The following is a 57,671-nucleotide window of genomic DNA, read 5'->3' as shown; positions in this document are numbered from 1 at the left end:
CAGGATCAATATTATCCTCCCGTTTATCATACTGGTCAACGCAGCTGAGTGGCTTGTCTGTGCTGGATCTTCCGACAGACCATCCGCGTTCGTCAGTACCTGGTATCCGTGGCGGACAGGTCTCGGGCATAATCAATCAGGAGCTTACCTCAAGATTGGAAGCCTTGTGTATAGAGGAAGGTGTGACATTGTTTATGTTGTTGGAAAGCGTTTTTAAAGCCTTGTTACATCGTTACAGTGGTCAGGAAGATATCTGTATAGGAACCCCAGTAGCTGGTCGTTATCAGGAGGAAACAGAGAATCTGATAGGTTCATTTATCAATACGTTGGCATTACGTAGCCGTATATCGGGAGAATTATCGTTCCGTAGTTTTTTAAGGGAAGAGAAAGAGCAGATACTATCCGCCTATGAACATCAGGATGTTCCGTTTGAGAAGGTGGTAGAAGCTGTCGGAGTGGTAAGGGATCAGTATCGTAATCCTCTTTTCCAGGTATTATTCACGCTACAGGATCTTCCGGCATCAGGTCCGCTTGACCTGGGAGCGGTATCGTTGAGCAGTATTCCATCAGGGAATATTACCTCGCAGTTTGATATTATCCTGAATGTAACCCGTGGTGTTGAAGGGATCTATCTGAATGTGACTTACAGCAGTGACCTTTATGAGGAGGGAACAATGGAGCGTTTTGTAGGGCATTATGAAGAATTATTGTCTTCCGTATCCTCAGATTTGAGCTTGTCGATAAACAAGTTAAATCTTCTGAAAACAGAAGAACAGACCAGGGTGCTTTCTTACAGCCATGGAGCAGCGGTGGAGTCTTCAGGAGAAGAACATCTGTTGTCGCTGTTCATGCGGCAGGTGCAGGCGCAAAGTGATTCAGTGGCGCTTGTTTGCGGGGAAAGAGAACTGAGTTATGGAGAACTGGATGCGCAGTCAGATAAAGTAATGGCTTATCTGCATAAAGCGGGAGTTATTGCCGGAGAACTGGTTCCCGTTGTTGGAGACCGATCTTTGGAGATGGTAATAGGTATGCTGGGAGTGTTGAAGGCGGGTTGTGCCTATGTTCCTGTAGACAGCAGCTATCCTGCACAGCGGATCATGTATATGTTATCAGATACGGGTAGCCGTGTTGTATTGAGTGACGGCTCCTTATCATCGGGGGTATTGTCCGGAGCTGATGGCTCCTCGCTTGTATCACTGGAATGGATAATAGCCGGAGAAGCAATATCATTATCTGAGCGGCGGTCTGTAGTTCCTTCCGATGAATCGATCGCGTATGTAATATATACATCAGGCTCAACCGGTGTGCCGAAAGGCGTTCAGATCAGCCATGGCAATCTGCTGAATTATATCCGATACGGCATGCGTGAGTATGTGGGAACCGGAGGTGTAGGTTCTGGCAGCTATGTGCACCTGTCGTTTAGCTTTGATGCATCTGTGACAGGTTTGTTTGTACCGCTGCTAAGCGGACGTCTTGTCGTACTAAGCCGCGGTAGTCATGAGGTATTTGAGGACGTTTATCTGCGTCGTTATGCGCCATATGATTTTATCAAACTAACACCATCTCACCTGAGTCTTTTGGGTCATTCCCTGGGCTCAGATCTGTTGCCTGGAGATGTGACAGGTCGTTTGATCATAGGAGGAGAGGAATTGCATCGTCATCATTTGTCAGGGTTGGCATCTGATAGTCGGGTAGAATTGATCAATGAATATGGCCCAACGGAAACGACGGTAGGGGTGAGTGTGTATAGGTGTCATATGGGTGCTGAATATCAGGAAGGTAGTCATGGCATATCGATAGGTCGTCCAATAGATAATGTGTCGCTGTATATCCTGGATGGTAGCGGTTGTCTGAGTGGTATAGGCATCCCCGGAGAGTTATACATAGGCGGGCTTCAGGTAGGAGCGGGATATCTGAACAAGGGCGAGGAAACGGCGGCTCGTTTTTTACGGGGTGGTATTCCGGCGTCAGGCGAAGCTGTTTTATACCGTACGGGTGATGTAGCGCGTTGGCTACCCGATGGGACAATAGAATTTTTGGGTCGTAAGGATGAACAGGTGAAACTACGAGGTTACCGTATCGAGTTAGGGGAGATAGAAAATGTGTTGAATAGTGCCCCTGGTGTATCAGAGAGTGTAGTGTTGTTACGGAAGCTGCAGTCAGGAGAGCCTCAACTGAGTGCTTATATCGTGAGTAATAGTTCTTTTGACCGGGAAGCGTTGTTATTGTACCTGAGAGATCTTCTACCGGAATATATGATACCACATCATTTGAATGAAGTATCAGAAATCCCTCTGACGGCACATGGGAAGGTAGATCGTGAACGTTTGTTGTCAGCATCAGCAGAAATAACAGAAAGCCGTAGCTATGTTGCGCCAGAGACCGCAATAGAAATCAACCTGGCAGCCATCTGGTCTGAATTACTGGAAGTAGAGCAGGTAGGTATCTATGACGACTTCTTTGACCTTGGTGGTCATTCTCTGATGGCGATCAGAGTCATTGCAGCAGTGAGAAAAGAATTAGGAATAGAACTGAGTATAAAGGATTTGTTTGATACTCCGACTATTGCAGGGCTAACCGGGCAAATTGCAGTTCGTTCATCTCAATCTGTTTTGTCTGAAATTATCCCTCAACCTGAGGTTACGTTTATTCCGTTGTCCTTTGCACAAGAGCGTTTATGGCTAATTCATCAACTTGAGGGAAGCACGCATTATCATGTGCCTTTATTGTTGAAATTGGAAGGGACGGTAAATCAAGGGGCCATACATAGTGCATTGCAGACAATATTGCAACGTCATGAAGCATTACGGTCGGTGATAAATGTCAATGAGGATGGTGAGCTATATCAGCTTATAAAACCTGTTGATGAATGGCAGTTGCGCTATACAGTAATAGAAGAGGAAGTCCGTATTGGCGAATTTATTCAGGCGTTCGTATCTCAGCCGTTTGACCTGTCAAAAGATTATTTACTAAGAGCTGCATTGGTGAATAAAAATGGCGGGGTTTATGTCCTGGCTGTGGTTATTCATCATATAGCATCAGATGGATGGTCAATGTCGGTTTTAGCGGATGAGTTTTCAAAGCTCTATCAGGCGGGGGCGCGTCAACAACAGGCTGTTCTACCGGTTTTACCTGTGCAATACAAGGATTACGCAGTATGGCAACGGAATAATCTGGGAGCAGAAGTATTGTCTGGTGACCTTGCATATTGGGAAAAACAACTGAAAGATGTACCACCACTTGAATTACCACTTGATTACAGCAGACCAGCTGTTCAGAGCAAGAAAGGTAAGACCTGCTATCTGAATATTGATAAAAAGCTGGCAGATCATCTATATGTCGTCGCTAATGAGGAAGGAGTGACTATTTTTATGTTATTGTTATCTGCTTTCAATATTTTATTGGCCAGATATAGTAATCAATCTGATATCTGTGTGGGAACACCGGTAGCGGGAAGGAAATATGCAGAACTGGAAGGACTGGTCGGCTTATTTGTTAATACAGTTGTACTTCGTAGTAATGTTAATGAAGAAAAGTCGATAAAGGAATTTATTCAACAAATCAGGTATACAACGCTTGAAGCATATAGTCATCAGGATGCTCCTTTGGAGCGGGTCATAGAAACCCTGGCCGTGCCAAGGGATTTCAGCCGGCATCCATTGTTTCAGATTTTGTTCGTGTTGCAGAACGTACCTGCTGTCCAGGAATTGCAGCTGGATGCGTTGCAGGTGACGCCATATTATCTTGAAAATGCAACAACTAAGTTTGATATGACCTTTACGGCGATTCCGTCAGCTAATGGGATCGATATCGCGATAGAATATTGCATAGACCTGTTTGAAGAAAAGAGCATAGAAAGAATGGGTGTCCAGTTTAGGAAAATACTGGAAGGGATAGCAATAAACCGTATGCGGAAAATAGGAGAGTTGCCGATTTTAAGTGATGATGAGCACACGCTTGTTTTGCATACATTCAATGACACCTGCGTGGATCTTCCTCAGGATAAAACAGTGATTGATCTTTTTGAAGAACAGGTATTGGTTTCGCCACATAAGGTTGCGATAAGTTTCGGCACCACCCAACTAACTTATGAGGTGCTGAATGAAAAAGCCACACGTTTGTCTGTATACCTTCGGAAAAGAGGTGTAAAGGAAACAGATAGGATTGCGATCTGTATAGACAGATCAGTGGATATGATCGTTTCAGTATTGGCGATCATGAAGTCAGGCTGCCCTTATGTGCCAATAGATCCCGCTTATCCAAAGGAAAGGATCACCTATATGCTACAGGATATTGATGCAAGAATGCTTATCAGCAACACATCCCTGAAGGATATGCTGGGATCTTATGTAGGCAATGTCATTTTTATAGATGAGGAGATTACAGAAGCCGATAAAGAGCGTGTTGATAAAATTGAACGCCTTTCAGGGCAGGACCGTCTAACATATATTATTTATACCTCAGGATCTACAGGGAAGCCCAAGGGTATTGAAATGCCTGATAAAGCATTGTTTAATCTTTTGCTTTGGCAGCAGACACAACTGAAGAATAAATGTGACCGAAGGATACTACAGTTTGCAAGTATTTGTTTTGATGCCAGCTTCCAGGAAATTTTCATGAGCATTTGTTTCGGAGGAACAATATTCCTTATAGAAGAAGAGCGACGTAAGGATATGAGGGAATTGCTAAAGGTTATCAATGAAGAAAAAATTACTCATTTATTTATTCCTTATGTCGTATTAAAAAGCCTTTCAGAAGCTGCCGTGGTCCAGAAGGATTATCCTGTCAGCCTGGAGGAAATATTTACAGCAGGTGAACAGCTTAAGTTAACGGAAGATATTCGTCTGTTGTCTCTATATACAGGAATGAAGCTTTTAAACTATTACGGGCCGTCGGAAACTCACGTAGTGACTGCGTATGAAGTTATAGATACAGATTACATGGACAGGCCGCTACCTCCTATAGGTAAACCAATAGGCAACACCCGGGCATATATTCTAAATAGGAACAAACAATTATGCGGTATCGGAATGATAGGTGAATTATACCTTGGAGGTATACAGGTAGCAAGGGGTTATCTGAATAAGCCAGCACTTAGTGCTGAGCGATTTATACCTGATCCTTTCTATCAGTCGTCGGATAATAACATGTATAAAACCGGCGATATATGCCGGTGGCTTCCTGACGGTAATATTGAATTTCTCGGAAGAGGGGATGACCAGATTAAGATAAGAGGGTTCCGTGTTGAATTAGGTGAAATAGAAAGTGTATTGCTGAGTGCTCCAGGAGTACAACAAAGTACTGTTCTTGTTAGGGAGGATAAAGCAGGTAGCAAAAGGATAATTGGATATGTCGTGGCGAATCAATCTTATGAAAGGATCAACGTAATGCAGCATTTAAGATCCCAGTTGCCTGATTATATGGTGCCATTTATGTTGATTAAGATTGATGCCATGCCATTAACTAATAATGGCAAAGTCAATAAGAAGGAATTGCCTGCACCTGATTTTTCAGATACAATGGATATACTGTACGTCTCACCCCGTAGCCAGGCCGAGTATGAAATGCTTCAGATCTGGGAGGCTGCATTGGGCGTAGATAAGATAAGCATTCATAGCAATTTTTTCGAGCTCGGTGGCTACTCCTTTCTGGCTATGCGCATTGCCTTGTTGATCAGTAAACACTTTGGAAAGCAGATCGGTATCAGGGATGTTTTTATGCATCCCACTATTGCCGAACTGGTTAGGCTGGTTGATTCGGAGCGCGACCATGCTGGAGATATTGTTCCGATTGGCAGTCTGCCTCGCCCATCGCGGATACCATTGTCTTATTCCCAGGAGCGTTTATGGTTTATCGATCGGTTACAGGGTAGTGAGCAGTATCATATGCCATGGGTATTCCGCCTGGAAGGATCACTGGACGTGGCGGCACTGGCTTCTTCTTTCCGCAGCATTGTATCCCGTCATGAGGTTTTACGTAGCGTTATCCGGGAGGAAGATGGTGTTGGTTATCAGGAACTGTTACCTGCAGAATCTTGGTCGCTGGAATATCTGCGGGCAGCGGATGGTATGGCAGTAGAAGAAGTTATCTCATCCCGTGCATCAGCCCGATTTGATCTGTCCCTGGACTATATGTTACGTGTAAGCGTGTTGGAAGAAAGTGCTGAAAGTCATTTACTGATAGTGGTTCTTCATCATATAGCGTTTGATGGATGGTCGATATCTGTGTTGGTGAGGGAACTGGTCTCATTGTACCGTAGTTATAGCCATGGCGGCTCAGACGTCTTGCTTCCTTTGTCGTTACAGTATGGTGATTATGCGATCTGGCAGCGTCAGTATCTGTCAGGATCAATATTATCCTCCCGTTTATCATACTGGTCAACGCAGCTGAGTGGCTTGTCTGTGCTGGATCTTCCGACAGACCATCCGCGTTCGTCAGTACCTGGTATCCGTGGCGGACAGGTCTCGGGCATAATCAATCAGGAGCTTACCTCAAGATTGGAAGCCTTGTGTATAGAGGAAGGTGTGACATTGTTTATGTTGTTGGAAAGCGTTTTTAAAGCCTTGTTACATCGTTACAGTGGTCAGGAAGATATCTGTATAGGGACCCCGGTAGCTGGTCGTTATCAGGAGGAAACAGAGAATCTGATAGGTTCATTTATCAATACGTTGGCATTACGTAGCCGTATATCGGGAGAATTATCGTTCCGTAGTTTTTTAAGGGAAGAGAAAGAGCAGATACTATCCGCCTATGAACATCAGGATGTTCCGTTTGAGAAGGTGGTAGAAGCTGTCGGAGTGGTAAGGGATCAGTATCGTAATCCTCTTTTCCAGGTATTATTCACGCTACAGGATCTTCCGGCATCAGGTCCGCTTGACCTGGGAGCGGTATCGTTGAGCAGTATTCCATCAGGGAATATTACCTCGCAGTTTGATATTATCCTGAATGTAACCCGTGGTGTTGAAGGGATCTATCTGAATGTGACTTACAGCAGTGACCTTTATGAGGAGGGAACAATGGAGCGTTTTGTAGGGCATTATGAAGAATTATTGTCTTCCGTATCCTCAGATTTGAGCTTGTCGATAAACAAGTTAAATCTTCTGAAAACAGAAGAACAGACCAGGGTGCTTTCTTACAGCCATGGAGCAGCGGTGGAGTCTTCAGGAGAAGAACATCTGTTGTCACTGTTCATGCGGCAGGTGGAGGCGCAAAGTGATTCAGTGGCGCTTGTTTGCGGGGAAAGAGAACTGAGTTATGGAGAACTGGATGCGCAGTCAGATAAAGTAATGGCTTATCTGCATAAAGCGGGAGTTATTGCCGGAGAACTGGTTCCCGTTGTTGGGGACCGATCTATGGAGATGGTAATAGGTATGCTGGGAGTGTTGAAGGCGGGTTGTGCCTATGTTCCTGTAGACAGCAGCTATCCTGCACAGCGGATCATGTATATGTTATCAGATACGGGTAGCCGTGTTGTATTGAGTGACGGCTCCTTATCATCGGGTGTATTGTCCGGAGCCGAGGTATCCTCGCTTGTATCACTGGAATGGATAATAGCCGGAGAAGCAATATCATCATCTGAGCGGCGGTCTGTAGTTCCTTCCGATGAATCGATCGCGTATGTAATATATACATCAGGCTCAACCGGCGTGCCCAAAGGCGTTCAGATCAGCCATGGCAATCTGCTGAATTATATCCGATACGGCATACGTGAGTATGTGGGAACCGGAGGTGTAGGTTCTGGCAGCTATGTGCACCTGTCGTTTAGCTTTGATGCATCTGTGACAGGTTTGTTTGTACCGCTGCTAAGCGGACGTCTTGTAGTACTAAGCCGCGGAAGTGGTCATGAAGTATTTGAGGACGTTTATCTGCGTCGTTATGCGCCATATGATTTTATCAAACTAACACCATCTCACCTGAGTCTTTTGGGTCATTCCCTGGGCTCAGATCTGTTGCCTGGAGATGTGACAGGTCGTTTGATCATAGGAGGAGAGGAATTACATCGTCATCATTTGTCAGGGTTGGCATCTGATAGTCGGGTAGAATTGATCAATGAATATGGCCCAACGGAAACGACGGTAGGGGTGAGTGTGTATAGGTGTCATATGGGTGCTGAATATCAGGAAGGTAGTCATGGCATATCGATAGGTCGTCCAATAGATAATGTGTCGCTGTATATCCTTGATGGTAGCGGTTGTCTGAGTGGTATAGGCATCCCCGGAGAGTTATACATAGGCGGGCTTCAGGTAGGAGCGGGATATCTGAACAAGGGCGAGGAAACGGCGGCTCGTTTTTTACGGGGTGGTATTCCGGCGTCAGGCGAAGCTGTTTTATACCGTACGGGTGATGTAGCGCGTTGGCTACCCGATGGGACAATAGAATTTTTAGGTCGTAAGGATGAACAGGTGAAACTACGAGGTTACCGTATCGAGTTAGGGGAGATAGAAAATGTGTTGAATGGTGCTCCTGGTGTATCAGAGAGTGTAGTGTTGTTACGGAAACTGCAGTCAGGAGAGCCTCACCTGAGTGCTTATATCGTGAGTAATAGTTCTTTTGACCGGGAAGCGTTGTTATTGTACCTGAGAGATCTTCTACCGGAATATATGATACCACATCATTTGAATGAAGTATCAGAAATCCCTCTGACGGCACATGGGAAGGTAGATCGTGAACGTTTGTTGTCAGCGTCGGCAGAAGTAACAGAAAGCCGTAAATATGTTGCGCCAGAGACCGCAATAGAAATCAACCTGGCAGCCATCTGGTCTGAATTACTGGAAGTAGAGCAGGTAGGTATCTATGACGACTTCTTTGACCTTGGTGGTCATTCCCTGATGGCGATCAGAGTCATTGCTTCTATCAGAAAAGATTATTCCCTGGAGTTACCCATACATGTATTATTCGAACTCAAGAATATTAGCGATTTAAGTAAATATATAACCCTGGAGTTACAGTAGTATCCCCATTCTCGTTTTAATTTAAAATAACCACTTCAAAGGAAAGGCATATGTCATCTAATAAAATTATTGATATCCTTTACAGGGCTAAAAAGCAGCGTATTGGTCTTACTTTGCTCAAAGATGATCTGGAGGTTAAAATGCTGGCTGATGCTATACCGGATGAAAACCTACTGGAAGATATAAAGTCAAATAGTCTGGCGATCGTTGACTTTTTAAAAAGTGAGAAATGGAAGTCCAGAAAGGTGGTTGCTGAGGCAATGAACATACCCTTGAGTGAGCGGCCACCAATAATACCGTTATCTTATTCACAAGAGCGGTTATGGCTGATAGATCGTCTGAAAGGAAGTACGCAGTATCACCTGCCGTGGGTCTTTCAGCTGAGTGGTCATCTGGATGTAGCAATACTTGAAGACGCCTTCCGTGAGCTTGTCGGTCGTCATGAAATACTTCGGACTGTGATACGGGAAACAGATGGTGTAGGCTCACAGTATATCCTGAATGAGGGCGGGTGGCAGATGAAGTATACGGAAAGTAGTGATATTCTGCGTGGAGGAAGCTCTGTAGAAGAGTACATTAACGGACAGATATTCAAACCATTTAATCTCTCTGAAGAAATGCTCTTAAGAGTAGAGTTGATATGGCTGGAGGAAGATGAACACATACTGGTAGCAGTGCTACATCATATTGTTTTTGATGGATGGTCGATATCTGTGATGGTAAAAGAGTTAACGAACCTTTACCGATTCAGACAACAGGGAATATCCGGTGCATTACCACCATTGAAATTACAGTATGCTGATTATGCAATATGGCAACGACAACATTTGTCAAATGGTAATTTTCAGACGAAACTTGACTATTGGGTCAGGCAGCTGACAGGCGTCCTTCCGTTGGAGTTACCTGTGGATTTCGAACGTGCTGCCGAACAGGGAATCAATGGCGGCAAAGTAAGCAGGAGCATCTCCGGGGAACTGAAGGATAAGTTAAATCTTTTGTGCAGGCAGGAAGGTGTGACTTTGTTTATGCTTTTATTGTCTGCTTTTAAGGTGCTATTACAACGATACAGTAAACAGGAAGACATTTGTGTAGGAACCCCGATTGCCGGCCGACAGTACAAAGAGCTTGAAGGCCTTATTGGTTTTTTTGTCAATACGATCGCTTTACGTAGTGATCTGAGTGGTAATCCACGGTTTAGCGAACTGTTACAAAGTGTGAGGAGCACTACGCTGAACGCATACGAAAATCAGGAAATCCCTTTTGAGAGAATAGTGGAAGCGCTGAAGGTTCCCAGGGACCTGAGCCGGAATGCAATTTTTCAGGTAATGTTTGCCTTACAAAATCTGCCAGATTCCGACGAGCTGGATTTCAGCGGTATCAGGCTGACGCCTCAGGGAACGGAAAAGTTTACTTCTCAGTTTGAGCTCAACTTTAATGTAACAACCTCTTCTCAAGGCATAGCTTTGACGGTTACCTATCTCTCAGACCTATATAAAGAGTCCTCTGTCGGTGCTATGCTCGAGCAATATGAGCAGTTATTACATTCTATTGTCGCGGACGTAAATACACCGATAGGGCACCTGAAAACATTGTCAGCTTCTGATGAATTACAATTGTTGACTAAGTTCAATAAAACTGACATCAGCTATCCGGCTCATGATACAATTCTGGGGCTTTTTGAAAAACATGTCATTGCAACACCCGACGCCATAGCATTAACGGTGGGTGATGAACATATCAGTTATTTGGAATTAGATAGACGTAGTAACAGGCTTGGAAATCATCTGCGAAGCCTTGCTATACAAGAAGATATGCTGGTGCCTCTTTGTACAGAGAGAACAGTCGATATGGTCGTTGGCATATTAGGCATATTGAAATCCGGCGCAGCCTACGTTCCGATTGATCCCGCCTATCCGGTGGATCGTATAAAATATATTATTGAAGATTGCGGCGCAGCTATCTGCGTTACAGATGATGCTGGACGCCAGGCGATAATAGGTGCATCCGGAGAGAGAAAAATTATATGTATTAGTGATCCGGCCGAATGGTCAGGGATGGATTATGCTGATAGCGTACCCAATAACCTGCATGCATATCATCTGGCATATGTGATTTATACATCAGGTTCTACCGGTTTGCCCAAAGGAGTGTTGGTTGAGCATAGAAATGTTGTACGGCTGTTTAAAACTGACAAAGCTTTGTATGATTTTGGTTCATCAGACGTGTGGACGTTATTCCATTCGTTTTGCTTCGATTTTTCTGTCTGGGAATTATTTGGAGCGATATTAAATGGAGGCCGTGTAGTGATCGTAAGTAAGGAAGTTTCCAGGGATACTGAGCTGTTTGTTTCATTATTGTCCAGAGAGAAGGTAACTATATTGAATCAGACACCGGGGGCTTTTTATACGCTTCAGGATATTGTACTTGATACTATGCCAGCGTTACAGCTAAGATACGTGATATTTGGCGGCGAAGCTCTCCATCCTGCGCGTCTGGAAAAATGGATGACACACTTTCCATCCTGCCGGATGATCAATATGTATGGTATCACTGAAACAACAGTGCATGTAACTTATAAGGAAATAGGCCAGAAAGAGGTACAGGAAAAGGTAAGTAACATTGGAGCTGCTATCCCAACTTTACAATGTTATATTCTGGATGAATGGGGAGGGTTATGTGGTATCGGTATTCCGGGTGAACTTTATGTGGGAGGGGCCGGTGTAAGTCGTGGATATCTCAATCGCAGGGAGCTTACATCCGGGAAATTTGTGAAGGATCCGTTTAGTAAGTTGCCTGAAGCGAGGATGTATAAGAGTGGTGATCTCGCACGTTGGATGGCAGACGGGAATATCGAATATTTGGGCCGCGCTGATGACCAGGTGAAAATTCGTGGTTTCCGCATTGAACTCGGTGAGGTGGAGTCAGTATTAAGCGAGGCTCCGGGCGTTTTACGGAGCGTCGTATTAATGAAGACGGATGACTCCGGGCATAAAATGTTGGTAGCCTATATCGTTGTATCCGGGATGTCCGATAAATCTCACATACTCCAGTATGCGGCTAACCGTCTGCCAGATTATATGATACCAGCGGTGCTTGTTGAGCTGGAACATATTCCGTTAACCTCAAACGGGAAGATTGACCGAAAGCAACTCCTCGCAATCAATGTCAACACCATTCAACGTGCTGGATATGTTGCGCCACGAAATGAGACTGAGCGGCATCTGGTCAGTATATGGGAAGAGCTGCTTGGAGTGCCGCATGTAGGTATATATGATAATTTTTTTGAGTTAGGAGGAGATTCAATTATTACTATCCAGGTTGTCAGCAGAGCAAGAAAATTAGGATATGGTCTAAAGCCCAAAGACCTTTTTACACAACAACATGTGGCGGCACTTGCTGCAATGTTATCAGGGGTGAGCGATTATAGACATCATTCAACAGAACAGGGTATACTGTCAGGTAGTGCCGGCCTGCTGCCGATTCAATCCTGGTACCTGGAAAGTATGCCGGCAGATATTTCACATTATAACCAGGATGTGCTACTGCACATTGATAAAAGGCTTAGCAGAGAGTTCCAGGAGTCTGCATTACAGCAGCTTGTAAACAGACATGACGCATTGCGGCTTCGTTATAAGTTCATGGATGGCATATGGGAACAGGAATATGGAGATTATATACCGAAGTTGGAAGTGCATGATTTGCAGCATATAACAGATAGCGCCGGTTTATTGGCGCAGATTCAGGAGATAGGAACGTATGTACAGGGTAGTCTGGATATCACCAGTGGTATCTTGGTAAGGGCGGCACTGATACTAACCCCGGCATCGGAGTCCGCTAACCGGTTGTTGCTGGTCGTGCATCATCTGGGGATAGATGGCGTATCCTGGCGTATTATCCTGGAAGATTTTGATCAGTTATTGTCAGCTTACAATAATGGACATAATGTCGATATGGGTCTTAAAAGCAGTTCTTACCGGAGCTGGCACGAGACATTAAAAGCGTATGGAAGCAGTGCGCGTTTACAGGACCAGCATTCCTGGTGGAAGAGCGTTCAGCAGTCGTACCTTCCTTTGCCTACAGATAAATTGCATCAGGGGCCTGTGCTGATGAGCGATATGTATAGCTATTCAGTAAAAATGCCGGCTGATCTTACCCGTCAGCTATTACAGGAAGTACCCCGTGTTTATCATACGGAGATCAACGATGTATTACTGGGCGGTCTGTCGCGGACATTGAGCGGCTGGACGGGCAGAGAGGATGTTGTGATAGGTCTGGAAGGTCATGGTCGTGAACAGCTGGATGAAGGTATAGACCTGAGCCGTACTGTAGGTTGGTTTACGAGCCTTTATCCTGTTCAGCTCACCCGTCCTGCTGCTGACGGGGCCAGGGATTGGCTGATCAGTACCAAGGAACAGCTACGTCGTGTACCTGACAAAGGGATTGGGTATGGTGTGTTGAAGTACCTGAATGGTGATCCCTCGTTTTCAGGCAATAGTCCCTGGGATATCGTATTTAACTATCTGGGTCAGCTAGACAGTGTAAAGAGCAGTCACGACTGGTTCAGCCCATCGGATGAACCGCATGGTCCTGCTGCTGGCGCCAACCAGCCTTCGGGAGGGCTGATGGTGGTGAACAGTATGGTGTACGGCGGAGAGCTTTGGATCAGCTGGAGTTACAGCCGTCATCATTTTGAAGAGCAGACGATACGAATGCTTTGTGATAATTATGTAGAAGACCTGTCTTTACTGATCGGCCATTGTGTCTCTGGAGTTAAGTCCTCGTACACGCCCTCAGACTATGGTCTGGGAGAAGATGTGAGCTATGAGGAGTTAGATGCCTTTATAGAAGGGCAGGAAGGAGGCCGTCGTCGTGGCGATCAGCTGGAAAGCATCTACCGCTTAAGTGGCCTTCAGCAGGGAATGCTGTTCCATAGCTTATACAATGCGTCGGCCAGTGGTACTTACATCACGCAGTTCAATAGTGTGCTGGATAATGTGAATGTCTCCCTGTTCAGACAGGTATGGCAGATATTGTTATCGCGGCATAGCATACTGCGTAGCAGTTTTTACCATGATGTATTCAGGATAATGGTACAGGTTGTTTACCGTGATGTAGAAATGCCGATAGAAGAGTATGATTATCGAGGTGAACAAGATGCCGTGTCATTAATAGCTGCGTATCGGGAAGGCGATCGGCTGCGGGGATTTTCGTTTGAGCGTGGTCCTTTGATGCGTGTAAGTCTTATACGAACATCTGATATCCGTTATTATATGACCTGGAGTTTCCATCACATCCTGCTGGATGGATGGTCCGTTCCTTTGTTGATGCAGGAATTTCTGGAAGTCTATGAGCAGCTGTTCTGCGGTTCAGTGTTGTCTTTCCGGGAAGAAGACCGTTATGAAGATTACATCCGATATATCAGAGAAAAAGATCATTATAGCTCGTCATCTTACTGGAGAGGATATCTTTCGGGGCTAGAGAGCGGTACTTTATTACCGTTTATGGATGTGGCGACAGAGCGAACGAAAGGTAATGGAATTTATAAGGAGGAGGTACTTCGTTTGGATAGATCGGTACTGTCTTCGATAGAGCGTTATGCGCATCAGCACCGGTTGACGGTTAATACGTTGATGCAGGGCGTGTGGTCAATCCTTTTACATAAATATACAGGTAGTGATGATATAGTCTATGGAGTTATAGTGTCAGGTCGTCCTGCAGAGCTGAAAGGGATAGAGCATCGAGTAGGTATGTATATCAATACGCAGCCGTTGCGCTCACGCTGGCGTTCCGGTCAGGATATATCATTATGGCTGGAACAGTTACAGCAGGAGCAGCTACAATCGCGGGAACATCAGTACAGTTCTTTAAATCTGGTACAGGGCCATGCGGGTGTAAGTGGTGATCTGTTCGACAGTACGCTTGCATTCCAGAACTACCCTGTAAGTAAAGTGCTTTCTGAGCGAAAGTGGTCGCTGGATGTAAGAAGTCTGGAAGTGCAGGAGCAGGATAATTATCCTTTGAGTATCACGATATCAGCGAGTGAGGAATTACATATCCAGTTTAAGTATAACAGTGTGGTATTGGAAGGGGGGTATGTAGCGCAATCACTGGCACAATTCCATCATGTGCTGCAACAGGTGATATCGGGCACTGTCCGTTCATTGGAGGATATCGTTTTACTTCCTGAAGAAGAACAGAGCCGGGTGCTTTCTTACAGCCGTGGAGCAGCGGTAGAGTCTTCAGGAGAAGAACATCTGTTGTCGCTGTTCATGCGGCAGGTGGAGGCGCAAAGTGATTCAGTGGCGCTTGTTTGCGGGGAAAGAGAACTGAGTTATGGAGAACTGGATGCGCAGTCAGATAAAGTAATGGCTTATCTGCATAAAGCGGGAGTTATTGCCGGAGAACTGATTCCCGTTGTTGGGGATCGATCTATGGAGATGGTAATAGGTATGCTGGGAGTGTTGAAGGCGGGTTGTGCCTATGTTCCTGTAGACAGCAGCTATCCTGCGCAGCGGATCATGTATATGTTATCAGATACGGGTAGCCGTGTTGTATTGAGTGACGGCTCCTTATCATCGGGTGTATTGTCCGGAGCCGAGGTATCCTCGCTTGTATCGCTGGAATGGATAATAGCCGGAGAAGCAATATCATCATCTGAGCGGCGGTCTGTAGTTCCTTCCGATGAATCGATCGCGTATGTAATATATACATCAGGCTCAACCGGCGTGCCCAAAGGCGTTCAGATCAGCCATGGCAATCTGCTAAATTATATCCGATACGGTATGCGTGAGTATGTGGGAACCGGAGGTGTAGGTTCTGGCAGCTATGTGCACCTGTCGTTTAGCTTTGATGCATCTGTGACAGGTTTGTTTGTACCGCTGCTAAGCGGACGCCTTGTTGTATTAAGCCGCGGAAGCGGTCATGAAGTATTTGAGGACGTTTATCTGCGTCGTTATGCGCCATATGATTTTATCAAACTAACACCATCTCACCTGAGTCTTTTGGGTCATTCCCTGGGCTCAGATCTGTTGCCTGGAGATGTGACAGGTCGTTTGATCATAGGAGGAGAGGAATTACATCGTCATCATTTGTCAGGGTTGGCATCTGATAGTCGGGTAGAATTGATCAATGAATATGGCCCAACGGAAACGACGGTAGGGGTGAGTGTGTATAGGTGTCATATGGGTGCTGAATATCAGGAAGGTAGTCATGGCTTATCGATAGGTCGTCCAATAGATAATGTGTCGCTGTATATCCTTGATGATAGCGGTTGTCTGAGTGGTATAGGCATCCCCGGAGAGTTATACATAGGCGGGCTTCAGGTAGGAGCGGGATATTTGAACAAGGGCGAGGAAACGGCGGCTCGTTTTTTACGGGGTGGTATTCCGGCGTCAGGCGAAGCTGTTTTATACCGTACGGGTGATGTAGCGCGTTGGCTACCCGATGGGACAATAGAATTTTTGGGTCGTAAGGATGAACAGGTGAAACTACGAGGTTACCGTATCGAGTCAGGGGAGATAGAAGCAGTTATAAATGAAGCAACGGCTATGTCTCAATGTGTAGTTGTGGTCCATGAAGGTATACAAGGGAATAAACAACTGATAGGATATATCACCGGTAAGGATGCTGATTTTGATAAAACATTATTGTATACACATTTGCGTAGCCGTTTACCGGAATATATGGTACCTGCGCAGTTGATCTTCCTGGATCAACTGCCGTTGACCTCCAACGGAAAGGTTGACCGCAGACAATTGTCTGCTATGGATATCAGTCAGACAATAACGAGTGGCTTTGTTGCTCCGCGTAATGAACTGGAAAGCCAGCTTGCTGCTATTTGGGCGGAGTTACTCGGTGTTGATGGGGTGGGGATCCATGACAATTTCTTTGAGTTAGGAGGTGATTCTATCATTAGTATTCAGGTTGTAAGTAGAGCTAGAAAAGCAGGATATGCATTACAGGTCGGTGATCTGTTTTCCAGTCAGACTATTGCGGAGCTGTCTGTATCACTATTAACAAGGGTCTCGTCCCTTTTCAGGACAGGAGACGACGAACAGGAGCGGTTGACAGGAGAGGCTGGTTTATTACCTATCCAGTCATGGTATCTTGAAAGAAAAACAACAGACGTCTCTCATTTTAACCAGGATATTTTATTAAATATTGATAAAAGGCTTAGCAGGGAAACTTTACAGGCTTGTCTGCAGCAACTGATTAATTATCACGACGCATTGCGGCTTCGTTATAAGTTCATGGATGGCATATGGGAACAGGAATATGGAGATTATATACCGAAGTTGGAAGTACATGATTTGCAGCATATAACAGATAGCGCCGGTTTATTGGCGCAGATTAAGGAGATAGGAACGTATGTACAGGGTAGTCTGGATATCACCAGTGGTATCTTGGTAAGGGCGGCACTGATACTAACCCCGGCATCGGAGTCCGCTAACCGGTTGTTGCTGGTCGTGCATCATCTGGGGATAGATGGCGTATCCTGGCGTATTATCCTGGAAGATTTTGATCAGTTATTGTCAGCTTACAATAATGGACATAATGTCGATATGGGTCTTAAAAGCAGTTCTTACCGGAGCTGGCACGAGACATTAAAAGCGTATGGAAGCAGTGCGCGTTTACAGGACCAGCATTCCTGGTGGAAGAGCGTTCAGCAGTCGTACCTTCCTTTGCCTACAGATAAATTGCATCAGGGGCCTGTGCTGATGAGCGATATGTATAGCTATTCAGTAAAAATGCCGGCTGATCTTACCCGTCAGCTATTACAGGAAGTACCCCGTGTTTATCATACGGAGATCAACGATGTATTACTGGGCGGTCTGTCGCGGACATTGAGCGGCTGGACGGGCAGAGAGGATGTTGTGATAGGTCTGGAAGGTCATGGTCGTGAACAGCTGGATGAAGGTATAGACCTGAGCCGTACTGTAGGTTGGTTTACGAGCCTTTATCCTGTTCAGCTCACCCGTCCTGCTGCTGACGGGGCCAGGGATTGGCTGATCAGTACCAAGGAACAGCTACGTCGTGTACCTGACAAAGGGATTGGGTATGGTGTGTTGAAGTACCTGAATGGTGATCCCTCGTTTTCAGGCAATAGTCCCTGGGATATCGTATTTAACTATCTGGGTCAGCTAGACAGTGTAAAGAGCAGTCACGACTGGTTCAGCCCATCGGATGAACCGCATGGTCCTGCTGCTGGCGCCAACCAGCCTTCGGGAGGGCTGATGGTGGTGAACAGTATGGTGTACGGCGGAGAGCTTTGGATCAGCTGGAGTTACAGCCGTCATCATTTTGAAGAACAGACGATACGAATGCTTTGTGATAATTATGTAGAAGACCTGTCTTTACTGATCGGCCATTGTGTCTCCGGTGTTAAGTCCTCGTACACGCCCTCAGACTATGGTCTGGGAGAAGATGTGAGCTATGAGGAGTTAGATGCCTTTATAGAAGGGCAGGAAGGAGGCCGTCGTCGTGGCGATCAGCTGGAAAGCATCTACCGCTTAAGTGGCCTTCAGCAGGGAATGCTGTTCCATAGCTTATACAATGCGTCGGCCAATGGTACTTACATCACGCAGTTCAATAGTGTGCTGGATAATGTGAATGTCTCCCTGTTCAGACAGGTATGGCAGATATTGTTATCGCGGCATAGCATACTGCGTAGCAGTTTTTACCATGATGTATTCAGGATAATGGTACAGGTTGTTTACCGTGATGTAGAAATGCCGATAGAAGAGTATGATTATCGAGGTGAACAAGATGCCGTGTCATTAATAGCTGCGTATCGGGAAGGCGATCGGCTGCGGGGATTTTCGTTTGAGCGTGGTCCTTTGATGCGTGTAAGTCTTATACGAACATCTGATATCCGTTATTATATGACCTGGAGTTTCCATCACATCCTGCTGGATGGATGGTCCGTTCCTTTGTTGATGCAGGAATTTCTGGAAGTCTATGAGCAGCTGTCCTGTGGCTCAGTGTTGCCTTTCCGGGAAGAAGACCGTTATGAAGATTACATCCGTTATATCAGAGAAAAAGATCATTATAGCTCGTCATCTTATTGGGGAGGATATCTTTCGGGGCTAGAGAGCGGTACTTTATTACCGTTTATGGATGTGGCGACAGAGCGAACGAAAGGTAATGGAATTTATAAGGAGGAGGTACTTCGTTTGGATAGATCGGTACTGTCTTCGATAGAGCGTTATGCGCATCAGCACCGGTTGACGGTTAATACGTTGATGCAGGGCGTGTGGTCAATCCTTTTACATAAATATACAGGTAGTGATGATATAGTCTATGGAGTTATAGTGTCAGGTCGTCCTGCAGAGCTGAAAGGGATAGAGCATCGAGTAGGTATGTATATCAATACGCAGCCGTTGCGCTCACGCTGGCGTTCCGGTCAGGATATATCATTATGGCTGGAACAGTTACAGCAGGAGCAGCTACAATCGCGGGAACATCAGTACAGTTCTTTAAATCTGGTACAGGGCCATGCGGGTGTAAGTGGTGATCTGTTCGACAGTACGCTTGCATTCCAGAACTACCCTGTAAGTAAAGTGCTTTCTGAGCGAAAGTGGTCGCTGGATGTAAGAAGTCTGGAAGTGCAGGAGCAGGATAATTATCCTTTGAGTATCACGATATCAGCGAGTGAGGAATTACATATCCAGTTTAAGTATAACAGTGTGGTATTGGAAGGGGGGTATGTAGCGCAATCACTGGCACAATTCCATCATGTGCTGCAACAGGTGATATCGGGCACTGTCCGTTCATTGGAGGATATCGTTTTACTTCCTGAAGAAGAACAGACCCGGGTGCTTTCTTACAGCCATGGAGCAGCGGTAGAGTCTTCAGGAGAAGAACATCTGTTGTCGCTGTTCATGCGGCAGGTGGAGGCGCAAAGTGATTCAGTGGCGCTTGTTTGCGGGGAAAGAAAACTGAGTTATGGAGAACTGGATGCGCAGTCAGATAAAGTAATGGCTTATCTGCATAAAGCGGGAGTTATTGCCGGAGAACTGGTTCCCGTTGTTGGGGACCGATCTATGGAGATGGTAATAGGTATGCTGGGAGTGTTGAAGGCGGGTTGTGCCTATGTTCCTGTAGACAGCAGCTATCCTGCGCAGCGGATCATGTATATGTTATCAGATACGGGTAGCCGTGTTGTATTGAGTGACGGCTCCTTATCATCGGGTGTATTGTCCGGAGCCGAGGTATCCTCGCTTGTATCGCTGGAATGGATAATAGCCGGAGAAGCAATATCATCATCTGAGCGGCGGTCTGTAGTTCCTTCCGATGAATCGATCGCATATGTAATATATACATCAGGCTCAACCGGCGTGCCCAAAGGCGTTCAGATCAGCCATGGCAATCTGCTGAATTATATCCGATACGGCATGCGTGAGTATGTGGGAACCGGAGGTGTAGGTTCTGGCAGCTATGTGCACCTGTCGTTTAGCTTTGATGCATCTGTGACAGGTTTGTTTGTACCGCTGCTAAGCGGACGCCTTGTTGTATTAAGCCGCGGAAGTGGTCATGAAGTATTTGAGGACGTTTATCTGCGTCGTTATGCGCCATATGATTTTATCAAACTAACACCATCTCACCTGAGTCTTTTGGGTCATTCCCTGGGCTCAGATCTATTGCCTGGAGATGTGACAGGTCGTTTGATCATAGGAGGAGAGGAATTACATCGTCATCATTTGTCAGGGTTGGCATCTGATAGTCGGGTAGAATTGATCAATGAATATGGCCCAACGGAAACGACGGTAGGGGTGAGTGTATATAGGTGTCATATGGGTGCTGAATATCAGGAAGGTAGTCATGGCATATCGATAGGTCGTCCAATAGATAATGTGTCGCTGTATATCCTTGATGATAGCGGTTGTCTGAGTGGTATAGGCATCCCCGGAGAGTTATACATAGGCGGGCTTCAGGTAGGAGCGGGATATCTGAACAAGGGCGAGGAAACGGCGGCTCGTTTTTTACGGGGTGGTATTCCGGCGTTAGGCGAAGCTGTTTTATACCGTACGGGTGATGTAGCGCGTTGGCTACCCGATGGGACAATAGAATTTTTGGGTCGTAAGGATGAACAGGTGAAACTACGAGGTTACCGTATCGAGTTAGGGGAGATAGAAAATGTGTTGAATAGTGCCCCTGGTGTATCAGAGAGCGTAGTGTTGTTACGGGAGCTACAATCAGGTCAGCCTCACCTGAGTGCTTATATCGTGAGTAATAGTTCTTTTAACCGGGAAGCGTTGTTATTGTACCTGAGAGATCTTCTACCGGAATATATGATACCACATCATTTGAATGAGGTATCAGAAATCCCTCTGACGGCACATGGGAAGGTAGATCGTGAACGTTTGTTGTCAGCGTCAGCAGGAATAACAGAAAGCCGTAGCTATGTTGCGCCTGAGACAGCTGTAGAAATTGGTCTCGCTGCTATATGGTCGGAACTGCTTGGCGTTACTAAGGTAGGTATTCATGATAATTTCTTTGAATTAGGTGGTGATTCCATCATTAGTATCCAGGTAGTAAGCAGAGCCAGAAAGGCTGGTTATTATTTAAAACCTCAGGAATTATTTACTTATCAGACAATAGCTACTTTATCGTCAGTGATTGGCAGCAGACAGGTATCTGGCGTAATATTGGCAGAGCAAGATCGTCTGACGGGAAAAGCAGGATTGCTACCTATTCAGTCATGGTACCTGCATAGGGATACTGTTGATATTTCCCATTTTAACCAGGATGTATTGCTAAATATTGACAAACGCGTCAATTGGCAAACGTTGCAGATCTCAATACAGCAGTTAATTAATCAGCATGACGCATTGCGATTCCGCTACAAGCTCAGGGATGGAATATGGGAACAGGAATATGGAGATCATATTTTCAAACTGGAAATACATGATCTGAAGTCTTCCACAGATAATAGTGAGTTACTGTCGGGTATACAGTCAATAGCCGCGGAAACACAAAGTAGTCTTGATATCATCAAGGGAATTTTAATAAAAAGTGTGCTCATATTAACACCGGCTTGGGAATCATACAACCGTTTGTTAATAGTTATTCATCATCTGAGTGTAGACGGCGTGTCCTGGCGTATCATCCTCGAAGATCTTGATCAGTTATTGTTAGGGAATAATACAGACCTGGGTCTTAAAAGCAGTTCTTACCGGAGCTGGCACGAGACATTAAAATCGTATGGAAACAGTGCGCGTTTACAGGACCAGCATTCCTGGTGGAAGAGCGTTCAGCAGGCATACCTTCCTTTGCCTACAGATAAATTGCATCAGGGGCCTGTGCTGATGAGCGATATGTATAGTTATTCAGTAAAAATGCCGGCTGATCTTACCCGTCAGCTATTACAGGAAGTACCCCGTGTTTATCATACGGAGATCAACGATGTATTACTGGGCGGTCTGTCGCGGACATTGAGCGGCTGGACGGGCAGAGAGGATGTTGTGATAGGTCTGGAAGGTCATGGTCGTGAACAGCTGGATGAAGGTATAGACCTGAGCCGTACTGTAGGTTGGTTTACGAGTCTTTATCCTGTTCAGCTCACCCGTCCTGCTGCTGACGGGGCCAGGGATTGGCTGATCAGTACCAAGGAACAGCTACGTCGTGTACCTGATAGAGGGATTGGGTACGGTGTGTTGAAGTACCTGAATGGTGATACCTCGTTTTCAGGCAATAGTCCCTGGGATATCGTATTTAACTATCTGGGTCAGCTAGACAGTGTAAAAAGCAGTCACGACTGGTTCAGCCCATCGGATGAACCGCATGGTCCTGCTGCTGGAGCCAACCAGCCTTCGGGAGGGCTGATGATGGTGAACAGTATGGTGTACGGCGGAGAGCTTTGGATCAGCTGGAGTTACAGCCGTCATCATTTTGAAGAGCAGACGATACGAATGCTTTGTGATAATTATGTAGAAGATCTGTCTTTACTGATCGGTCATTGTGTATCCGGTGTTAAGTCCTCGTACACGCCCTCAGACTATGGTCTGGGAGAAGATGTGAGCTATGAGGAGTTAGATGCCTTTGCAGAGGCGCAGGAGGGTGGCCGTCGTCGTGGCGATCTGATAGAAAGTATTTATCGTCTGAATGGTCTTCAGCAAGGTATACTTTTTCACGGATTGTATGATGCACAGTCGGGTGCCTATGTAGATACGATCAGTTGCCGATTGTTGAATCTTGATGTATCTGTATTCAGACAGGTATGGAAGCAATTGTTATCACATCATACCATATTAAGAAGCGGCTTTTTTTATGATGTTTTTCGTATACCGGTACAATGTGTTTATCGTGATGTGGAAATGGATATAGCTGTACTTGACTATCGTAACATTGAGGAAGCTGATCAACGACGCGTGATAAAAGAGCATATTGCCCAGGAACGTCAGAAAGGATTTAAATATTCACATCCGCCACTGATCAGGATACTGCTGTTACAGACAGGTCCAGAGGAGTACCATATGCTGTTTACTTTTTATCACATACTGCTGGATGGATGGTCAACGGCTGTATTGATGAAGGAATTCCGCGAATTGTATGAGCAATTGTCAATAAATGCTTTACCTGTACAGGTAGAAGAAGATCGTTATGAAGATTATATCCGCTATATCTCGAATAAGGATAAATACCAATCAGCTGCATACTGGAAAAAATATTTATCGGGTGTAAATGGTGCAACATTGTTACCGTTTATTTCTAATAAGTCGGATAGAACCAGGGGCGCCGGCAAGTTTGAGTCGGAGCTGTTACAATTGAATAAGTCAGCTACCACACTCATAGAAACATATGCCCGTCAGAACAGGGTGACGGTCAATACCGTAATGCAGGGTGTCTGGTCCCGGCTATTACATACATATACCGGACATCAACGTGTTGTGTATGGCGTAATTGTATCCGGCCGGCCGGCAGATCTGAAAGATGTTGAACAACGTGTAGGTATGTATATTAACACTTTACCTCTTTGTTCATCATTAAGTAAAGATCAGAATATATCAGAATGGTTACAGCAATTGCAGGCGGAACAAATGGAGTCGAGGGAGCATCAATATACTGCACTGAATGATATTCAATCCCGCACAAATGTACGTGGTGACCTGTTTGATAGCATTATGATTTTTGAAAATTATCCCGTAGAAACTAAAGCAATCACCTATGATAGTCCATTGCAGGTAAGAGAGCTGTCTTCAGACGAATTGGATAATTATCCGCTAAGTATTGCTATCAGCCTAAAAGATGTGATTGCTATACAGATTAAATATAATGCGGACCTGCTCGACCCGTTTTATGCCCGTCAGATAAGGATCCATTTTGAATATGTGCTGTCTCAGATTACGAATGGGACGGTATTGAATACTTCAGCACTGCGGTTGTTGACAGCAGCAGAAGAGCGCCGTCTGCTAAAGGAATTTAATAGTCCGTTGACGGATAATCTTTCGGAAGTTACCCTGTCAGATCTATTCATGCAGCAGGCAGTAGTAGCACCGGATAGTCCGGCGTTGTTGTTTGAGTCGTCTGTGTTAACTTACCGGGAACTGGATGAACGTAGTAATCAGCTGGCGCACTATTTAATTGGTCAGGGTATTATGCCTGAGAACCGTATCGGAATTTGCTTAGAAAGAGGAATGGAGATGATAGTCAGTATACTGGGGATCCTCAAATCCGGCGGTGCTTACGTTCCGCTCGATCCATCGCATCCATCTGAGCGATTGAGATATATTACTGCTGACAGTGGATGTAGTATTATTCTGACCAATACGGCTAATATCAACCACCTGCCATATAGTGAACATATAGCGTTGTTCCAGCTGGATAAATCCGCTGAGATATTGTCGGGAATGCCTGTAACGAAAGTAGTGCAGCACGCATCAGGTAGTAATCTGGCTTATATGATCTACACTTCGGGAACGACGGGTCAGCCGAAAGGAGTAGAGGTGCCTCATCATGCAGTGGTGCATCTGATAAGGAGTCAGATAAGCTATTTTGGAATTGACCGTACCGATCGTATACTTCAATTTTCTAACTACAGTTTTGATGCTTCAGTAGAGCAGATATTTTTGGCATTATCAGCCGGCGGCACGTTGGTGTTGATGAGTGATCAGACGCTGCATGACGGCGAAAGACTTTGCAGCCTGTTGGAAGAGACAGGTATTACCCATCTTCATGCAACTCCCGGCTTTTTAAGTACGCTTCGGGCTGGCCGTTATGGAGGTCTTCGCCGTGTCATAGCAGGTGGAGATGTATGTCCGTCAGATTTGGCGCGTAACTGGGGTGCTTATGTACGGTTTTACAATGAATATGGTCCGACGGAGACGACGGTAACCGCCATAGAATATGAATACCTGGAAGAAATTGATCATCCTGGCGGTCTGGTTCCAATAGGCCGACCTTTGGCCAATACGCTGGCTTATATCCTGGACGAGCAGGGACTTATTTTGCCTCCTGGGATATGTGGAGAACTCTACATAGGAGGGTACCAGGTAGCGAGAGGGTATCATAATCAGCCTGTTTTGACGGAAGAAAAGTTTGTGCCGGATCCATTTGCCGGTGTAGCGGGTAGGCGTATGTACCGTACGGGTGATCTCGCGAGCTGGACGCAGGATGGGACGTTGTTGTTTCATGGTCGAATTGATGATCAGGTAAAAGTTCGGGGCTACCGCATAGAACCTGGGGAGATAGAGAGTGTACTGAGTTCGTATGAAGGTGTAGATCAATCTGTGGTGGTAGTACATGAAGAACGTGCGGGTCAGAAACAACTGATCGGATATATCGTCAGTGACACAGCGCTGAACACGGAGTTGGTATTATCTTATCTGCGGAGCCGTTTACCCGAGTACATGTTACCGGTTCATATCATCCGTCTGGATGTGATACCATTGACGACAAATGGGAAGGTAGACCGGTCAGCGTTGTCAAACCGGGCAATCAGTATGACTTCAGCGAGTGATTATGCAGGTCCTCGTAATGAGGTGGAGCAAAATCTGAGCATAATCTGGTCAGAATTACTTGGCGTGGATGATATAGGTATCCATGACAATTTCTTCGAATTAGGCGGCGATTCTATCATTACGATCCAGGTTGTAAGTCGGGCCAGGAAGGCCGGATACGCATTACAGGTGGTTGATCTGTTTTCGAGTCAGACTATTGCCGAGTTATCTGATGTGGTATCAGGCAGAGGGGCATTCTACGATGTTGCCAGTAGTGAACAGGGTAGACTTTCCGGCAGCGCCGGACTGTTGCCTATTCAGTCATGGTACTTTGACAGGGCGCCGGAAGATATTTCACATTATAACCAGGACATCTTACTGAATATTGATAAGCGCATCAGCCGAGAAACCTTACAGTCGGCGCTGCAGCAATTGGTAGGGCATCATGATGCATTACGATTCCGTTATCGAAAGGAGAATGGGAAATGGCAACAACATTATGGAGATTATATCCCAAGATTGAAAGTGCATGATCTCCAGTCTGTTGCTGATACCAAGGCTCTATTATCCCATATTCAGGATATTGGTGAGCAGACACAGCGCAGTCTTGATATTTTTCAGGGTGCATTGGTCAGCGCAGCCTTGATGCTGACACCTTCTTCAGAGACGGCTAACCGCCTTTTATTAGTTATTCATCACCTTGCAGTGGATGGTGTATCATGGCGTATCCTGCTAGAAGAACTTGATCAATTGTTGTCTGCGTTTCAGAACGGTGATACAGTAAGTCCTGCCCGTAAAACAAGTTCCTATCGTACCTGGTATGAAACCTTAAAACGTTACGGTACTGATGCTGCACTTCAGGACACGCGTGCCTGGTGGCAAAGTGTACACCAATCCTATAAACCACTTCGTAAGGATAAACCCGAGGCAGGCATTGGATTGTTAGGAGATCAGCGTACTTATACCGCAAAACTACCTGTTGAGTTGACCAGACAGTTAATACAGGAGGTGCCACGTGTATATCAGACAGAAATTAATGACGTGCTCTTAAGTGCATTGGGGCGGATACTTTGCCGGTGGATGGAAGAAGATAGCATTGTGCTGGGGCTGGAAGGACATGGCCGCGAAGCTTTATCGAATGAGGTGGATCTGAGCCGGACTGTAGGATGGTTTACGAATTTATATCCCGTTCGCTTAACACGACCTGTAACTGATGGCGACAGAGATTGGCTGATCGGCACAAAGGAAAGTTTACGGCAGATACCTGCAAAAGGAATTGGCTACGGTGTACTAAAATACATTAATGAAGATCATTCTTTGTCAGGAGAACAGCCATGGGATATTATGTTTAACTATCTGGGACAGCTGGACAATATAACCGCCGGTCGTGAATGGTTTAGCCCTGCCAGTGAAGTACATGGACAGGTATCTGCTCCAGGTCAGCAGGCGTTCAGTAAAATGGTGCTCAACAGTATTGTCTATGGTGGTGAGCTCTGGGTCAGCTGGAGTTATAGTAGTCTTCAATACGAGGAGTTAACTATTAAATCACTATGCGACGATTATATCCTTTCTCTCACGCAAATGATCAGACATTGCCTGGAACAGGAAAAAAGTATATATACTCCGTCCGATTATGGTCTGGGGAAAGACGTCACTTATGAAGAACTTAACAAATTCCTCGAAGATACCCAGGATACAGACGAAAATATTTTGTCTTTCTAGCTTGTAACCTCACATAAATGCTAAAATTACCAAGATGCAAGTAAGAGAATTTACAGAAAACCTCAGCAAACTAAATTTCCGCCTGGTGATTGAGAATGATCAGCTGATCCTTAAAGGAAATAAGAACAAGCTGACCCCGGAAGAAATTAAATCAATAAGACAGAATCAGGAAATTATAGGTTACATCAGAGCCCATAAAGAAGAACTGATAGAATTCCTGTCCAGGTCCTCAGACAATGGTGAAAAGAGGTCTCCTAATATTACTTCAATATACCGCCTGAGTGGTCTGCAACAGGGAATGCTCTTCCATGGTTTGTATGACTCAAAATCAGAAGCATATGTAGATCAGTTTACCTGTGAGATGACAAGTCTCAATGTACCTGCGTTTAAATCGACATGGCAGTATCTGCTGAACCGACATAGTGTATTACGGAGCAGTTTTCACTATGACAGGTTTAACGTGCCCGTACAATGCGTAAACAAAGAAGTAAATATGCAGATACAGGAACTGGACTTCAGTGATCTTGATCCTGCCGAGCAGAAAATACAGTTAGAAGAATACAGCATAAAAGACCGGCATCAGGGATTTGAATTTGAACAGCCTCCGCTGATGCGCGTCAGTTTACTGAAGCTGGATGAGTTCCGTCACCAGATGGTATGGACTTTTCATCACATATTGTTTGATGGCTGGTCTACCCCGGTACTGATGCAGGAGTTTCTGGAAGTTTATGAAAGTGTCGTAAATGGAGTGCCTGTAAGGATGGAGGAAGACAGATATGAGGACTACATACGTTACATTGACGGGAAAGATAGCGCTGCAGAACAAACATACTGGTGCAATTATCTGGATGGGCTCACCAGCGGAACCTTATTGCCCTTTATCAGTGCTGCTGCTGAAAGGAATAGAGGCGGTGGTATATATAAATCGGTTACGCTGAAATTGGATAAGGAGATGACCGCTGTTGTAGAAAAGTACGCACAACAGCAGAGGATCACTCCTAATACCATCATGCAGGGCATATGGTCATATTTGCTGCATCAGTATACCGGTAAAGATGACATTTTGTATGGTGTCATTGTATCAGGCCGGCCTGCGGATCTTGACAATATTGAACGCCGTGTAGGGCTTTATATTAATACGCTGCCACTTCGCTCAATATTAAAGAAAGACCAGCTTATTACTGAATGGTTAAGACAGCTGCATCAATCACAGTTAAACACGACCACGTTTCAATACAACGGGTTAAATGATATTCAATCGTGGGCACAGATCAGAGGAGAACTTTTTGATAATATCCTGGTATATCAGAATTATCCTGTCAGTAAGGTTGTCGCTTCCAGGAAATGGTCGCTGCAAGTGGAAAATGTCAGTTCTTTCGAACGGGATAACTACCCATTTAGTATTGGTATTAATGCCAGTGATGAAATCCATATTCATTTTAAATATAATGCTGCGTTGCTTAGGAGTGAATATGCATTACAGATACGTGATCATTTTGATTATGTCTTGCAGCAGATACTCACAAAAGTGCATGGTAAGGTAGATGACATTCAGATCTTGACGGAAAGGGAGAAATATCAGCTGTTGCATGTGTTTAATGCACGGTCTTTTGATGATAATAAGCACAGAACGCTGGTAGAACTATTTGAAGAGCAGGTGGACAGAAATCCCGAAGCAGCGGCGTTGGTATTTGAAGATACTACCTTGTCATATCAACAGCTTGAGGAGCGTAGTAACCAGCTTGCAAACTATCTCAGGGTAAAAGGAATAGGCGTTGATAGTATGGTGGCAATATATCTGGAGAATTCTCCGGATATGATTGTAAGTATCCTTGGTATATTAAAATCGGGAGCCGCGTATGTGCCACTGGAACATAACTGTCCTGTGGATAGACTACAATATATACTGGCAGATTGTAAGTGCCGTGCAGTTATTTCCTCTACGGTTTACGAAGAACTGATAAAAGAGAACGCAGGCGCTGATGTTGAGATACTATATACTGATAGTCAAGATATGCTGATGTCGGTTATGCCTTCTTCACGCCCTGCTGTAGCCCTCTCTGCAGATGATCTGTGTTATGTGATATATACCTCCGGATCTACGGGACGTCCTAAAGGAGTTATGGTAGCGCATCAGTCTGTAGTACAACTTATTACAGGTCAGGCGAAAAAATTCGGTATTGATCAACAGGAAAAGATTCTCCAGTTTTCCAATTACAGTTTTGACGCGTCGGTAGAGCAGATTTTTCTTGCTTTACTGAATGGGGCGACGTTGATCCTTTTAGCCGCGACAGACCGCCTGGATAGTGAAAAGTTTGAACGTTTTCTGTTGAACCGGCGTGTTACTCATTTACACGCCACTCCGGGCTTTCTGAGTACGATCAGGGCAGGTTCATATGGAGGCTTACGCCGGGTTATTGCGGGAGGTGATAGTTGCAGTGCAGAGTTGGCAAGGCGCTGGAGTGCCTATGCAGATTTTTACAATGAGTATGGACCTACAGAAACAACGGTTACTTCGATAATGTATCATCTGAAGAAAGGAACCCCTTTCTTTCAATCATCGTTGCCAATCGGCAAGCCGCTGACCAATATTAATGCCTACATCGTGGACAACTCCGGCCGCCTGGTACCACCGGGCGTTACAGGAGAATTATGGTTGGGTGGTGATCAGGTCGCAAGGGGATATCTGAATCAGCAGCCCCTGACAGTCGAGAAATTTGTTATCAATCCCTTCGATAATATGCCGGAAGAGAGGATATATAAAACCGGTGACCTGGCAAAATGGTTGCCGGATGGAAATATTGAGTTTATCGGCAGATGTGATGACCAGCTCAAATTGAGGGGCTATCGCATAGAGCCTGGGGAAATTGAAAGCGTACTATGTCAACTGTCAGTTGTAAAGGAAGCCGCGGTAGTGCTCAGAGAGGATGATAAAGAAAATAAGCAGCTGGTCGCATATGTGGTAGTTTCCGGGCCGTTTGATAAAGAAACAATATTGTCACAGGCTGCAGGTTTTCTGCCCTCCTATATGTTGCCAGGACAAATAATTGCGCTCGACGTATTACCATTGACTGCTAATGGAAAGGTAAACCGTAAGTTACTGGCATTGATGCAGCCAGACAAGGATGAAACTACTGTATATACTGCCCCGCGTAATGGTAATGAGACGGTCCTGGCCAGAATATGGAGTGAGTTGTTGGGTTTGTCCAATATCAGTATTTATGATAATTTTTTCGAGCTTGGAGGGCATTCCTTATTAGCTATTCGCGTGGTATCTGCGATTCGGAAAGAACTGGCCTGTGAAATTGGTATAAGAGACATTTTTGATCATCCGGATATTGCCTCACTGGGAGAGCGGATAGCAGGTATGTCGTCAACATCTTCAGTACCTGTTTTACGTGCCGTCGAACGCCCGAAACGTGTTCCATTGTCTTTCGCACAGGAACGTTTGTGGTTTATCGACCGGCTACAGGGGAGTGAACAATATCATATGCCCTGGGTATTCCGTATGGAAGGAAGTCTGGATTGTCATGCGCTGGAGGTTTCTTTCAGGTCCATTTTAAAACGGCATGAAGTATTACGAACAGTGATCCGGGAAGAAGAAGGGGTCGGTTATCAGGAGTTATTACCAACTACTGGCTGGAATCTCCGATATGAAGAAGAATCCACATTGCTCACAGGAAATGGTGACCTGTCTTCTTTTATTGCATCACAGATAGAACACCCATTCAACCTTTCATCGGATTATATGCTGCGTGTTACGCTGGTCCATCAATCACCGACATCACACGTACTAATCATCTTATTGCATCATATCGCTTTTGACGGATGGTCAATCGGTTTGCTTGTAGGAGAGCTCGTAGAATTATACCGCAGCATCCGGGAAGGCGGGCGTCCTGTATTGCCGGTTTTACCTGTACAATATGCGGATTATGCCATCTGGCAGCGATCCTGGTTGTCAGGTGATACCTTATCGGACCGTCTTTCTTACTGGGCGACACATCTTGCCGGCGTACCCGTGCTGGAATTGCCAACGGACTATGTACGTCCCCTGGAGCAGAGTATTCGTGGCGGAATGGTATCTAAAACGATCAGCCGTTTGCAGGCTGACCGACTGGATGCGTTGTGTCAACGGGAGGGTGTAACCCTGTTTATGTTATTACAGGGCGTGTTTAAGGTATTGTTATACCGTTACAGTGGTCAGACCGACATCTGTATAGGTAGCTCTATTGCAGGTCGTCATCAGCAGGAAGTAGAAGGCCTGATCGGTTTTTTTGTCAACATGCTTGCCCTGCGTAGTGATCTGGAAGGGAACCCTTCATTTGCCAGTTTCCTTCAACAGGTAAAGGAAACCACCCTGGCAGCCTATGCACATCAGGACGTACCATTTGAAAAGGTAGTAGAAGTGCTGGGCCTGTCCCGCGACCGAAGCCGGAATGCTTTATTCCAGGCCGTGCTGATATTACAGAATGCGCCTGAAAGTGGTGCGCTGGATCTGGGAGACTTGCAGTTGCATGGGTTATCCACAGGCAATATCACCTCAGAATATGAGCTGATGCTGAATGTAACAGAATCGTCTTATGGTCTTCACCTGAGTCTTGTATACAAAAGTGATCTTTACCGTGCAGAGACGATGCATGGTTTGCTGCATCATTACGAGGAATTACTGGAGGCTGTATTGTCAGATATTACCACACCGGTATCGCAATTGAATATGCTGGGCGCTGCAGAAGAAGAAATGTTGTTACAAACCTTCAATAGAACTGAAGCGCCATATCCTTCAGACCAGACCTTGATGGAACTGTTTGATAGACAGGCATCGATAAAAACATCGTCTATAGCCCTGATATATGGTGAGCAGACATTAAGCTATGAAACACTGGAAGTGCGTAGTAATCAGCTGGCCCATAAACTAATTGCAACTGGCGTCACACCTGGTGTACAGGTAGGTTTGTTATCCTACCGTGGTTTTGATATGATCATCGGGATGTTTGGTATTTTAAAAGCGGGTGGTGTATATGTGCCGTTGAATATTGATTATCCCCCTTCACGTCTTCATTATATCAGTCAGGATGCGGGTTTGTCACATCTGGTGTATACCGAAGAGGAGTTGTTGTCTTTGTCAGGACTGACAGGGATGGAGCTGATAAAAGTAGCAGACTGCGTGGACTATCCCGTTCAGCGACCGGCGATATCGCGGTCTGTAGATGAGGGCGCTTATGTGATGTACACCTCAGGCACATCCGGTCATCCGAAAGGAATTCTTGTGAGCCAGCGTAATATCTTGAAACTGGTATATGACAAAGGTCCGATCGCTATACACGGGGAAGACTGTGTCTTACAGTGGTCTAACTATGCGTTTGACGGCTCCACATATGAGATCTATAGTAGCTTGTTACATGGTGCCCGTTTATTACTGATAGCGGAACCAGCTGCTGCCGATGCAGGTGCGCTGTCTTACCTGATCCGTAAGGAAGGAGTGAGTGTGAGTTTTCTGACAACGGCGCTGTTCAATGCCTTCGTAGATTATGATGTGTCAGGTCTGGCTTTATTACGAAAAATGCTGTTTGGGGGAGAAAAGGTGTCAGTGGGTCATGTGCGGTCCGCGTTGTCTGTGTTAGGAAAAGGTAAGTTACTACATGTGTATGGTCCAACCGAGACGACAGTATATGCAAGTTGTTATGAGATAGATGAAATAGATGGAGTAGATATACCGATAGGTCATCCGCTTTGTAATACGGAGATCCGTATTTTGGATGATCATGGTCGTGCTGTTCCGGTTGGCGTGCGGGGAGAGTTATACATTGGAGGTGCAGGAGTATCGTTAGGCTATATTAATAATCCTGCCTTGACATCTGTTAAGTACGTGAGGTTCCCAGATGGAGGTGTTTGGTACCGGACAGGAGATATAGGTCGCTGGCGTTCAGACGGAGAGATAGAATTCATCGGTCGGGCCGATGAACAGGTGAAGGTCCGTGGTTATCGTATCGAACCGGGTGAGATAGAGAACGTGATGTTGTCCTGTACAGGTGTGAAACAGGTAGCTGTCATCTTAAAGGCCACGGGTGAAGGTGATAAACAACTGATCGCGTATCTCGTTCCCGATGGAGAATTAGATAAGCCGGCATTGCTAACTGCATTGAAGAATACGTTGCCGGACTATATGGTACCGACAGTATTGGTGCCGCTGGAAGAATTACCACTGACGCCTAATGGTAAAGTGGATCGCCGGCAATTGTCTTTGCTGGACATTCAGCTGGAAACATCGAATGCCTATGTTGCTCCGCGCAATGAGCTGGAAACAAAACTGACCACTATATGGGAAGAACTGTTAGGAATATCAGGTATAGGTGTTAACGATAATTTTTTCGAATCAGGAGGACACTCATTGCTGGCCATCCGTGTGATATCTGCCATTCGTAAGGAACTGTCCTGTGAGGTCGGCATCCGTGAGATATTTGATAATCCGACAATAGAAGGTCTGGCCGGAAGTCTGGCAAAACTATCTTCAACAGCTGTCCTTCCTGCATTACAAATGACAGAACGTCCTGCCCGTGTTCCCTTATCTTTCTCACAGGAGCGTTTATGGTTTATTGATCGGCTGCAAGGTAGTCTACAGTATCACATGCCTTCGGCTTTCCGCCTGGAAGGAGAACTGGATAAAGATGCATTGGAAGCATCCTTCCGGGCAATTCTTCAGCGACATGAGGTGTTGCGGACAGTGATCAGAGAAGAAGAAGGTGTTGGATTTCAGGAATTGTTGCCTGTCTCCGGCTGGTGTCTCCGATATGAAGAGGAAACGGCATTGCTCGTGGGAGGGGAGGATCTCTCTTCCTTTATCGCGTCACAGACACTACATCCATTCGACCTTTCTTCAGATTATATGCTGCGTGTTACGCTGGTCCATCAGTCACCGACATCACACGTACTAATCATATTATTACACCATATTGCTTTTGACGGATGGTCAATCGGTCTGCTGGTAGGAGAACTGGTAGAGCTTTACCGCAGTATCCGGGAAGGAGCGCAACCCGTATTACCGGTTTTACCTGTGCAATATGCGGATTATGCCATCTGGCAGCGATCCTGGTTGTCAGGTGATACCTTATCGGACCGTCTTTCTTACTGGGCGACACATCTTGCCGGCGTACCTGTGCTGGAACTGCCGACGGACTATGTACGCCCTGCGGAACAGAGCATTCGTGGCGGAATGGTATCTAAAACGATCAGCCGTTTACAGGCTGACCGGCTGGATGCGTTGTGCCAGCGGGAGGGCGTAACCCTGTTTATGTTATTACAGGGCGTGTTTAAGGTATTGTTATACCGTTACAGTGGTCAGACCGACATCTGTGTAGGCAGCTCTATTGCAGGTCGTCATCAGCAGGAAGTAGAAGGCCTGATCGGCTTTTTTGTTAACATGTTAGCCCTGCGTAGTGATCTGGAAGGGAATCCTTCATTTGTGAGTTTCCTTCAGCAGGTAAAGGAAACCACCCTGGCAGCCTATGCACATCAGGACGTACCATTTGAAAAGGTAGTAGAAGTGCTGGGCCTGTCCCGTGACCGAAGCCGGAATGCTTTATTCCAGGCCGTACTGGTGTTACAGAATGCACCTGAAAGTGGTGCGCTGGACCTGGGTGATCTGCAATTACATGGACTATCTACAGGTAACATTACCTCAGAATTTGAGCTAATGCTGAATGTAACAGAATCATCCTATGGCCTTCACCTGAGCCTTGTTTATAAAAGTGATCTTTACCGTGCGGAGACGATGCATGGTTTGCTGCATCATTATGAGGAGTTACTGGAAGCTGTATTGTCAGATATTACCACACCGGTAGCGCAGTTGAATATGCTGGGTGAGGAGGAATCAGTGTTGCTGTTGGATACCTTTAATGACCGGAGCGCTTCATACGACGCTGAGGAGACATTAATAACCCTGTTTTCGGCACAGGTATGTGCGCATCCGGATGCAATAGCCCTTGAATTTGAAGAAGAGCGGATGAGTTATCGGGAACTGGACGAACGTAGTAACCAGGTCGGACATTATCTGTTATCACAGGGTGTACAGTCTGGTGAGGCGGTGGGTCTGAGCATGGAGCGAAGTGCCTTGCTGATCATAGGTATGCTGGGCATCGTGAAGGCGGGCGGCGTTTATGTGCCGGTAGACCCATCCTATCCGGAAGAACGTCGTGCCTATATGTTTTCAGACAGTGAGCTGCGCATCGTACTGACGGAAGACCAGCTATTACCGTTGCTGCAGTCCGATTATGCCGTGACGGGTTTGCCAGTTGTACAGCGGGCCGATTCGATCGCTTATGTAATGTACACCTCCGGTTCAACCGGCGTTCCAAAAGGAGTGAAGGTAACACACCGTAATGTGACAAGTCTTGTCAGAAATGTGGGTTATGTAAGCCTTTCGGAAGAAGAAACAATATTGTCAACAGGTTCTCCATCCTTTGACGCGTCTACATTCGAATACTGGGGCATGCTGCTGAATGGCGGACGATTGGTATTGTGTAGTGAAGAGGTGCTTTTGGATGTAATATTACTGAAGTCAGCAATCCGGCGTCATAGCATAACGATGATGTGGTTCACCGCCGGCTGGTTCAATCAGCTGGTAGAGGCAGACTTGGATTTATTTAAAGGATTAAAGACAATCCTTGTAGGTGGGGATAAATTATCAATCATACACATCGCGAAAGTGAGATCTGCTTATCCGGATCTGACCATCATCAACGGATATGGCCCAACAGAGAATACGACGTTTTCATTGAGCTACCGGATAGAGGAAGTAGCATCGGACCGTCCTATACCGATAGGCCGTCCGCTGGATCACCGTACGGCTTACATCCTGGATGAATATGGTAGTTTATGTGGTATAGGGGTCCGTGGAGAATTGTATGTAGGGGGAGCCGGTGTGAGTGATGGTTACCATCATGATATAAAACAGACGGCAGAGAAATTTATAGCAGATCCGTTCAGTGGATTACCCGGAAGTCGTCTTTATCGTACAGGAGATCTTGGGCGCTGGCTGCCAGATGGCACAATTGCTTTTCTTGGTCGTTCCGACAACCAGGTGAAGATCCGCGGTTATCGCATAGAACCGGGAGAAATAGAAGTGGTATTGTCAGCAGGTGCTGGTGTATCAGCCTGTGTGGTAGTGGTGCATGAAGATGCGGCGGGCAATAAACAGCTGATCGCGTATGTGACAGGTACACCGGATAAGGCGGAACTGTTATCATATCTGCGCAGTCATTTGCCGGAGCATATGGTACCGGCTCATGTGGTCGTGCTGGAGCAATTACCGCTGACCAGGAACGGAAAGGTAGATCGGGTGCAGTTATCGTTGCTGGATGTGGCAATAACGACTGGTGATAGTCATATTGCACCGCGTACAGAGTTGGAGCGTCAGCTGGCAGCCATCTGGGAAGAGCTGCTGGATGTATCTGGTCTGGGCATAAATGACAATTTCTTTGAACTGGGAGGTCACTCCTTGCTGGCGATCCGGGTGATATCTGCCATCCGTAAAGCGTTATCATGTGAAGTAGGTATCCGTGAGATCTTTGATAACCCGACGATAGAAGGGCTTGCTACCCGGTTGTCTGCACTGTCCTCTGTGCCAACGCTGCCCGCCTTACAGGTAGTGGAGCGTCCTGGTCGTATTCCTTTATCCTTTGCACAGGAGCGCTTATGGTTCATCGACCGTCTTCAGGGCAGTCTGCAATACCACATGCCGTGGGTCTTCCGCCTGGAAGGGGAGCTGGACCGGGATGCCCTGTCAAGTTCTTTCCGTTCTATCCTTGAGCGACATGAGGTGTTGCGGACCGTGATCAGGGAAGAAGAGGGTGTTGGATATCAGGAAATATTATCTGCGGCTAACTGGCAGATGGAATATACCATATCAGCAGATCCATCTTCCATATCCGCATTAATACAATCGCGAGTTCTTCATTCATTCGACCTTTCTTCGGATTATATGCTGCGTGTTACGCTGGTCCATCAGTCACCGACATCACACGTACTAATCATATTATTACACCATATTGCTTTTGACGGATGGTCAATTGGTCTGCTGGTAGGAGAACTGGTAGAGCTTTACCGCAGTATCCGGGAAGGAGCGCAACCCGTATTACCGGTTTTACCTGTGCAATATGCAGATTATGCCATCTGGCAGCGATCCTGGTTGTCAGGTGATACCTTATCGGACCGTCTTTCTTACTGGGCGACACATCTTGCCGGCGTACCTGTGCTGGAACTGCCGACGGACTATGTACGCCCTGCGGAACAGAGCATTCGTGGCGGAATGGTATCTAAAACGATCAGCCGTTTACAGGCTGACCGGCTGGATGCGTTGTGCCAGCGGGAGGGCGTAACCCTGTTTATGTTATTACAGGGCGTGTTTAAGGTATTGTTATACCGTTACAGTGGTCAGACCGACATCTGTGTAGGCAGCTCTATTGCAGGTCGTCATCAGCAGGAAGTAGAAGGCCTGATCGGCTTTTTTGTTAACATGTTAGCCCTGCGTAGTGATCTGGAAGGGAATCCTTCATTTGTGAGTTTCCTTCAGCAGGTAAAGGAAACCACCCTGGCAGCCTATGCACATCAGGACGTACCATTTGAAAAGGTAGTAGAAGTGCTGGGCCTGTCCCGTGACCGAAGCCGGAATGCTTTATTTCAGGCTGTACTGGTGTTACAGAATGCACCTGAAAGTGGTGCGCTGGACCTGGGTGATCTGCAATTACATGGACTATCTACAGGTAACATTACCTCAGAATTTGAGCTGATGCTGAATGTAACAGAATCGTCCTATGGCCTTCACCTGAGCCTTGTTTATAAAAGTGATCTTTACCGTGCGGAGACGATGCATGGTTTGCTGCATCATTATGAGGAGTTACTGGAAGCTGTATTGTCAGATATTACCACACCGGTAGCGCAGTTGAATATGCTGGGTGAGGAGGAATCAGTGTTGCTGTTGGATACCTTTAATGACCGGAGCGCTTCATACGACGCTGAGGAGACATTAATAACCCTGTTTTCGGCACAGGTATGTGCGCATCCGGATGCGATAGCCCTTGAATTTGAAGAAGAGCGGATGAGTTATCGGGAACTGGACGAACGTAGTAACCAGGTCGGACATTATCTGTTATCACAGGGTGTACAGTCTGGTGAGGCGGTGGGTCTGAGCATGGAGCGAAGTGCCTTGCTGATCATAGGTATGCTGGGCATCGTGAAGGCGGGCGGCGTTTATGTGCCGGTAGACCCATCCTATCCGGAAGAACGTCGTGCCTATATGTTTTCAGACAGTGAGCTGCGCATCGTACTGACGGAAGACCAGCTATTACCGTTGCTGCAATCCGATTATGCCGTGACGGGTTTGCCAGTTGTACAGCGGGCCGATTCGATCGCTTATGTAATGTACACCTCCGGTTCAACCGGCGTTCCAAAAGGAGTGAAGGTAACACACCGTAATGTGACAAGTCTTGTCAGAAATGTGGGTTATGTAAGCCTTTCGGAAGAAGAAACAATATTGTCAACAGGTTCTCCATCCTTTGACGCGTCTACATTCGAATACTGGGGCATGCTGCTGAATGGCGGACGATTGGTATTGTGTAGTGAAGAGGTGCTTTTGGATGTAATATTACTGAAGTCAGCAATCCGGCGTCATAGCATAACGATGATGTGGTTCACCGCCGGCTGGTTCAATCAGCTGGTAGAGGCAGACCTGGATTTATTTAAAGGATTAAAGACAATCCTTGTAGGTGGGGATAAATTATCAATCATACACATCGCGAAAGTGAGATCTGCTTATCCGGATCTGACCATCATCAACGGATATGGCCCAACAGAGAATACGACGTTTTCATTGAGCTACCGGATAGAGGAAGTAGCATCGGACCGTCCTATACCGATAGGCCGTCCGCTGGATCACCGTACGGCTTACATCCTGGATGAATATGGTAGTTTATGTGGTATAGGGGTCCGTGGAGAATTGTATGTAGGGGGAGCCGGTGTGAGTGATGGTTACCATCATGATATAAAACAGACGGCAGAGAAATTTATAGCAGATCCGTTCAGTGGATTACCCGGAAGTCGTCTTTATCGTACAGGAGATCTTGGGCGCTGGCTGCCAGATGGCACAATTGCTTTCCTTGGTCGTTCCGACAACCAGGTGAAGATCCGCGGTTATCGCATAGAACCGGGAGAAATAGAAGTGGTATTGTCAGCAGGTGCTGGTGTATCAGCCTGTGTGGTAGTGGTGCATGAAGATGCGGCGGGCAATAAACAGCTGATCGCGTATGTGACAGGTACACCGGATAAGGCGGAACTGTTATCATATCTGCGCAGTCATTTGCCGGAGCATATGGTACCAGCTCATGTGGTCGTGCTGGAGCAATTACCGCTTACCAGGAACGGAAAGGTAGATCGGGTGCAGTTATCGTTGCTGGATGTGGCAATAACGACTGTCGATAGCCATATTGCACCGCGTACAGAGCTGGAGCGTCAGCTGGCAGCCATCTGGGAAGAGCTGCTGGATGTATCTGGTCTGGGCATAAATGACAATTTCTTTGAACTGGGAGGTCACTCCTTGCTGGCGATCCGGGTGATATCTGCCATCCGTAAAGCGTTATCATGTGAAGTAGGTATCCGTGAGATCTTTGATAACCCGACGATAGAAGGGCTTGCTACCCGGTTGTCTGCACTGTCCTCTGTGCCAACGCTGCCCACCTTACAGGTAGTGGAGCGTCCTGGTCGTATTCCTTTATCCTTTGCACAGGAGCGCTTATGGTTCATCGACCGTCTTCAGGGCAGTCTGCAATACCACATGCCGTGGGTCTTCCGCCTGGAAGGGGAGCTGGACCAGGATGCCCTGTCAAGTTCTTTCCGTTCTATCCTTGAGCGACATGAGGTGTTGCGGACCGTGATCAGGGAAGAAGAGGGTGTTGGATATCAGGAAATATTATCTGCGGCGGACTGGCAGATGGAATATGCCGAAGAGGATAAATTGATAAGTGAAGGACACGATCTGACTTCATTTACAGCATCCCGCACACTTGATCCTTTTGATCTCTCTGCAGATTATATGTTGCGCGTCAGTCTTGTCCGTCAATCACCGGCAGCACATGTGCTCATCGTAGTGATACATCATATTGCCTTTGATGGATGGTCTATCAGTTTATTGGTCAGGGAACTGATCACACTGTATAATAGCATCCGTGAGGGGCGTGTTGCTTCGCTGGCGCCGTTGAGTGTACAGTACGCAGATTACGCCATATGGCAACGTGCTTATCTCTCAGGAGAAATATTATCAGATCGTTTGTCTTACTGGTCTGAACGACTCTCCGGAGTCCAGGCGCTTGAATTGCCGACCGACTATATCAGGCCTGCCGAACAAAGTATCCGTGGTGGGGTAAGAAGCAGAAGGATAGGCAAAAGTCTGACCAGTCGGCTGGAAGCCTTATGCCATCAGGAAGGAGTGACGTTGTTTATGTTGCTGGAGGCCATATTTAAAGTATTGCTATATCGCTATAGTGGTCAGACAGACCTTTGCATAGGGACGCCTGTTGCTGGCCGTCATCAGCAGGAAACAGAAGGTCTGATCGGATTTTTTGTCAATACCCTGGTGCTGCGCAGTGATCTTGCCGGTGATCCGTCTTTTACCAGTTTCCTGCAAAGCGTGAAGGAAAATACACTGAATGCTTTTGCGCACCAGGATGTTCCTTTTGAGAAAGTGGTGGAGGCGTTGGGTATACCCCGTGACCTGAGCCGTACACCGGTATTCCAGGTAATGCTTGTGCTCCTGAATACACCGGCATCAGAAGATCTGTCACTTGGAGAAGGCAGAGTCACAGAAGAAAACACCAGTCAGATCACCTCTCAATTTGATCTGACGATGCATATTACTCAACAGCAGGATGCATTGCAGCTAAATGCAGTTTACTGTACAGATTTGTATCATGAAGACACAATAGATCGTTTGTTGCAGCATTTTGAGCAATTGATGTCGTCTGTGCTGGATGATACAACAACTCCGCTGAGCTTATTAAAGATGGCCGGCGAAGAAGAGGAAAAGCAATTACTGAAGACGTTTAATGCGCAAACAGCCGTGTATCCAGATAAGACATTGGTTGAACTGTTTGAAGAACAGGTGGCTGCGATTCCTGACAATATCGCATTGGTGTTTGGAAACGAGCAATTGAGTTATCAGGAGCTCGATATACGTAGTAATCGCCTGGCGCATTATCTGAGAACACTCGGGGTGAAGGAGGATACGCTTGTACCGGTGTATATCAGGCGTTCGATAGATATGATAGTAGGGATTCTGGGGATACTTAAGGCGGGTGCTGCATATGTACCGATCGATACAGCCTATCCTGCCAGAAGGATTATGAATATGTTGACTGATATCCAGAGTAATGTCGCCATTACTGATGCTGCCGGCAGTGAGTTGTTGAAAAATGCGGGGATTCTTCATACGGTATCATCTGATAATGCCAATGCTATGCTGGCCGGATTTCCTGTTACGCCTCCGGAAATCTCACTTCGTCCCCATCACCTGGCATATGTGATTTATACTTCCGGCTCGACAGGATTGCCTAAAGGTGTGCTGATAGAACATAGGGGAGTAGTGAATCTTGTACATAACCAGGCTTCACTGTTAGGTATCGGGCAGCGAACGATCGCCTTTCAGTTTGCTTCTATCGGATTTGATGCATCCTGTTATGAGATATTTTGCACGCTCATGAACGGTGGACGGCTGATTCTGGGACCGGCAGAATTGCTTGTCAATCCGGCAAAGTTGTGTGAAGTGTTGGAAGAGAACAAGGTTAATATGCTGACGATCCCACCGAGTTATCAATCCAGCATTACGGACAGAACACTGAGCCTTGAAACAGTGGTGTCTGCGGGTGAAATGCTAAGCAGGCAACAGGCATATATAGTACAACAAAAGGGAATACGCCTGATAAATGCATACGGTCCCACTGAAAATACCGTTGCAGCCACCTTATCCGCATCGCCTGTTCACAGCAATGGTCATATCACAATAGGTAAACCATTGGATAATGTTCAGATCTATATTCTCGATAAACATCTCCGGCCAGTGCCGCTGGGTATAGCCGGTGAAATATATATCGGAGGTGCGCAGGTTGCCCGTGGTTATCTGAACAGGCCGGAGCTGACCAGAGAAAAGTTTATCAAAAATCCGTTCAGTACAGTTGATGGAGGAAGGATATACAGGACAGGAGATATAGGGCGCTGGTTATATGATGGTAATGTCGAAATGCTGGGAAGGTCCGATGAACAGATCAAAGTAAGAGGTTTCCGGATAGAACCAGGCGAGATTGAAAGTGTATTGCTGGAAATGCCGGGGATAGAACAGGCAAGGATAATTGCCCTGGAGGTTGAAGAGGGCGATAAACTTCTGCACGCCTACATTGTAAGTACTCAGCCAATAGAGCAGCAGGACATTATCTCTTTCCTCAAACTCAGACTGCCGGCCTATATGATACCTGTCCGCCTGACCAGACTAACTGACTTACCACTTACGGTAAGTGGTAAACTGGATAAACAAGCATTGGCCGACATGTCTGTAAATTCAATGGATATTGTCGCTAACCTCGCGCCTGTAAATGAAACAGAAGCAACGTTGTTGTCAATATGGGAAGATTTACTGCATGTGAAAATAAACAGTACGACCGATAACTTTTTTGAACTCGGTGGACATAGTCTGAAAGCCATGCGTCTTATCAGCGCAGTACACAAAAAATTCAATGTGTTATTGGATATGAAGGACTTTTTCCTGCATCCGACCATTCAATCATTCGCGGCGAGGATCGCCGAGGTTGAAGCAGGAGATAATAACATGCCTGGCAAAGTGAATAAGAAGGATATTGTCAGATACAGGAACGCCGACTACTATCCGATAACCTTTACGCAGGAGTACTGGATCAATGACAATATCGATAGCGTATATAAATCGGTTGATTTCTACCACGGTACCATTTTCAGCGCTTTTGTAATCAGTGGCGACTTCGACGGAGACGCTTTCAGGAAATCGGTCTATTACCTCATTTCCCGCCATGAAAGTCTGCGCGCTACTTTCCACCAGATTGATGGCAGATATATGATGCGGGTGGAAGACCGTGATGCGGCAATTTTTGAACCTGAATTCCGTGACTTCAGAGGATTGCCACGGGATGAAGAAATAACTGATTTTATTACCTGTTTCAGCCACAGTTTTATCTTTCATGAAGGGCCATTGGTCCTGTTCCGGGTCAGCCGGACAGCAGAGCATGAACATATTATATCGCTCAAAGTGCATCATGTGATCTACGATGTATGGTCCAATGAGGTGCTGATAAGTGATCTTTATGCTGCCTATCAGGCATTCGCTGAGGGCAGGGAGCCAGACAGACCGGCACAGCGATATCAGTTTAAAGAATTCCTGGCGCATGAATATAGCTATGTGCAAAAACACTATAAGGCACATCGTCAATATTGGCAGTCACTGTATCAATCGTTGCCCGCACGCATTATACTTCCCGGCAGGAAAATTTCAGGAGAAAGCCCCATGCGTCAAAAAGTCGCGGAGGTACTGCGCTTCTCTTTTGATAACGCACTGACAGATCAGATCAGCAGCTGTTCAAAGCTATTGTCGGTAAGTACATTCGTATTGTTACAGGCAGCGTTTAAATATCTCATATCCCTCAAGACAGGTGTGAGTGATATCATTATTGGTACGGATGTTTTCGGTAGGGATTATATAGGCACAGAAGATCAGATCGGCAGCTATGCGAAAAGTCAGTTGATACGCAGCGTTTTCAATAAGGAGGACCTTTTCCCTGATATTGTAAAGAAAGTACAGCAGGCGAATGACGATGTGAGACATTACAGGGCCTGTAGCCTGATGGAGGTATTGACAGAGATGGTCGTGCCGGCTACGACTACCGGAACAAAATTCTGGCAGCTGAATATGCAGTATGCAGATCTGACAGGTAATTATCTGCCAGCAGCGGAACTAAAAGAAATACAGCAGGTATTAAAGCCTGGACCAAGGAGAAAGGAGCTTGACTTCATCTTTCCCTTTGATATACAACTGCAGTTTTATAGATTTTCCGACAAACTTGAGCTGGATATACAATATGACACCAGTTTGTATGACGATACGGTAATAACAACTTTAGGAAATGAATACATCGCTTTTATAAGCAAAATAGCCAATGATCTGTATGTTAATTCTCCACAGTCGTAATTAATTAAACCATGTTAAACTCATTAAGACAGCGTTCGGTAAGGTTAGAATGGATCAGCTCCGCCCCGGCTGCCGGCAAAAAAAGTGCGCTCCTGATCCCGGTTTATAATGAAAGCTCCCATTGTGAGATGATGGATCGCTTATCATACTTCAACAATGTTGCGGCCGCGTTAAAGGAAGACGTAGATGTGATTATAATAGATGATGGTTCTACGGACGACAGCCTGGAAAAGATGAAGACTTTTCTCGCCGGTCATCCGGGTGGATTATATGTAGCATCTATTACCCCTAATGCGAATAAAGTGGGTGCTCTTTTTCTGACAATCTTGTCCATCAGCCATGAATTCATCATTCTTTCGGACTTTGATACCGATATCGTCGGCATCAAGGATATGGAAGATATTTCAGTCTCACTGCGGGAAGATGACTCGCTGATGGGCTGTTATTTCAGGATGCTGCCCTACGAGGGCGCCGGCAGAATATTCAGATTTCAGCAGCTGGAATATTCACTGATACGGACATTGTATAAATTCCATCACAAAGAACAAAGCGTTCCTGTCATGCCGGGTGCCGGTTCCTGTTATAAAAGGGAGGTTCTTATTGCGATCTATCAGGAACATAGTGGTTTCAGAAGCGGCGAAGACCGCGAGGCCACGCTGATAGGCATGAAGCTGGGTTACAAAACGATCTACAAAGAAAGTATACTCACACTTACCAGACCTCCCTTGTCATTCAGGTCACTGATTAAGCAACGCGTCAGGTGGAACCTGGGTTATCTTGAAACTTTTGCGAAAGAACGTAAGTATTATTTCAGTCAGATATCCAAGTTTACAAGAGTGGGTGTCAGGACTTTACTGGATATTGTCATTACATTATTCCTGTTGTCTGTCTTACCCCTGATAGTCATGACAAGTCTCATTAGTTTCCAGTTTTTCCTGATTTCGGCAATCGGTATCTATCTGATCACCATCGCCTGGTGTATTAACCTGCTGTTTCTCGGTCCGGAAGAAGTATCCGGGCTGGAAAGGGGAAAGTTATTTTCCATACTGACATTCCCTTTTGTGAAAATGTCAGTGGAATATCTGGCGTGGATGGGTGCTGTAAGAGAATTTTCCAGAAAACAGACTGCCAGCCGCATCGCACGCAATGCCCGTAAACTGGAGTCAGGTAATACCATATACCCTAACTAAATGATCCTTTACGTTATGAGAATCGAACAAGCACAAATTGATCAATACGCACAGGACGGTTTCCTTTTGCTGGAGAATGTTTTTACAGGGAGCGAAACAAATCTGATGCTGGAAGAAATGTTCAGTGTCATCCTGAACGATTGCCCTAACAGAATACTGGAAAAGAATGGAATGGTCCGGTCCTTCTTTGCTCCTGAAAACTTTAGTTCCATGTTTAAAGATGTGTTATCGCTCAGGCGACTGGTGGAACCTTCCGAACAGCTGATCGGCGGACCGGTATATGTACATCAGACAAAATTAAATACGAAGTCTGCGATGGTAGGCGATTGGTGGGAATGGCACCAGGATTACACATTCTGGAAGCGTGATGATGGTATGCCTGCACCGGATGTACTTACTGCGATGATCTTCCTGAACGATGTAACAGAATTTAATGCACCCCTGCTCGTCATCCCCGGATCACATGATGCGGGTACAATTGAAGTAGATGAAGAAGTGGACATTGCGGGCGATACAGATAAATGGTTCAGAGAATATCGTAAAAGTACCTCCTATATGTCGGCCCTGACCACAGATCTTAAATATACACTGGAAAAGAAAACAATACTCAAATGGGCGGTAAATAAGGGTATCACATCAGTAAAAGGGCGTGCAGGATCTGTATTGTTCTTCCACGGTAATATCTTCCACGCTTCCGCCAATAATCTTTCGCCCTGGGACCGGCATACTTTCCTCATTACCTATAACAGTATGAACAACACCCTGCCTGACATGGCTTCTCCCCGTCCGTCTTTTATAGCCAGCCGCTCGTTCATACCTGTCGCTGCAACAGAAGATGATATTATACTGAATAAATATGCCTCAAAATAAAAAACAAAAATATGCACGTAACGATAGTAGGTAGAGAAAATGGAGTAGGACTTGAAAAAGATAAGAAGCTACTGGTCGACCTGTTGACCCGGAATAGTATAAGAACGGATTTCAGAAGCATTGACGAATATGTCCCGCTTCACAAGGATAATGATATCTCTATCTTCACTGAGATTGTCGATAAGAGATATTTTGGAAGGAAGAATATTCTTATTCCTAACCAGGAATGGTTCTATAAAAGATGGTTACCATTCATGCACCGGTTTGATGTTATTTTCTGTAAGACATTTTATGCACAGAAAATCTTCAGTGCTTACCACAGCAATGTGACTTATACAGGCTTTACCTCTCTTGACTGTTACATCGAGTGTGAGAAGAAACCGGAATATTTTCATTCCCAGGGAAAGTCTCAGGCCAAAGGAACACAGTTTGTCGTGTCAGCCTGGGAGACCAGCAAACTGCCTAAGATCCACCTGATAAGCGAAAAGTATGCTTCCAGCGGAGATAATGTTATCATGTATGAAAAGTTATTACCGGAGCAGGAATATAACAGACTGAGAAATGAATGCCTGATTCATATTTATCCCTCTCAGGCAGAGGGTTTCGGGCATTGTATCAATGAAGCCAGGTCCTGCGGGGCAGTGGTAGTCAGCACCGATTTTCCTCCGATGAATGAAATAGCCACGGATTTTCTGGTGCCTATACACCAGGCAAGTGGTTTTTGTGACAGACTGGGCGCATCAGTATCGGTGAAGCCGTCTTCCATCATCGAAGTATTAAATAAATTGTCGCAAAGGGAAGATCTTCCGGAAATAGGCGCACGGAACAGATATTCTTTTCTGGAAGCCGACAGGAGCTTCCGGGAAAAATTCCTCTATGAGATTAACAGAATATAGATACCCGGTAAATCATCTGTAGCATGGAAAATGTAGTAGACACTTTCAGCCAGATCTGCAGGTACAATGAAGACCTGCGTATTGAAGAGGTGAGAAACGTGCTCATTCTTTATGAAGAACAGGAGTTTTTCATAGGGGATACCTGCCTTAAGTTTGATCAGCTGAAAATATGCAGGCAGTTTTTTGCCAATGCCTCGATCAGTATTAACTGTCTTAACAGTAAATACCTGGAATTATATAAAAATCTGTTGAAGAATAATCCGCATGTAGATCATCTTTATAACTTAACCTGGGAGGAAATTGACTTTTCTGAAATAGATGTCGTGCTGTGCGCAACTTATGATGAAGTCGCCTTTATGCACTTTTTACAGGAAAAATACGGCCCCCTTATTTCGGGTGGACTGCTTGATCTGGCCGTTTTTTCCATTACTGCCTATATTTTACGGGTAACAGATGATTTGAGGACAGCATTCCCTGTGAATAAGAAAATGGTGGAATATGCCGCCAGCGTTATGGTCAATCGTCCATATGAAATTTATCTTTCTCAGGAGGAGAGAACATGGGGGAATCAATGGTTGTCGGGTAAGGGGCTGGATAAGGATGAACGCCTCGTCGTTGTCGTGGACACTGCATCCAAAAAGGAGAAACTATTGAGAACAGACGTCTATTTCGACGTATTGGTCTATCTGTTAAGTCTTCATAAAACGAAAGTGCTGGTCTTTGATGAAGGAAGTGTCGGCAAGGCAGAATTTTATCAGGAATGGTTAACAAAGGAACAGTTCAGTAAAATGATATTTTCAACCGGACTGGGATTGAGAAAAGATTTGTGTATCCTCAGCGCTGACCGCACCTCGCTCATTTTAGGACCCTGTACGGGACTTCTGCATTGTGCATCCGGTATGTATAATTACTTTTCAAGGACCTCAGCAGTAGCAGAAAAAATACCTTTAATGATTACCTACACAGGTGTGTATCAGGGAGATAATGAAACGGCAGATCAGTGGTGGGGAAAGTCTCCGCTTATTCAGTGTCTTGTTTTAAAAGATCGTAACGGTCATAAAGATGCCGTTTTGCTGGGAGATTTAAGTGAAGAAGAAAGAAAATATACAGGAGATCTTCTGCCCTGTAGAGAGTATTCATCAGAGATGCTGATAGATTTTATCAGGAGCAGATTCGCTCCACAACCTTAAAACGAACTGTTTATGAAATCTTTTGTTTTTTGCACGAGTTGTATGAATGAAAATTCCGCACATCATCATCTTATCCGTTATGAAAGATGGATTGACTATTATTCCGCGCGCATAACGCAACTGGGCGCTGACAGGCTTTTTCTCATTGATGATGGCGGAAGCGGCGGAGAAGAATTTGCAGCTATTCTGGAGAATGAACTGCCTGATCAGCTGACCAGCACAGTGAATGTTTACAGGTTCAATACCAGCATGGGCCGCAGATCCTATATCGACTTCCCCGGATGGTGGAGAAGCTTCCTTTTTTCAATTGAAATAGCGCGGAAATATGGATATAAAAAAATCATACACCTGGAATCTGATTTTTTTGTTTTATCAGATCGTCTGCAAAATTTTATCGCGTCCCGTAACTCCGGATGGAGCTGCCTTTATTCCCGGCATTACGATTTTCCGGAAACCTGTATGCAGGTGATATGTGAAGATTCTTTTTACTTATTTGATCAGCTGAAGGAGTTCGTGCAGAAAACAAACTATAATCCGGGTGAATATGCCGAAAAAGCGATTCCCTTTACACATATAGAAAAAGAATTTATAGGGGACAGATTGGGGGATCATCTTGTCCTTACTGACTGGCTTGGCAGATTTCTGCCGATGATGGGTAAGTTAGATTTTATCGGGCAAATGGCAACGTCGCTGTCTACGGAAAGAGAACTCGAGATCATCAGAAAAGGAAAGAGAAAACAGCCGGCTAATTAGCATTGATTTATCGTATTTAACTGGTTTTGTTTATTATAAACGTGTTTTTTATTTTTTATATTATCCTTTTTGAAAGGTTAGGTTTTTTTTCGTACGAAAGTTTTCATATATTTGATTCATGAAGTCTGACAGGAATACAGATGCATTCATTGAGCCGACAAAGGCGGAGCTGGAGATATTGCAGGTGCTCTGGCAATATGGGCCATCCACTGTGCGGTTAGTAAATGATAAGCTCAACGAAGAAAAGCGCTCAGTGCAGTATACTTCGACACTGAAGTTGATGCAGATCATGGTGGAAAAAAATATGCTGACCAGAGATGAAAGTCAGATGAAGCATATATATATGCCGGTAGAGGAAGAACAAAAGACTAAAAGTTTTTTACTGGAGCGTTTCGTAAACTCCATGTTTAATGGATCTGCTTCCAAACTGATGATGAATTTACTCGGACATAAAAAAGCGTCTGAAGACGAATTAAGTGCCATACGCGACTTACTGAATAAAGAAGCGAATAAATAAACTGCATTGTTGCAAAATATTAGGATAAGGCCCGCCTGGAAAGGCGGGCCTTATTGTTTAAATATACATCCTGATCGTCTATCGATCGTCTATCCGGTATTAATTCCAACCACCTCCCAGTGCCTGATAAATATCCACCAGTGCATTCATCTGCGCTTTCTGTGTTTCTATCAGTTCAAACCTGGACTCTAATGCATCGCGCTGGGTCAGCAATACTTCCATATAGTCAGCTCTCGCTGATTTGAATAGATCATTTGAAATATTGATGCCTTGTGACAAAGCAGCTACCTGTTGTGACTTCAGGTCATAGCTCTTTTGCAGGTTCTGCATCTTAGACAACTGATTGGCCACTTCAACATATGCATTCAGGATACTTCTTTCGTAGTTATATACTGCCTGTATCTGTTTGGCGTTTGCGCTGGCATAAGCGGACTTTATAGCGTTCTTATTCACCAGTGGTGCTATCAGATCACCTCCGATGGAATACAGCAGGGATTTAGGCGTTTTAAGCAGGTATGCAGGATTAAATGCCTCATAACCCAGTGCCGCTGAAATACCCAGGGAAGGATAGAATTGCGCCTTCGCTACTTTGATATCCAGTCTGGCAGCTGTCAGTTCCAGTTCCGCCTGTTTGATATCCGGACGATTGGCCAGCAGCTGGGAAGGCATACCTGCGTGTATCGTTGCCGGAAGTGATTTGCCAAAGGCTTCATCATTCCTGGCAATCGGCTGCGGATAACGGCCCAGTAGAAAATTAATCCTGTTCTCAGTTTCCGTGATCTGCTGCTGGATATCATACTGTAAACTTCTCGTCTTCAGTACTTCTGCTTCGAATTTGCGCACGGCCAGTTCGGTGACCCTGGTGGCTTCTTTCTGCACCTTTACGATTTCCAGCGCATTATTCTGGATCTCGATATTCTGTTTTACGATCGTCAGCTGGTTATCCAGCGCCAGCAATTCGTAGTAAGAATTAGCGATTTCTGCGATCAGACCTGTCACCATGAAGTTCCTGCCTTCAACGGATGCCAGGTACCGGGAAACAGCCGCTTTGGTGGCATTATGCAGCTTGTGCCAGATGTCAATCTCCCAGGTGGCGTATGCCGCTACCAGGTAATTGGGCAGAGGATCCGGCATTTCTTTTCCTGGTTTGATCTCCGTCGTGGCGTCACCTGCACCCTGACTGGTATAACGGCCTACTTTTTCTACGTCAGCCGCCCCTTTAATGCCTACAAATGGCAGGTATTCCCCTTTTCTGGCTTTGATCTCATTCCGGCTGATCTCAATCTCCTGGAGCGTGATATTCAACTCCTGGTTATGTTGTAATGCGGTATCAATCAGCGCTGCCAGATAAGGATCCGTGAAGTATTCCTTCCATTTGATGCCGGCGATATTGGCTGTATCTGAAGATGTATTATAACTGGCAGGCGTGTTTTTATTCTCTGTTTTTTCAACGGCGTTAGGAATGCTGCACGCGGTGAAACCCAGCGCAATGCAGCCTCCTACGATATATCTGTATCTTTTTCCTTTAAACATTGTGTTCAATTTCTTCAGTTAGAGGAAGCTCTTCTTCATGTTTCACCAGCTTGTGTTTCTCCGCTATTTTACCGAAGAAATAGTATAAGCCCGGTACGAGTATAACCCCGAAGATGGTTCCGAAAAGCATACCGCCCGCAGCAGCCGTACCGATCGTACGGTTACCGATCGCACCGGGTCCTGTTGCAAATACCAATGGTATCAGCCCTGCGATGAAGGCGAAGGAAGTCATCAGGATCGGGCGGAAACGCGCTTTCGCACCTTCTATCGCAGAGCGGAATACCGACTCGCCTGACTGGTGCTTCTGTACCGCAAACTCCACGATTAGCACCGCATTCTTACCTAACAACCCAATCAGCATCACCATACCTACCTGTGCATAGATATTGTTTTCCAGTCCCAGTAATTTCAGGAAGAGGAATGCGCCGAATACACCCGCCGGTAATGACAGCACTACTGCTAATGGCAGCATGAAACTCTCATATTGTGAAGCGAGGATCATATATACGAATGCAAGACAGATCAGGAAGATATAGATCGCCTCATTACCGCGTCCTACCTCGTCTTTGGTCATACCACCCCAGTCGATATCATATCCTCTTGGTAAACTCTGCTGCGCTACTTCCTGGATGGCCTTGATCGCGTCTCCACTGCTATATCCGGGAGCAGGAGAACCCTTGATCGCAGAAGAAGTAAACATGTTGTAACGGGTGATCTCATTCAAACCATATACCTTTTCCATTTTCATAAAAGTGGAGAATGGCACCATTTCATCATGGTCGTTCTTGACATACAGTTTCATGATATCTTCCGGCATAGATCTGTACTGCGGACCTGCCTGTACCATCACTTTGTAAAGACGGCCATATCGGATAAAGCTGGTCTCGTAGTTACTACCAATCAGGGTAGATAGTGTCTGCATGGCATTGGCAATGGTCACGCCTTTTTGCTGTGCGATCGCGTTGTCAATATGCAACACAAATTGCGGGTAGCTGGCACTATAGAAGGTAAACAGGGCTGTCAGTTCTTTACGTTTCTTCAATGCTTCTACAAAATCCCTGTTTACCGCTTCCATTTTCTTATAGTCGTTGGTACCGGTTTTATCAAGCAGGCGTAAGTCAAAACCACCTGCTGCACCATAACCGGGAACGGCTGGCGGCTGGAAGAATTCTATCACAGCGCCGGGTATATCTTTGGCTTTCTCTTCAAGCTCCTGGATGATCTCTTCTGAGGAATGTTTGCGTTCTTCCCAGCTTTTCAGGTTGATCAGACAGGTACCGGAGTTAGATCCTGTACCTTCCGTCAGGATCTCATAACCTGCCAGGGAGGATACAGATTGCACACCATCGATCTTCTCCGCTATTTTCTGTAATCTGTTGGAGATCTCGTTGGTTCTTTCCAGCGAAGAGCCGGGAGGCGCCTGGATCACCGCGTAGATCATACCCTGGTCTTCAGCAGGAATAAAGCCCGGAGGAACGGTGTTGCTCAGGAACCAGGTACCGGCACAGAAGCCGATCAGTATACCGAAAGTGACAACCCTGCGGTTGACGATCCTGCGTAAGAGGCGGGTATAGCGTCCGGTCAGTTTGTCAAAGCGGTTATTGAACCAGTCCAGGAAGCGGTTGATCGGTGTTCTCTTTCTGGGGTGCCCATGGGTATTCTTCAGCATCATGATACACAGGGCAGGAGTGAGCGTCAATGCGATCACACCGGACAGGATAATCGCCGTCGCCATGGTAATAGAGAACTGTCTGTAGAAGATACCTACCGGACCAGACATGAAGGCCACCGGAATAAACACGGCCGCCATTACCAGCGTAATCGCGATAATCGCGCCGCTGATCTCATGGACGACCCGTTTTGTAGCCAGGTAAGGCGAGAGGTGTTCTTCTGCCATTTTCGCGTGTACGGCTTCAATCACCACAATGGCATTATCCACCACAATACCGATGGACAGTACAAGCGCAAAGAGGGTGATCAGGTTGAGGGTCAGTCCGAAGAACTGCATGAAGATAAAAGTACCCACCAGTGACACCGGTACGGCCAGTGCCGGTATGAGCGTTGATCGCCAGTCACCCAGGAAGAGGAATACCACTATACCCACAAGAATAAATGCTTCTACCAGGGTATGCAATACCTTTTCAATAGAGGCATCCAGGAACTTGGATACGTCGTAACTGATCTCATAATCCATTCCCTGCGGGAAGGATCTTGACTTGATCTGTTCCAGTTTTTCTTTTACTTCCTTGATGACCTGGCTGGCATTACTACCGTAGTATTGTTTTAATACGATGGCGGCCGAAGGACTACCATTCAGGTCGGAATAGATATCATAGAACAGACTGCCGAATTCTATATCTGCGACGTCTTTCAGGTGTAGGAGTTCTCCGTTGGGATTGGCCCGCAGGATGATATTTTCGTATTCTTCCTTGGTACTGAACCTACCGGGATACTTCATGACATATTCGAATGCCTGCGAACGTTTACCCGAGCTTTCGCCAGTTTTACCCGGAGATGCCTCCAGACTCTGTTCATTCAGGGCTTTCATGACTTCTTCTGCCGAGATTTTATACGCCAGCATTCTGTCTGGTTTCAGCCAGATACGCATCGAGTATTCACGGGTACCCAGGATACGGGCACTACCGATCCCTTTCAGACGGGAGAGTTCCGGCAGGATATTGATATCCGCAAAGTTGTAGAGGAATCGTTCATCTGTATGTTTATCCGTACTGTGCAGGTTCACATACATCAGCATTGCCGGTTGTTCAAGACTGGTCAGCAAGCCTTCGCGTATTACCAGGGGAGGCAGTTTGTTGATCACCTTAGCGATACGGTTCTGTACATTCAACGCCGCCAGGTTAGGGTCTGTACCCAGGTCAAATACAACCTGGATATTGGCTTCACCGGTATTCGTCGCATCGGAGGTCATATATTTCATACCGGGTACCCCGTTGATGGCTCTTTCCAGTGGAATGATCACTGTTTTTACCAGTAGTTCACCGTTCGCACCGGGATATTCCGCTGTTACTTTTACGGTAGGGGGTGAGATCGCAGGAAACTGCGTTACGGGAAGACTCATCATGCCCAATACCCCCAGGAGAACTATAATGAGTGAGAGCATTATAGAAAGGACGGGCCTTTTAATAATATTACTGAACATTTTGCATGTGTTTTAATGGTTACACTATTCCGCTTTTAGTCTGAGATGGGTAATAACAGTAGCGGGATCCTGGAATTGATAAGTGATCTTATCATTGTCTTTCACTTTCTGTACACCTTCCAGCAGGATTCTGTCATTTTCAGTCACACCACTTTTTACGACGAAAAGATCAGGCATCTGTGCCTCGATGGCGATTTCTCTTGATTTCAGCACATTGTTTTTGTCTACCACAAATACGTATTTCTTGTCCTGGATCTCATAGGTCGCTTTCTGCGGAATAATGAGTGCATTTTTCAGTGGAACCGTCATCAGCACTTTACCGGTTTCACCGTGTTTCAGGAGTTTATCCGGATTAGGGAATTTGGCCCTGAAGGCGATATTACCTGTCTCATTATTGAATTCACTTTCAATAGTTTCAACGATGCCAGGATATTTAAACTGCTCGTTATTGGCTTCCAGCAGATTTACCTTTGTTTTGGCGCCATTCTGTTCACTGTTTTTGTAATCCAGGTATTCTGGTTCTGAGACGTTATAGTAGACAAACATTTCACTGTTATCGCTCAGGGTGGTGAGTAATTCGCCTTCATCTATCAGGCTACCCAGTTTGAGGGGGAGTCTGTCTATATAGCCATCAAACGGAGACCTGATGTCTGTAAATGCGAGGTGTACTTTTGCGAGGGACATTTCTGCATTTGCCTTTTCCAGTTTGGCTTTTGCCATGGCCAGTTCATTGGGGGAAACGACGTTTTTGTCAGACAATGCCTGTGTGTTTTGTAATTCGATCTCTGCGGCCTTCGCTTCTGCCTGTGCTTTTGCGAGTTCAGATTCATAGATCTTCGGCATGATCTTGAAAAGGAGTTGTCCTTTCTTTACGAACTGTCCTTCGTCAATCAGGATGTTTTCCAGGTAACCTCTTTCCTGGGCTCTTATTTCAATGTTCCGGACAGAGCGGATCTGCGATACATATTCCTTTGTGACGGCCGTGTCCATCCTGATAGGATTGGTAACAAAAAACTTGCTGTCGCCTTCTTTTTCTTCGGCTTTAGATGGTTTGCAGCTGGTATGGCAAAGCAATGCCCCCAGGCCCGTAAGCATGACAATTCTTTTCATGGTAATGTTGCTTTTTCAGCGCGGTATGTTGGTTCGGATAATTGTGTTTATGTGATGTATATTATGCAATACACGAGCGCATTCCTTATAGACGATGCTATCGGACGTATTGAGTAAAATAAAACGAGCATAAAAAAAACGGGCAATCGCAGGGATATGACCGGGAGTAGGTAAATCAGATCCTGATTACAAGAAATAAGATGTAACGATCTGCAGGAAGATAGGATAGTGGCTTGTTAGCAGCTAAGCCCTGTATCGTTTGTTGGGAAGAATAGTCAGTAAAACAGTCAGCGAAGAAAGCGGTAAGATCACGGGGTATTTCAAGGGCTTTTTTGAAAGAAGCAATGTCGTCATCTTCTTCATTGTCAGCGGCGTAAATCTTTATATAATTCTTTTTAGACTTACCTGGCGCATGTAGTGTTTTATGCAGGCCATGTCTGTGGTAGGTGGTTGCGAGATGTAAATACTCCGGATTTTCAAACACTTTTCTCAGGGTACAGCCGATGTCGTCGTGGCTCGTACGAGCATACGACTGGTGATATACGCCAATCAGGAGAAAAAACAGCGTGAGAAAAAATCCAGTTAACCCCTTTTTCATCAGATGCTAAAATTATATAAAGTTGCTTATATAGACAAGCCCGTATTTTATAAACGGAAAAAAGTATGGTTATAAGTAATACCGGTTTCAGTTAACCGGCTGTACAGTGCCGCTTTTGGCGGATAGCAAAAATATTATTCAATTATAGTATGTACCCGTTTTTAGGGACGAACGGTTATAATTAAAGAGGGCCATTCTGTTATGAATGACCCTCTTTATATACCTGGAAATTTTCTACCTCATGATACTATTCACTTCCTGAATAAAGCGTTCGATCTTCTGCGTATTTCTGAAAGAGGCTAACATCAATACCTTCTCTTTATTCTCTCCGGGTTTCTGGAAATACATATGTACTTCTGTACCGGAATAAAGTCCGTTGTATGTTTTGCGGATGGTCTGGAAGGTTACAAAGTGCTCAAACGGATGCTGATGATTGCCTAGTCTGATCGGACTTTTCCTTTCGATCATACGGGTGCCGGTATTGAAGGTCACCTTTGTGAAAGCAGCTGCGATCAGCAACACGCCGAATACGATAGGACCGGCGGTCATGAGTACCTTACCGATAGGGTTCAGGTCTTTCATCCATGCAGCAGAGGTACATTCATGAATGCCCAGTGCAAGACAGGCGGCTCCGAATATCAGCAGGCCGATCTTACTTGTTTTCAGGGTGTACACACCGCCATCCGGGATGAAGTACTTAAAGTCCGTAATTGTTTCGAGCTTTGCCTGCGGCAGGGGATCTACGGCATCCAGGAACTGATGGATCAATGGAACAACTTCATTACTAAATGCAACGGCATTCTTATCCGTATCCTTGCTGTATCCTGAAGAAAGCGTAATACCGCGGCCATATTTATGGGCTTTGGTAAAGAGGCGGAAACTGAAACCACCGGGACGCTGGGTGACGATATTGACGCCCTGTAGCTTGTTGAAAGGGATATTCCTGACAGGAATGAAACCAAATAACATTTTCTTCATCACACCATTCGTACG

The 57,671-nt window shown here is 45.7% G+C and carries 14 protein-coding genes (2 of these 14 running past the window's edge); 9 read left to right on the top strand and 5 right to left on the bottom strand.

Translation table 11 applies throughout. The features are described 5' to 3' along the window. The 9 genes from CPIN_RS25720 to CPIN_RS25680 all read left to right on the top strand — a co-directional run. Positions 1-8,951 carry the 3' portion of a non-ribosomal peptide synthetase gene (locus CPIN_RS25720; RefSeq protein ID WP_012792789.1) on the top strand. It extends 12,556 nt beyond the left edge of the window, so the window shows 8,951 of its 21,507 coding nt (coding positions 12,557-21,507); the start codon falls outside the window, past its left edge; it ends in the stop codon at positions 8,949-8,951. Positions 8,952-9,001: 50 nt separating this feature from the next. After that, positions 9,002-27,610 carry a non-ribosomal peptide synthase/polyketide synthase gene (locus CPIN_RS25715; RefSeq protein WP_012792788.1) on the top strand — a complete coding sequence of 6,203 codons (18,609 nt, stop codon included), beginning with the start codon at positions 9,002-9,004 and terminating at the stop codon, positions 27,608-27,610. Positions 27,611-27,644: 34 nt separating this feature from the next. After that, entirely contained in the window at positions 27,645-44,861 is a 17,217-nt protein-coding gene (locus tag CPIN_RS25710) for a non-ribosomal peptide synthetase (protein WP_012792787.1), read from the top strand. A gap of 11 nt (positions 44,862-44,872) precedes the next feature. Beyond that, a complete protein-coding gene (locus tag CPIN_RS25705) occupies positions 44,873-46,051 on the top strand; it encodes a glycosyltransferase family 2 protein (protein ID WP_012792786.1) in 1,179 nt (392 codons plus the stop codon). 15 nt (positions 46,052-46,066) lie between these two features. Beyond that, complete coding sequence (locus tag CPIN_RS25700) at positions 46,067-46,921, top strand: phytanoyl-CoA dioxygenase family protein (protein ID WP_012792785.1); 855 nt, start codon at positions 46,067-46,069, stop codon at positions 46,919-46,921. A gap of 11 nt (positions 46,922-46,932) precedes the next feature. After that, on the top strand, positions 46,933-47,817 hold the full coding sequence (locus CPIN_RS25695; RefSeq protein WP_012792784.1) for a glycosyltransferase: 885 nt from the start codon (positions 46,933-46,935) through the stop codon (positions 47,815-47,817). Positions 47,818-47,840: 23 nt separating this feature from the next. Continuing rightward, entirely contained in the window at positions 47,841-49,007 is a 1,167-nt protein-coding gene (locus tag CPIN_RS25690) for a hypothetical protein (protein WP_012792783.1), read from the top strand. Between the two features lie 12 nt (positions 49,008-49,019). Next, positions 49,020-49,760, top strand: coding sequence for a hypothetical protein (locus CPIN_RS25685; RefSeq protein WP_012792782.1), 741 nt, complete (start codon positions 49,020-49,022; stop codon positions 49,758-49,760). 118 nt (positions 49,761-49,878) lie between these two features. Beyond that, positions 49,879-50,277: a BlaI/MecI/CopY family transcriptional regulator gene (locus CPIN_RS25680; protein ID WP_012792781.1), complete on the top strand. Its 399-nt coding sequence runs from the start codon at positions 49,879-49,881 to the stop codon at positions 50,275-50,277. 99 nt (positions 50,278-50,376) lie between these two features. On the opposite strand, the gene CPIN_RS25675 is transcribed toward CPIN_RS25680, so the two are convergent. The 5 genes from CPIN_RS25675 to CPIN_RS25655 form a co-directional block, all read right to left on the bottom strand. Next, positions 50,377-51,810 (bottom strand): TolC family protein, encoded by a 1,434-nt coding sequence (locus CPIN_RS25675; protein WP_012792780.1) that lies wholly within the window; start codon positions 51,808-51,810, stop codon positions 50,377-50,379. Then, entirely contained in the window at positions 51,803-54,970 is a 3,168-nt protein-coding gene (locus tag CPIN_RS25670; protein ID WP_012792779.1) for an efflux RND transporter permease subunit, read from the bottom strand. Before CPIN_RS25670 ends, CPIN_RS25675 begins: the two co-directional genes overlap by 8 nt. Positions 54,971-54,994: 24 nt before the next feature. Beyond that, positions 54,995-56,080, bottom strand: a complete 1,086-nt coding sequence (locus tag CPIN_RS25665) for an efflux RND transporter periplasmic adaptor subunit (protein ID WP_012792778.1) — start codon at positions 56,078-56,080, stop codon at positions 54,995-54,997. A 175-nt stretch (positions 56,081-56,255) separates the two neighbouring features. Next, a complete protein-coding gene (locus CPIN_RS25660; protein WP_012792777.1) occupies positions 56,256-56,678 on the bottom strand; it encodes a hypothetical protein in 423 nt (140 codons plus the stop codon). A gap of 234 nt (positions 56,679-56,912) precedes the next feature. Then, on the bottom strand, positions 56,913-57,671 hold the 3' portion of the coding sequence (locus tag CPIN_RS25655) for a hypothetical protein (protein WP_012792776.1). Its footprint extends 231 nt past the window's final position; only the last 759 of its 990 coding nucleotides appear in the window; the start codon falls outside the window, past its right edge; its stop codon occupies positions 56,913-56,915.

Source organism: Chitinophaga pinensis DSM 2588, from assembly GCF_000024005.1.
Lineage (GTDB): Bacteria > Bacteroidota > Bacteroidia > Chitinophagales > Chitinophagaceae > Chitinophaga > Chitinophaga pinensis.
This window is presented reverse-complemented; position numbering and strand designations above follow the sequence as displayed.

Coding starts and splice junctions, on each gene's coding strand:
- CPIN_RS25715 (WP_012792788.1), top strand. CDS start 9,002: ATGTCATCTAATAAAATTATTGATATCCTTTACAGGGCTAAAAAGCAG.
- CPIN_RS25710 (WP_012792787.1), top strand. CDS start 27,645: ATGCAAGTAAGAGAATTTACAGAAAACCTCAGCAAACTAAATTTCCGC.
- CPIN_RS25705 (WP_012792786.1), top strand. CDS start 44,873: ATGTTAAACTCATTAAGACAGCGTTCGGTAAGGTTAGAATGGATCAGC.
- CPIN_RS25700 (WP_012792785.1), top strand. CDS start 46,067: ATGAGAATCGAACAAGCACAAATTGATCAATACGCACAGGACGGTTTC.
- CPIN_RS25695 (WP_012792784.1), top strand. CDS start 46,933: ATGCACGTAACGATAGTAGGTAGAGAAAATGGAGTAGGACTTGAAAAA.
- CPIN_RS25690 (WP_012792783.1), top strand. CDS start 47,841: ATGGAAAATGTAGTAGACACTTTCAGCCAGATCTGCAGGTACAATGAA.
- CPIN_RS25685 (WP_012792782.1), top strand. CDS start 49,020: ATGAAATCTTTTGTTTTTTGCACGAGTTGTATGAATGAAAATTCCGCA.
- CPIN_RS25680 (WP_012792781.1), top strand. CDS start 49,879: ATGAAGTCTGACAGGAATACAGATGCATTCATTGAGCCGACAAAGGCG.
- CPIN_RS25675 (WP_012792780.1), bottom strand. CDS start 51,810: ATGTTTAAAGGAAAAAGATACAGATATATCGTAGGAGGCTGCATTGCG.
- CPIN_RS25670 (WP_012792779.1), bottom strand. CDS start 54,970: ATGTTCAGTAATATTATTAAAAGGCCCGTCCTTTCTATAATGCTCTCA.
- CPIN_RS25665 (WP_012792778.1), bottom strand. CDS start 56,080: ATGAAAAGAATTGTCATGCTTACGGGCCTGGGGGCATTGCTTTGCCAT.
- CPIN_RS25660 (WP_012792777.1), bottom strand. CDS start 56,678: ATGAAAAAGGGGTTAACTGGATTTTTTCTCACGCTGTTTTTTCTCCTG.